Annotated in this window: 43 protein-coding genes and 1 pseudogene (1 of these 44 running past the window's edge); 21 read left to right on the top strand and 23 right to left on the bottom strand. The window is 57.8% G+C overall.

The window, feature by feature from the left end; genetic code table 11:
• The 12 genes from ACP59X_RS18485 to ACP59X_RS18430 form a co-directional block, all read right to left on the bottom strand.
• A protein-coding gene (locus ACP59X_RS18485) for a cytochrome c3 family protein (RefSeq protein WP_428561242.1) crosses the window boundary here: on the bottom strand, positions 1–334 show its beginning. 1,505 nt of this gene lie to the left of the window's left edge; the window shows 334 of its 1,839 coding nt (coding positions 1–334); its start codon is at positions 332–334; its stop codon lies beyond the left edge, outside the window.
• A gap of 51 nt (positions 335–385) precedes the next feature.
• Complete coding sequence (gene lipA / locus ACP59X_RS18480) at positions 386–1,948, bottom strand: lipoyl synthase (RefSeq protein WP_428561239.1); 1,563 nt, start codon at positions 1,946–1,948, stop codon at positions 386–388.
• A 147-nt stretch (positions 1,949–2,095) separates the two neighbouring features.
• Positions 2,096–3,472, bottom strand: a complete 1,377-nt coding sequence (lpdA, locus tag ACP59X_RS18475; RefSeq protein ID WP_428561236.1) for a dihydrolipoyl dehydrogenase — start codon at positions 3,470–3,472, stop codon at positions 2,096–2,098.
• A gap of 48 nt (positions 3,473–3,520) precedes the next feature.
• On the bottom strand, positions 3,521–4,873 hold the full coding sequence (locus tag ACP59X_RS18470) for a dihydrolipoamide acetyltransferase family protein (RefSeq protein WP_428561233.1): 1,353 nt from the start codon (positions 4,871–4,873) through the stop codon (positions 3,521–3,523).
• Between the two features lie 152 nt (positions 4,874–5,025).
• Positions 5,026–5,805 carry an acetoin reductase gene (locus ACP59X_RS18465; RefSeq protein ID WP_428561231.1) on the bottom strand — a complete coding sequence of 260 codons (780 nt, stop codon included), beginning with the start codon at positions 5,803–5,805 and terminating at the stop codon, positions 5,026–5,028.
• Between the two features lie 324 nt (positions 5,806–6,129).
• Positions 6,130–7,401, bottom strand: a complete 1,272-nt coding sequence (gene thiC, locus ACP59X_RS18460) for a phosphomethylpyrimidine synthase ThiC (protein ID WP_428561229.1) — start codon at positions 7,399–7,401, stop codon at positions 6,130–6,132.
• Positions 7,402–7,426: 25 nt separating this feature from the next.
• Complete coding sequence (locus tag ACP59X_RS18455; RefSeq protein ID WP_428561226.1) at positions 7,427–7,732, bottom strand: DUF6506 family protein; 306 nt, start codon at positions 7,730–7,732, stop codon at positions 7,427–7,429.
• A 19-nt stretch (positions 7,733–7,751) separates the two neighbouring features.
• A complete protein-coding gene (locus ACP59X_RS18450) occupies positions 7,752–8,747 on the bottom strand; it encodes an NAD(+)/NADH kinase (protein WP_428561224.1) in 996 nt (331 codons plus the stop codon).
• A gap of 125 nt (positions 8,748–8,872) precedes the next feature.
• Positions 8,873–9,844, bottom strand: coding sequence for an alpha-ketoacid dehydrogenase subunit beta (locus ACP59X_RS18445; protein WP_428561221.1), 972 nt, complete (start codon positions 9,842–9,844; stop codon positions 8,873–8,875).
• Between the two features lie 54 nt (positions 9,845–9,898).
• Positions 9,899–10,861 (bottom strand): thiamine pyrophosphate-dependent dehydrogenase E1 component subunit alpha, encoded by a 963-nt coding sequence (locus ACP59X_RS18440; protein WP_428561218.1) that lies wholly within the window; start codon positions 10,859–10,861, stop codon positions 9,899–9,901.
• Positions 10,862–10,875: 14 nt separating this feature from the next.
• Entirely contained in the window at positions 10,876–11,301 is a 426-nt protein-coding gene (locus ACP59X_RS18435) for a Lin0512 family protein (protein WP_428561216.1), read from the bottom strand.
• Positions 11,302–11,330: 29 nt separating this feature from the next.
• The gene (locus ACP59X_RS18430) at positions 11,331–12,557 is read right to left on the bottom strand and encodes a dihydrolipoamide acetyltransferase family protein (protein WP_428561212.1); all 1,227 of its coding nucleotides are present in this window, start codon (positions 12,555–12,557) and stop codon (positions 11,331–11,333) included.
• A gap of 342 nt (positions 12,558–12,899) precedes the next feature.
• Between ACP59X_RS18430 and ACP59X_RS18425 the strand changes: the two genes are divergently transcribed.
• The gene (locus ACP59X_RS18425) at positions 12,900–15,005 is read left to right on the top strand and encodes a sigma-54-dependent Fis family transcriptional regulator (RefSeq protein WP_428561210.1); all 2,106 of its coding nucleotides are present in this window, start codon (positions 12,900–12,902) and stop codon (positions 15,003–15,005) included.
• 149 nt (positions 15,006–15,154) lie between these two features.
• Here ACP59X_RS18425 and ACP59X_RS18420 read toward each other — a convergent pair whose 3' ends face one another.
• Entirely contained in the window at positions 15,155–15,484 is a 330-nt protein-coding gene (locus tag ACP59X_RS18420) for an HdeA/HdeB family chaperone (RefSeq protein ID WP_428561207.1), read from the bottom strand.
• Between the two features lie 570 nt (positions 15,485–16,054).
• Here ACP59X_RS18420 and ACP59X_RS18415 point away from each other — a divergent pair.
• The 5 genes from ACP59X_RS18415 to glpK all read left to right on the top strand — a co-directional run bounded on the left by ACP59X_RS18415 (position 16,055) and on the right by glpK (position 23,348).
• Positions 16,055–17,812, top strand: a complete 1,758-nt coding sequence (locus tag ACP59X_RS18415) for a serine hydrolase (protein WP_428561204.1) — start codon at positions 16,055–16,057, stop codon at positions 17,810–17,812.
• A gap of 547 nt (positions 17,813–18,359) precedes the next feature.
• Positions 18,360–19,307 (top strand): sugar-binding transcriptional regulator, encoded by a 948-nt coding sequence (locus tag ACP59X_RS18410; RefSeq protein ID WP_428561201.1) that lies wholly within the window; start codon positions 18,360–18,362, stop codon positions 19,305–19,307.
• 14 nt (positions 19,308–19,321) lie between these two features.
• A complete protein-coding gene (locus tag ACP59X_RS18405) occupies positions 19,322–21,067 on the top strand; it encodes a glycerol-3-phosphate dehydrogenase/oxidase (RefSeq protein ID WP_428561198.1) in 1,746 nt (581 codons plus the stop codon).
• Positions 21,064–21,852: an MIP/aquaporin family protein gene (locus ACP59X_RS18400; protein WP_428561195.1), complete on the top strand. Its 789-nt coding sequence runs from the start codon at positions 21,064–21,066 to the stop codon at positions 21,850–21,852. The genes ACP59X_RS18405 and ACP59X_RS18400 overlap by 4 nt, the downstream gene beginning before the upstream one ends.
• A gap of 2 nt (positions 21,853–21,854) precedes the next feature.
• Positions 21,855–23,348, top strand: coding sequence for a glycerol kinase GlpK (gene glpK, locus ACP59X_RS18395; protein ID WP_428561192.1), 1,494 nt, complete (start codon positions 21,855–21,857; stop codon positions 23,346–23,348).
• Between the two features lie 546 nt (positions 23,349–23,894).
• On the opposite strand, the gene ACP59X_RS18390 is transcribed toward glpK, so the two are convergent.
• Positions 23,895–25,052, bottom strand: a complete 1,158-nt coding sequence (locus ACP59X_RS18390; RefSeq protein WP_428561190.1) for an iron-containing alcohol dehydrogenase — start codon at positions 25,050–25,052, stop codon at positions 23,895–23,897.
• Positions 25,053–25,333: 281 nt separating this feature from the next.
• On the opposite strand from ACP59X_RS18390, the gene ACP59X_RS18385 reads away from it, so the two are divergent.
• Positions 25,334–25,681: an ArsR/SmtB family transcription factor gene (locus ACP59X_RS18385; RefSeq protein WP_428561188.1), complete on the top strand. Its 348-nt coding sequence runs from the start codon at positions 25,334–25,336 to the stop codon at positions 25,679–25,681.
• Between the two features lie 18 nt (positions 25,682–25,699).
• Positions 25,700–25,849 (top strand): annotated as a pseudogene (locus tag ACP59X_RS18380) (arsenical-resistance protein); the annotation flags it as partial.
• Positions 25,850–25,911: 62 nt separating this feature from the next.
• Here the strand turns inward: ACP59X_RS18380 and ACP59X_RS18375 are convergent.
• A protein-coding gene (locus ACP59X_RS18375) for an IS3 family transposase (protein ID WP_428561186.1) occupies positions 25,912–27,047 on the bottom strand; the annotation gives its coding sequence in 2 pieces (ribosomal slippage) (positions 25,912–26,769 and positions 26,772–27,047; 1,134 coding nt in all).
• A 246-nt stretch (positions 27,048–27,293) separates the two neighbouring features.
• Here ACP59X_RS18375 and ACP59X_RS18370 point away from each other — a divergent pair.
• Both ACP59X_RS18370 and ACP59X_RS18365 read left to right on the top strand, forming a co-directional pair.
• A protein-coding gene (locus ACP59X_RS18370; RefSeq protein WP_428561184.1) for an IS3 family transposase occupies positions 27,294–28,405 on the top strand; the annotation gives its coding sequence in 2 pieces (ribosomal slippage) (positions 27,294–27,552 and positions 27,552–28,405; 1,113 coding nt in all).
• A 102-nt stretch (positions 28,406–28,507) separates the two neighbouring features.
• On the top strand, positions 28,508–29,137 hold the full coding sequence (locus ACP59X_RS18365; RefSeq protein WP_428561181.1) for a hypothetical protein: 630 nt from the start codon (positions 28,508–28,510) through the stop codon (positions 29,135–29,137).
• Between the two features lie 102 nt (positions 29,138–29,239).
• Here the strand turns inward: ACP59X_RS18365 and ACP59X_RS18360 are convergent, their stop codons facing one another.
• Positions 29,240–30,448, bottom strand: coding sequence for an IS256 family transposase (locus tag ACP59X_RS18360; RefSeq protein ID WP_428558936.1), 1,209 nt, complete (start codon positions 30,446–30,448; stop codon positions 29,240–29,242).
• 136 nt (positions 30,449–30,584) lie between these two features.
• On the opposite strand from ACP59X_RS18360, the gene ACP59X_RS18355 reads away from it, so the two are divergent.
• The 7 genes from ACP59X_RS18355 to ACP59X_RS18325 all read left to right on the top strand — a co-directional run bounded on the left by ACP59X_RS18355 (position 30,585) and on the right by ACP59X_RS18325 (position 43,403).
• On the top strand, positions 30,585–32,630 hold the full coding sequence (locus ACP59X_RS18355) for an AIPR family protein (RefSeq protein WP_428561179.1): 2,046 nt from the start codon (positions 30,585–30,587) through the stop codon (positions 32,628–32,630).
• A gap of 81 nt (positions 32,631–32,711) precedes the next feature.
• Positions 32,712–33,791: a DUF4062 domain-containing protein gene (locus ACP59X_RS18350; protein WP_428561177.1), complete on the top strand. Its 1,080-nt coding sequence runs from the start codon at positions 32,712–32,714 to the stop codon at positions 33,789–33,791.
• Between the two features lie 943 nt (positions 33,792–34,734).
• Positions 34,735–39,606 carry a transporter substrate-binding domain-containing protein gene (locus tag ACP59X_RS18345; RefSeq protein WP_428561174.1) on the top strand — a complete coding sequence of 1,624 codons (4,872 nt, stop codon included), beginning with the start codon at positions 34,735–34,737 and terminating at the stop codon, positions 39,604–39,606.
• Positions 39,603–40,127, top strand: coding sequence for a chemotaxis protein CheX (locus ACP59X_RS18340; protein ID WP_428561171.1), 525 nt, complete (start codon positions 39,603–39,605; stop codon positions 40,125–40,127). Before ACP59X_RS18345 ends, ACP59X_RS18340 begins: the two co-directional genes overlap by 4 nt.
• Before the next feature lie 2 nt (positions 40,128–40,129).
• On the top strand, positions 40,130–40,507 hold the full coding sequence (locus tag ACP59X_RS18335) for a response regulator (protein ID WP_428561169.1): 378 nt from the start codon (positions 40,130–40,132) through the stop codon (positions 40,505–40,507).
• 108 nt (positions 40,508–40,615) lie between these two features.
• Entirely contained in the window at positions 40,616–41,515 is a 900-nt protein-coding gene (locus ACP59X_RS18330; RefSeq protein ID WP_428561167.1) for a GGDEF domain-containing protein, read from the top strand.
• Positions 41,516–42,194: 679 nt separating this feature from the next.
• Positions 42,195–43,403: an IS256 family transposase gene (locus tag ACP59X_RS18325; RefSeq protein WP_428558936.1), complete on the top strand. Its 1,209-nt coding sequence runs from the start codon at positions 42,195–42,197 to the stop codon at positions 43,401–43,403.
• 293 nt (positions 43,404–43,696) lie between these two features.
• Here the strand turns inward: ACP59X_RS18325 and ACP59X_RS18320 are convergent, their stop codons facing one another.
• The 4 genes from ACP59X_RS18320 to ACP59X_RS18305 all read right to left on the bottom strand — a co-directional run bounded on the left by ACP59X_RS18320 (position 43,697) and on the right by ACP59X_RS18305 (position 46,761).
• A complete protein-coding gene (locus tag ACP59X_RS18320; protein WP_428561165.1) occupies positions 43,697–44,182 on the bottom strand; it encodes a hypothetical protein in 486 nt (161 codons plus the stop codon).
• A gap of 74 nt (positions 44,183–44,256) precedes the next feature.
• A complete protein-coding gene (locus tag ACP59X_RS18315) occupies positions 44,257–45,378 on the bottom strand; it encodes a tyrosine-type recombinase/integrase (RefSeq protein ID WP_428561163.1) in 1,122 nt (373 codons plus the stop codon).
• Between the two features lie 131 nt (positions 45,379–45,509).
• On the bottom strand, positions 45,510–46,067 hold the full coding sequence (locus ACP59X_RS18310; protein WP_428561161.1) for a tyrosine-type recombinase/integrase: 558 nt from the start codon (positions 46,065–46,067) through the stop codon (positions 45,510–45,512).
• A 331-nt stretch (positions 46,068–46,398) separates the two neighbouring features.
• A complete protein-coding gene (locus tag ACP59X_RS18305; protein WP_428561159.1) occupies positions 46,399–46,761 on the bottom strand; it encodes a hypothetical protein in 363 nt (120 codons plus the stop codon).
• Between the two features lie 1,411 nt (positions 46,762–48,172).
• On the opposite strand from ACP59X_RS18305, the gene ACP59X_RS18300 reads away from it, so the two are divergent.
• Positions 48,173–48,388, top strand: a complete 216-nt coding sequence (locus ACP59X_RS18300) for a hypothetical protein (RefSeq protein ID WP_428561157.1) — start codon at positions 48,173–48,175, stop codon at positions 48,386–48,388.
• Between the two features lie 172 nt (positions 48,389–48,560).
• Here ACP59X_RS18300 and ACP59X_RS18295 read toward each other — a convergent pair whose 3' ends face one another.
• The 3 genes from ACP59X_RS18295 to ACP59X_RS18285 all read right to left on the bottom strand — a co-directional run bounded on the left by ACP59X_RS18295 (position 48,561) and on the right by ACP59X_RS18285 (position 51,824).
• Positions 48,561–49,466 carry a hypothetical protein gene (locus tag ACP59X_RS18295; protein ID WP_428561155.1) on the bottom strand — a complete coding sequence of 302 codons (906 nt, stop codon included), beginning with the start codon at positions 49,464–49,466 and terminating at the stop codon, positions 48,561–48,563.
• 58 nt (positions 49,467–49,524) lie between these two features.
• A complete protein-coding gene (locus ACP59X_RS18290) occupies positions 49,525–50,631 on the bottom strand; it encodes a hypothetical protein (RefSeq protein ID WP_428561153.1) in 1,107 nt (368 codons plus the stop codon).
• A gap of 149 nt (positions 50,632–50,780) precedes the next feature.
• Entirely contained in the window at positions 50,781–51,824 is a 1,044-nt protein-coding gene (locus tag ACP59X_RS18285; RefSeq protein WP_428561151.1) for a hypothetical protein, read from the bottom strand.
• Between the two features lie 161 nt (positions 51,825–51,985).
• Between ACP59X_RS18285 and ACP59X_RS18280 the strand changes: the two genes are divergently transcribed.
• The 3 genes from ACP59X_RS18280 (at position 51,986) to ltrA (ending at position 57,393) form a co-directional block, all read left to right on the top strand.
• Positions 51,986–54,019 (top strand): AAA family ATPase, encoded by a 2,034-nt coding sequence (locus ACP59X_RS18280; protein WP_428569962.1) that lies wholly within the window; start codon positions 51,986–51,988, stop codon positions 54,017–54,019.
• A gap of 511 nt (positions 54,020–54,530) precedes the next feature.
• A complete protein-coding gene (locus tag ACP59X_RS18275) occupies positions 54,531–55,397 on the top strand; it encodes a hypothetical protein (protein WP_428561149.1) in 867 nt (288 codons plus the stop codon).
• A 640-nt stretch (positions 55,398–56,037) separates the two neighbouring features.
• Complete coding sequence (gene ltrA / locus ACP59X_RS18270) at positions 56,038–57,393, top strand: group II intron reverse transcriptase/maturase (protein ID WP_428558878.1); 1,356 nt, start codon at positions 56,038–56,040, stop codon at positions 57,391–57,393.
• Positions 57,394–57,671 lie beyond the last annotated feature (278 nt).

Genomic DNA, 57,671 nt, shown 5'->3' with positions numbered 1-57,671 from the left:
CGTGGACGCCCTTTTCCAGATCGCCGCCGACGTCGGCGTGGCAGCCCAGGCACTGGTCGGCCTTGAAGAAGGCGGCCAGGGGCTTGGTGACGTCGGCCGGGTCGGGATGGCCGGCGCCCGGGGCGATGTCGCCATGGCAGCCGGCGCAGCCCAGGCTCCCGTGGGCCGAGGCATGGAAGCGGGCCTGGTCGATCAGCCAGGAAGCCCGGGCCGTGCCCGGCCAAAGCCAGGCGCACAGGGCGGCCAGACAGGCCAGGCCGGCCAGGAGCGGCCCGGCACGCCGGCTGGTGGCTCTGGCTGCCCGGCGGGGGGAAATCGTGTCGTCGACGTGCATGCGTCCGATCCTTTTGTGACGGCGGGCTGGCGTTGCCGCGCCGCCGGGTTGTCAGGCGACCCGCGCCCGGTCGGTTGCCGTCGGCCGAGGCCGCAGCATGGCCTCGGCCCGGTAGGAACTGCGCACCAGCGGCCCGGCCGCGACGTTGTCGAAGCCCATGGCCCGGGCCGCGTCCGCCCAGGCGGCGAAGGCGGCCGGCGTGACGTAGCGGTCGACGGGGGCGTGGGCGGGGGTCGGGGCGAGGTATTGGCCCAGGGTCAGCTGGCGGCAGCCGGCGGCGCGCAGGTCGCCGAGGGTCGCGGCGATCTCGGCGTCCGTTTCGCCAAGCCCGAGCATGAGCCCGGATTTGACGGCGAGCCCGGCGGCGACCGCCCGGCCCAGGATGGCCAGGGACAGGGCGTAGTCCGCCTTGGGGCGCACCGTGGGAAACAGGCGGCGCACGGTCTCGATGTTGTGGTTGAACACATCGGGACGGGCCTGGCGGACCGTGTCCAGGGCTTGCGGGCTGCCGGCGAAATCGGGCACGAGCACTTCCACGCTGGTGTCCGGGCAGCGGGCCCGGATGGCGGCGATGGTGCGGGCGAAGTGGCCGGCCCCGCCGTCGGGCAGGTCGTCGCGGGTGACCGAGGTGACCACGGCGTGGCGCAGGCCAAGAGCGGCCACGGCCCGGGCCACGCGCTCGGGCTCGCCGGGGTCGCACGGCCGGGGCAGGCCCTTTTCCACGGCGCAGTAGCGGCAGCCGCGCGTGCAGACCGTGCCCAGGATCAGGAAGGTGGCCGTGCCCCGGTTGAAGCATTCGCCGAGGTTGGGGCAGTTGGCCTCCTGGCAGACCGTGCCAAGGCGCAAGTCGGCAAGCAGGGCCTCCATGCGGCCGGCCGGGGCCGGATCGGGGGCCGGAACCCGCAGCCAGCCCGGCCGGGCGGCCGGGCGCATGTGCGGGTCCGGGTAGCCGAAGGCCGCGCGAAATTCCCGCAGGTAGTGCGCCGCGACCTCGTCCATGTCCAGCTCGCGGCCCAGCAGCTCCCGCAGCGAGGTCATGCGTTCCCCGGCGTAGCCGCAGGGGTTGATGCGCGAAAACCAGCCGAGGTCCGTATTCACGTTCAGCGCCAGGCCGTGGAAGGTCACCCATTTGCGCACGGCCAGGCCGATGCTCGCGACCTTGGCCCCGCCGACCCACACCCCCGGGCCGCGCAGGCCGAGCTCGGCCGAAAGGCCGTAGGCGGCCAGCACCGCCGCCGCCACGTCGAGCATGCGCCGCAGGTAGGCGTGCAGGTCCTTTTCGCGCAGCTTGAGGATGGGGTAGGCCACGAGCTGGCCCGGGCCGTGGAAGGTGGCCCGGCCGCCGCGTTCCGTGCGGCAAACGGCCACGCCTTCCCGGTCAAGCCGGGCCGCATCGGCCACGACGTCGTCCTCGCCGCCGGCCGTGCCCAGGGTGATGACCGGCGGATGCTCCAGGAGCAGGAGCCGGTCCGGCGCCTGGTCGGCGATGCGTTCGGCCAAAAGCCGCCGCTGGAGGGCCAGGGCCTCGTCGTAGGGGACAAGGCCGGGTCGCAGCACCTCGAGGCTTGGGGCCTCGGCGGCGTCATCGGCTCTCGCGGTTGCGCGTTCGGGCATGCTTCGGTCCTTGCGGCGGCCGGCCGCGCCCCGCGCGGCCGATCGGGGCGCGGCGGGCGTTGGTTTGTTTCAGGCGGAAACCGTGGAGGCCCTGGAGGTCGAGGCCTCCACCGGTTTCCGGGGTGCCCGGGCGGTTCGTGGGGTCCGTCACGAACGTTTGGGCAGGTACAGGGCCCAGCCGGCGGCGTCCCGGGCGGCGTCGACCACGGTCTCGCAGAAGGCCGGGTGGACGCGGATGCCGCGGGCCAGCTCGGCCACGGTACATTCGAGCTGCATGGCCAGCACCGCCTCGCCGATGGTTTCGGTGGCCGCGCCGCCGACGATGTGCGCGCCGAGGATCTCGCCGGTGTCGGCGTCGGTGACGATTTTGACCGCCCCGTCCACCTCGCCGCGCAGCATGGCGTAGCCGTTGATGGAATAGGGGAAGCCGCCGACCTCGACATTGAAGCCCCGCTTCTCGGCCTCTTCCTCGGTCAGGCCCACCGCGCCCATCTGCGGCACGGTCCACAGGGCCCGGGTCACCAGGTGGGCGGCGTACTTGCCGCCCTGGCCCAGGCAGTTCTCGGCGGCGCACACGGCCATGGACGAGGCGCCGTGGCTGAGCATGCGCCCGCCGGTGGCGTCGCCGATGGCGTAGACCGTGGGTACGGAGGTGCGCAGGCGCTCGTCCACGGCGATGCCGCCGTCGTCCTGGCGTTTGATGCCCAAAGCCTCGAGGCCCAGGCCCTCGACGTTGGGCTTGCGCGTGGAGACGAGCACCTTGGCCACTTCCACGGTCTGCTCCTTGCCGTTGGCGGAAAGCAGGCAGGCAAAGCCGTCGCCGGCCGGGGTAACCGAGGCCAGGGCCTGGCGGGTGAGGATCGTGACGCCGCGTTCGCGCAGGGACTGGGCGATGCGCTGGCTTGTGTCCTGGTCCTCGGCCGGCAGGATGCGGGGCGAGGGCACGGCGATGGTGACCTTGGCTCCAAAGACGGCCAGCAGGTAGGCCAGCTCCACGCCGATGTAGCCCGGGTCGGTGACCAGGACCGAGGCCGGGATGGCCGTGGCTTCCAGGAGTTCGTCGCTGGTCCAGGCCGCTTGCGCCAGGCCCGGCACGTCGGGCACGGCCAGGGAGCTGCCCGTGGCGATGATGATGTTTTTGCCGGCAACGACCTGGCCGTCGACCAGGACTTCGGTGCCGCTTTGCAGCGTGCCCCGGCCGCGGATGACGTCCACGCCGTTATTTTGCAGCAGGGCTTCCATGCCCATGCGGATGTCGCTCGACACGCCGTTTTTGCGGTCCGTGATGGCGGTCAGGTCGAGGGCATCGACCGAGGCCTTGATGCCGAATTCGCCGGCCTTGCGGGTCTGGTCCAGGATGGCGGCGGCGTGCAGCCAGATCTTGCTCGGGATGCAGCCCCGGTTGACGCAGGTGCCGCCCATCTGGCCGCCTTCGATAAGCGCGACCTTGCCGCCCAGTTGCGCGGCCCTGATGGCCCCCGCGTAGCCGCCCGAGCCGCCGCCGATCACAATCACGTCATACATGCCTGTCACCTCGTAGGTTTTCTCCCCGGCCTTGGCGGGGAAGCTGGCTTAGAACAAAATGAGCGAGGGCTGCTCCACGTACTGGCACAACAGCTTCAGGAATTCCCCGGCCGGGGCGCCGTCGATGACCCGGTGGTCGAAGGTGAGGCTCAGGCCCATCATGGAGCGGATAACGATCGCGCCCTGGCGGACCACCGGCTTTTCCACCACCCGGCCCACGCCCAGGATGCCCGTCTCGGTGGGCTTGAGGATGGGGGTGAAAAAATCCACCGGCGAGCGGCCCATGTTGGAGATGGTGAAGGTGCCGCCGGCCAGGTCGTCGGCGCTAAGCGCCCCGGTGCGGGCTTTGCCGGCGATTTCCCGGGCCTCGCGGGCGATCGTGGTCAGGCTTTTCTTGTGGGCGGCGCGCAGCACCGGCACGATGAGCCCGCCCTCAATGGCCACGGCCACGCCCATGTTGACGTCGGCGTGGATATGGATGTCGTCCCCGACCTGGGTCGCGTTCATCATCGGGAAGCGCGTCAGCGCCCGGGAGGTGGCCAGGATCAGGATGTCATTCAAAGAGACCTTGAACGACGGATCCTTCTTGTGCATGGCCCGCACGGTGGCCAGGAAGGCCAGGCTTTCGGTGGCGTCGACTTCCGTAATGAGCGTCAACTGGGCCGCCTGGGCCAGGCTGGCCGCCATGTTGTCGGCGATGGCCCGGCGCAGGCCGGTCATGGGCACCACGGTCACGCCCGCCGTCGCGTCCGGGACTGCCGTAGCCCCGTCCGCCGCGGCCGCTTCGGGATGGAGCGCCCGTTCCACGTCCTCGCGGGTGATCTTGCCGCGCTCGCCCGTGCCGGTGACGGTGCGGATGTCGAGGCCGGCCTTGGCGGCGATGACCGCGGCCAGGGGGGTGATTTTCGGGAGTTTCGAGGCGGCCTCGTGGTGGGCGGCGACGTCCTCTTCCTTGATGCGCCCGCCGGGGCCGGTCCCGGCCACGGCGGCCAGGTCGACGCCCAGTTCCCGGGCCAGGCGCTTGGCGGCCGGGGAGGCGATGATTTCCTTGGGCGCGGCCGGGGGGGCGGCCGTGGCCGTCGTTGTCGCCTTGGCCGCCTTGGCCCCGCCGCCGGCCGGGGCCTCGCCGGCCTGGCCGGCTTCGAGGCGCTCGGGGGTTTCCCCCGGCGAGGCGATGACCCCGAGCACCAGCCCCACCGGCACCGTGGCGCCGGCCGGCACGACGATCTGGTAGAGGATGCCGTCCTCGGGGGCCTCCACGGTGTTGGTGATCTTGTCCGTCTCGACCTCGAAGAGGGCCTCGCCCTTTGTGACCGCGTCCCCCTCGGCCTTGAGCCACTTCGAGACCTTGCCGGTCTTCATGGTCAGGCCCAGTTTCGGCATCGCAACCGTTACGCTCACTGCCTTGTTCCTCCGCGTGCTTGATGTGTCCGGGTTGTGGCCGGCATTCGATCCTTTGTTGCCCGCGCCCTGCCTGGCCGGGGGGCGTGGCCCTGGGCCGACCGGCCGTGGGGCCGGGGCAGGACGCGGGCTCGTGCGCTCGCGATCCGGCCTCAGCGGTAGACCATGCCGCCGTCGATGAGCACGGCCTGGCCGGTCATGTAGTCGGAATCCGGCCCGGCGAGGTACGACACCAGGGCGGCCACGTCGGCCGGGGTTTCGGGCCGGCCCAGGGCGATGCCGGCGCAGTACTTGTGATAGGTTTCCTTGGGCGCGGCGCCGGTGACTTTCTGGAAGCCCTTGTCGATGCCGTCCCACATGTCGGTGTCCACCACGCCCGGGCAGTAGGCGTTGACCGTGATGCCGGCGGCGGCGTACTCGCGGGCGGCGGCCTGGGTCAGGCCGCGCACGGCGAATTTCGTGGCCGAGTAGGCGCCAATGAGCGCGAAGCCGTCGTGGCCGGCGATGGACGAGGCGCTGATGATCTTGCCTTTCTGCTTTCTGGCCAGGAGCTTGGCGGCGGCGGCCTGGATGCCCCAGAGCACGCCGAAGACGTTGATCTGGAAGATCCGTTCGACTTCCTCGGGCGTGACGTCGGCCAGGGCCTTGACCTGGGCGATGCCGGCGTTGTTGACCATGATGTCGAAGCCGCCGAGCGTCGCCTCGGCGTGGTCGATGGCGGCGTAGACCTGCCCCCGGTCGGAGACGTCGGCGGCAAAGACGGTGGCCTTGCGGCCGAGGCCTTCGATTTCCTTGGCCACGGCGGCCAACTTGTCTTCCTTGAGGTCGACGAGGGCGATATTCGCGCCGTCGGCGGCCAGGCGCAATGCAATGCCGCGACCGATGCCCTGGGCGGAACCGGTGACCAGTGCGACTTTTCCGTCAATAGCCATCGTGAATGCTCCTTGGTATTGAGGTTTATTGCCTTATGCCTGGGAGGACCGGATATGTTGCTTGACGCGGACCGCCGCTGTTTCCCTGTCGCCCGCTGTCCTGCAGGCGATCCGTCGGCCAGGTCCGCAGCATAAATAGCAAGGGACATGCCAGGCCTCGGGCGCGGCGTTTTTCCTGGCGATCCATGGCCGACCGGCCCTGGGGGCGGGCGGCCGTGCCCGGTCGGGGGCGCGGCGGCTGTTCGCCTTCGCGACAGTGTTCGGCAAGCGAACACCCGCCGGGCCATCCCCGGCCGCGACCCGGGCCGAAAGCGGGGCGGGCCCTCACAGCCCGTCCTGCATGCGCACGGCGCAGAACTTGCCGCACATGGCGCATTCCTTTTGATGGCTGAACTGCCGGCGGCGTTCCCGCACCAGGGCCGGGTCGATGGCCAGCGCGGCCATGGCCTCCCAGTCCAGGGCCTTGCGCGCCCGGGACATGTCGCGGTTTCGGGAAACGGCCCGCTCCCGGCCCCGGGCGGTCTCGGCGGCCTGGGCGGCGATGCGCGAGGCCATGATGCCCTGGCGCACGTCGTCGGCGCAGGGCAGCGTCAGGTGCTCGGCCGGGGTGACGTAGCACAGGAAGTCCGCGCCGAAGGTCCCGGCCAGGGCGCCGCCGATGGCCGCGCCGATGTGGTCGTAGCCCGGGGCGCAGTCCGTGGTCAGCGGCCCCAGGACGTAGAGCGGCGCGTTGGCCGTCAGGCGCTTGATGCACTGGATGTGGGCGGCGACGAGGTTAAGCGGCACATGGCCCGGGCCTTCGATCATGACCTGCACTCCCCGGGCCCTGGCCCGGCGGGCCAGCCGGCCCAGCTCGATGACCTCCTCCCACTGGGCGGCGTCGCCGGCGTCGGCCCCGGCCCCGGGCCGCAGGCCGTCGCCGAGGCTTAAGACCACGTTGCGCGCCCGGGCGATGTCCAGGATGTCGTCGAAGCGGGCGTAAAAGGGGTTTTCCCGGCCGTTGCGGCGCATCCAGCGGGCCAGGATGGCGCCGCCCCGGGAGACGATGCCCGTTAGGCGCTCCTCTTCCCGGGACAGGTCCACGGCCCGGGCCGTCACGCCGCAGTGCACGGTCATGAAGTCCACGCCCTGGGCGGCCTGCTTTTCGATCTCGGACAGGATCTCGTCCTCGGTCATGCCGGCCGGGTCGGCCTCGGCGGCGATGTAGCGGTTGGCCACGGCGTAGACCGGCACGGTGCCAAGCGGCAGGACAGTGGCGTCCAGCATGCCCCGGCGGATGGCGTCCAGGTCGCCGGCCGTGGACAGGTCCATGACCGTGTCCGCGCCGGCCGTTTCGCAGATGCGCAGCTTCCCGCGCTCCAGGGCCGCATCGTCCAGGAAGGGCGAGGTGCCGATGTTGGCGTTGACCTTGATGGCGGCCGGCTGGCCGATGAGCGTCGGGCGCACGCCGGCGTGGCCGGGGTTGGCCAGCACGGTCATGGTGCCGGCGGCCACGGCCGCCGCGACGCTGTCCGGGGACAGGTCCTCGGCGGCGGCCATGGCCTCGAGCTGGCCGTCCAGGACGGCGCGCAGGCTCGCATTGGGTGTGAAAACCATGGGAATCCTTTGCGAAGGCGCGCCGTTAGAACAGGGCGTCGCCGCTGACGTTGCCGAGCCCGGGATGGATGTCGAAGCGCACCACGCCCACCGGCACCGGCACGGCGGCGGCGATGCGGGCCGTGCCGGCGTTGCCGAAGCCGCCGCACAGTTCGATGGCGGCGATGCCCTCGTTGTCCACGAGTTCCTTGGCCAGGGCCTCGGCCTGGGCGTAGTTGGCCACGCCGACGGTAAGCAGGTGGACCTTGGGCGTGCGGGCCCAGGCCCGGTGGACGGCCGGATCGGCCTCGGGGGCGATGAAGATGAAGGCGGCCTTGAGGATGGTGTCCATGGGGTTCTCCTTGCGGGGTTCAGGCGGGTTGGCCGGAAACGAACAGGCCGGCCCGGCGGGCCAGTTCCATGACCCGGCGGACGTCCACGACAAAGGGGCCGGAAGTGGTCAGGCGCACGGCGGCGCGCACGCCGCGCGCAACCGACACCTCGCGTTCGCCGTCCACGGCCAGCAGGCACGGGGCCAGGGAGACGGGCTGGGCCTGGCCGGGCAGCATGTCCCGGGCGGCCCGGACGCCCACCCGGGCGAAGCGGCCCGGGGCGATGGCGGCCGTGACCGTGGTTTGGCCGTCCGGGGCCAATTCCAGGGCCAGGCCGCGCGGCTCGTCGGGTTCGATGTGGGCCAGCTGGCCGCCGATGGCCGACAGGCCGATGGCGTCGGCCCGGCAGCGCGACAGGAATAGCCGGGGCACCTTGTCCAGGTCCCAGACCGCCCGCGAGGCCGTGAAGACGTCGTCGTAGACGGCCACGTCCACCAGGGCGATGTCGACCGGGGCGTCGTCAAGGAGCACTTCGAGCATGGTCGCCCGGTGGCAGGTCGCCTCCAGGGGGAAGCGGCCCGTGGCCACGATGCCGGCGGCCAGGCCGGCCACGGTGGCCTCGACCATGACCGGGAAGACGTTGTTGGTGCCCGTGGACAGGGGCAGGATGGGGGTTATTATGGAGCCCTTGCAGGCGGCCCGGCTGGTGCCGTCGCCGCCCAGGGCCACCATGACCCCGGCGCCCAGGGCCTCGGCGATGCCGGCCGCGACGATGGTGTCCTGCTGGCTGTTGGTCAGGGGCATTTCGATGGGCGTGCACTCCAGGGCCGGGGCGATGGCCTCCAGGGCCCGGGGCACGATGCCGTAGGCGTCGGGCATGTAGAGCACGCGCCCGACCCCGGCCGCCTCCAGGCCCAAAAGGAGCCGGCGCGTCAGGCGGACCTTCTCCTGGTTGTCGAAGACGCTGCCGTGGGCCACCAGCCGCCGGATGTCCTTGCCCGAGGCCGGATTGGCCAGGATCGCCGCTGTGTGCACGTTCGCTCCTTGGGACGGTTTGGGGCCGGGCCGGCGGTTTTGGCGGCGGGCCCGGAGGGCGCCGACGGCGGCCAGGCACCGCCGGGCCCGGCCCGGGCGCCGCCGCGTGTCGCCGGCCGGTCGGCCTAGGAAATGGCCTTGATCGCGGCCACGATGTCGTCGGCGTTGGGTATCCAGGCCTTTTCCAGGGGCGGCGTGAAGGGGATGGGCGAGAAGGGCGCGGCCACGCGCCTCACCGGCGCGTCCAGGTAGTCCAGGGCCTTTTCCGCTACCTGGGCCACGATCTCGGCGCCCGGGCCGGCGAAGCCCACGGCCTCGTGGGCCACCACCAGCCGGTGGGTCTTTTTGACCGAGGCGATGATGGTGTCCATGTCCAGGGGCTGGACGGTGCGCGGGTCCACGACCTCGACGCTGATGCCGTCGCCGGCCAGGGCCTCGGCCGCGGCCAGGGCGGCCTGGACCATGGAGGCCGTGGCCACCACGGTCACGTCCGCGCCCTCGCGCTTGATGTCGGCCTGGCCGAAGGGCACGGTGTAGGGCTCGTCGGGCACCTCGCCCTCCAGGCCGTAGAGCATCTTGTGTTCGAGAAAGACCACCGGGTTGTCGTCGCGGATGGCGCTGATCAGCAGCCCCTTGGCGTCGTAGGGCGTGGCCGGGATGGCCACCTTGAGGCCGGGGATGTGCATGAACCAGGCTTCCAAGGACTGGGAGTGCTGGGCGGCGGCGCCCACGCCCGCGCCCTGGGGCATGCGCAGGGTCATGGGCACCTTGGCCTTGCCGCCGAACATGAAGCGCATCTTGGCCGCCTGGTTGAACAGCTGGTCCAGGGCCACGCCGATGAAATCCACGAACATGAGCTCGGCGATGGGCCGCAGGCCGCTGGCCGCCGCGCCGGCCGCCGCGCCCACGATGACGCTTTCGGTGATGGGCGTGTCGATGACCCGGGCTTCGCCGAAGCGGTCGAACAGGCCTTGGGTGACGCCGAAACAGCCGCCGAATTGGCCGACGTCCTCGCCCAGGATGAAGACGTTCTCGTCGCGTTCCATCTCCTGGCGCATGGCTTCGTTGAGGGCCTGGAGGTAGGTTTTCTTCGCCATGGTGTGTCTCCGTTGCGTTTGTCGTTGCGGGTTGCGGCGATTTGGGCCGGCGGGCTAGGCGTAGACGTCGTCGAGGAGTTCGGCCGCCTCGGGGTAGGGGCTGGCTTCGGCGAAGGCCACGGCCGCCTCGATGTCGCTTTTGATGGCGGCCACGATGGCGTCGAGCTCGTCCTGGCTGGCGATGCCGGCCTCGACGAGCTTTTTGGCGAAACGGGGGATGGGGTCCTTGGCCAGCCACTCGTTGAGTTCCTCGACGCAACGGTAGGAGCAGGCGTCGCCTTCGAAGTGGCCGCGCCAGCGGTAGGTCTTGCATTCGATCAGCGACGGGCCCTCGCCCTTGCGCGCCCGCTTGACCGCTTCGGAGACGGCCTCGAACACGGCCAGGACGTCGTTGCCGTCCACCACCACGCCGGGCATGTCGTAGGCGGCGGCCCGGTCGGCGATGTCGGTGACGGCCATGGACTTGCACTGGGGACAGGAAATGCCGTAGCCGTTGTTTTCGTTGACGAAAACGAGCGGCAGCTTCCAGGCGCTGGCCAGGTTCAGGGACTCCTGGGTGGTGCCCTGGTTGGAGGCGCCGTCGCCGAAGAAGCACACGGTCACGTGGTCGGTCTTCTTGTATTTCTGGGCAAAGGCCGAGCCGCAGGCCAGGGGGCCGCCGGCGCCGACGATGCCGTTGGCGCCGAGGATGCCGAGGTCGAAGTCGGCGATGTGCATGGAGCCGCCCTTGCCCTTGCAGTAGCCGGTCTTGCGGCCGTAGATCTCGGCCATCATGCTTCTCAGGTCGCCGCCCTTGGCCAGGCAGTGGCCGTGGCCGCGGTGGGTGCTGGTGATGCTGTCGGCCGTGGTCAGGGCGGCGCAGGCGCCGGTGGCCACGGCCTCCTCGCCGAGGTAGAGGTGCACGAAGCCCGGGATCTTGCCGGCGGCGAAGAATTCCTGCAGCTTGGTTTCGAACTCCCGGATCTTGTTCATGGTGGAAAACATGGCAAGCAAGGTCTTCTTGTCGGGACTTTTCATCGCATTCACCTCCGTTATGGGTTTCCCGCGAGGCACTCGCGGGAAGTGGTTGCGGATGGGGTTTCCTGGTGGCCGTCGGGTTCGTCCACGGACACGGTGACCCCGGCGCAGGCCACGACGATGTCGCTGACCCCGGGGCCGAAGCAGGGTACTTCGAGGCCGGCCAGGCGCAGGCCGCCGGGGTGGACGGCCACGGACTTCTCACCGATGGGGATGGCGGCCAGGACCTGCTGCCGATCCACGGCCCCGGGGTCGGGCACGCCGAGGTCGGCATGGACGAATACCCCCTCGAAGCCGCCGCGGCCGTGGACCTCCACCAGGCCGCACAGGCAGCTGCGCGACACGGCGTCGCGCACTGCCCGGACACAGGCCTTGGTCATGTCCGCGCCGTGCAGGTCGGCGCCGAAACCGAGCTCGATGACGAATCGCTTGCGGGCCATGGCAACCTCCCTTGGGCACCGGGGCCGGGCTAGACGAGCATGCGCACCGGCTGTTCCAGCATGTCCGCCAGCTCGCGCAAAAAGGTCATGGCCGGGCCGCCGTCCGTGACCATGTGGTTGAAGGTCAGCGACAGGGTCATGAACTTGCGCGGACAGACCGCGCCCTGGTGGATGCCGGGCTTGTCCACCACCCGGCCCACGCCCAGGATGCCGGTCTCGGGCGGGTTGAGGATGGGGGTGAAGCCGTCCACGCCGAGCATGCTGACGTTGGAGATGGTGAAGGTGCCGCCGCTGATCTCGTCCATGGACAGGCCGCCCTTGCGGGCCCGGCCGGCGGCGTCGCGCACCTTGGCCTTGAGCTCCTCCAAGCCGTAGGTGTCGGCCCCCTTGACGTTGGGCACGATCAGCCCGTCGGGCAGCGACACGGCGATGCCCAGGTTGACGTGGTCGTGGAGGTGGATGCCGTCGTCGGCCAGGGTGGAATTCATGATGGGGTGTTTCAAAAGCGCCCGGCACACGGCGTAGGCGATGATGTCGTTGTAGGACAGGCGGTAGCCGGCATCGTGCTTGTTGCGGGCGAGCATGACCTCGCGCAGGGCGACCATGTCCGTGACGTCGGCCTCGACGAAGACCGTCAGCTGGGCGGCTTGTTGCAGGCTGGCCTGCATGTTTTCGGCGATCAGGCGCCGGATGCCCTCCATGGGCAGGATGGTGCCGGCCCGGGGGGCGCCCGGGGTGGCGGTCGGGGCGGGCGCCGGGGCTGGCGTCGCGGCCGGGGCCGGCGCCGGGGGCTTCGCGGCCGCGGCGCGCACGTCTTTTTCCGTGACGGCCCCGTCCGGGCCGGTGCCGGCGACGGTGGCCAAGTCGATGGCCAGTTCCTTGGCCAGCCGTTTGGCGGCGGGCATGGCGCGCACGGCTCCCGTGGGGCCGGCCTTGGCCGGGGCGGCGGGGGCGGCCGCCTGACCGGTGGGCGCGGCGGCCGCGGCGGCGCCGGCCGGGAGGCGCTGGGGCGTTTCGCCGGCATCGGCGAGAAGCCCGATGACCTGCATGACCGGGACGACCTCCCCGGCCGGGGCCACGATCTGGAAGAGCACGCCCGAGGCCGGGGCTTCCACCACGTTGGTGATCTTGTCCGTCTCCACTTCGAGCAGCGGCTGGCCGGCCTGGACGGTGTCGCCCTCGGCCGCCAGCCAGCGGGCTATCTTCCCGGTTTTCATGGTCAAGCCCCATTTGGGCATAAGGACCTGATGCGCCATTGCGGCTCCTCCTCGCGTTTCATGCATGGTACTGGCCCGGCGCCCGTACCGGCGCTGGCCGTGGGGCCGGGCCGTTGCATGGAAGATGCGGGAAACTTGCAACACAAGTGCCAGGGCGGTATGTAGTTGAATTGATGCTGTAATCGAGTGAAATTCGTCTTGGCGGGCCGGAATCTGTTCAGAATTGGAACAAGACGTGCTATGAGGGGCGCACCAACGCAGGAAGTGGGGTCGCGGCAGTCCCCGCGTCGGGGAGGTGTTCGAAAATGGAACACTTTTCCTGTCCGCAACATCCGTGCTAAGGCGGGATGACGCTCGGCAAACGGCAGCCCGGGAGGCAACGTGTACACCTTGCAAAGAACGGGAGAACTTTTCGAGATCCGCGAGGAGGCGCTCGGCGCCGGGGTGGAGAAGCGCAAGGGGCAAGCCCTCTGGCGCGAGGGCTCGTCCTGGGCGCCGGCGGCCCGGCGGCCCCTGTACGACCAGTGGAAGAGCTTCGTGGAAACGGGCCAGATGCGGGGGCCCAAGCCGGGCGCCCTGCTGCTCGATTCCTGGAAGCGCTGCCGGGACATGGCCGTCGACCCCTCGCCGCGCAGCTGCTGGGACTTCACGCCGGTGGCCCAGCTCGAACCCTTCGCCTCCCACCTGCGCGAACTGACCCGGGACATCGAGAAAAAGACCTACAAGGCCATCCAGGGCAAGAACCTGCTGATCACCATGACCGACGCCAAGGGCCGGGTGGTGCGCACCTGCGGCGACCGGGAGACCCTGCTCGAGGCCGAGAAGCTCAATTTCGGCCCCGGCGCCAACTGGGCCGAATCGAGCGTGGGCACCAACGCCATCGGCACGGCCCTGATCGCCGGCCGGCCCGTCCAGATCTACGGCGAGGAGCACTACTGCCGCAGCCACCACGCCTGGAACTGCTGCGCCGCCCCGGTCTTCGACCCCCACGGCAACCTCTGGGGCGCCTTCGACATCTCCGGGCCGGTGTCCTCGGACTTCTCCCAGACTTTTCCCCTGGTGCTTTCGGCCACCCGGGAGATCGAGCGGCTGCTTTTTGGCACCTATCTGGCCGACGTCGAGATCAAGTCGCGCTCCCTGGTTTCGGCGGTCTTCGACGCCGTGCTCACGGGCGTCATGACCGTGGACGAGTGCGGCCGCATCACCCACGCCAACCAGGCCGCCGAGGCCCTGCTCGGCCAGGAGGCCGGGGGGCTTCGCGGCCAGCGGGCCGACGCCTACCTGGGCTTCGGCCGCTACCTGGCCCGCCAGAAGGAGGACCCGGCCTGCGCCGAGCCCATGACGCTTTCCTGCCAGGTCAACCCGCGCCTGACCGTGCGGGCCTCGCCGGTGCATGCCTTTGTCGGCCCGGTCAAGCACACCATCGTCACCCTGGTCGAATCCCACGCCGTGCATCCCACGCCGCGTCGCGAACGGCCCGGGGACCAGGACAGCGGCCCGGCGGCCCGGCAGTTCGGCGGCGTCCTCTACCGCGCCCCGGCCATGGGCCAGGCCGTCCAGAGGGCCAGGCAAGCCGCCCAGACCCCGTCCACGGTCCTTTTGTGCGGCGAGACGGGCACGGGCAAGGAGCTGTTCGCCAGGGCCATCCACGAGGCCGGCCCCCGGGCCGCCGGCCCGTTCGTGGCCGTCAACTGCGGGGCGCTCCCCAAGGAGCTCGTGCAAAGCGAGCTGTTCGGTTATCGGGGCGGGGCGTTTACCGGCGCCGTGAACAAAGGCCGCACCGGCAAGTTCGAGGAGGCCGACAAGGGCACCCTGTTCCTGGACGAGATCTCCGAAATGCCCCTGGAGATGCAGGTCAACCTGCTGCGGCCCCTGGAGGAGCGCAGCGTGGTGCGCCTGGGCGGCAGCCAGGCCAGGCCGGTGGACGTCAAGGTCGTGGTGGCCACCAACCGCGACCTGGCCGAGCTGGTGGCCAAGGGGAGCTTCCGGGCGGACCTCTATTACCGGATCAACGTGGTGCGCATCGACATTCCGCCCTTGCGCCAGCGGCCCCAGGACGTGCCGCTTTTAGCCGAGCACCACGCCCGGAGGCTGTGCCGGGAGTTCCGGCTGCCCTACGCCGGCATCGACCCGGCCGCCCTGGAGCTGCTGGCCGGCCACAGCTGGCCGGGCAACGTGCGCGAACTGCTCAACTGCCTGGAATACGCCGTCAATGTCATGGAGGAGGGGATCATCCGGCCCGAGCACCTGCCGTCGCTTCCGGGCGGTGGGCAGCCGTCCCTGCCGGACGCGGCCCGGGGCGGGGAGGCGGCCCGGGGCGGGGAGGCGGCCGGCACCGCCTTCAAGCTCGAAAACGTGGCCGCCGAGACCATCCGCGAGGCCCTGTCCCACCACGGCGGCAACGTCAGCCACACGGCCAGGGCGCTGGGCATCGGCCGCAACACCCTTTACGCCAAGATGCGCAAGTACGGCATCTATAGCTATTGATACTGCAACCCGTCGTGACCGGAGCGGGTTTCGCGCCCCGGCCGCGACGGGCTTGGTGGGAAATCCGTCGTGGCATCGATGGCCCGACGGGCTCTCGTCGCCTGCGGTGGCGCCAGGGGGGTACTCTTGGCGCCGCTTCGCCCGCGGGATCAGTTGATGCCGACTTCCTTGGCCACCTCCAGCACCTTGCGGCCGGGCTTCTGGGCGCATCCCTCCATGAGGGTGGTGCTGAAGGACTCGAGGTTTTTCCAGGACAGCTTGGTGTCGCCGGACACGCCGCTTAAGTAGCCGTCCAGCCACATCAGGATGATGCCTGCCGACTCCTCGTCGCTGGCGGCGATTTCGGCGATGAACTCCTTGCAGGTGACGGCCCCGAAATCGATATCCTGGGGCTGTTGCTGTTTCTTGGCGGCAACCGGGGTGGCGGCGATGAGGACCAGCAGGGCGGTTGCGGCGAGGGGCCGGAAAATCGGTTTCATACGTGCTCCGCGTGTTGAGGATGCGTGCGTCCGGGGGCGCCTGCGGCGCCGCGCGGCCATGGCGCCGGGCGGGCGAAGGCGGGGCCTGGTCAACAACCCCGACCGGCGCGGAGGGCGCTCACGCCGGCCGGGGGTACGGCTTGAGGCAACGACGTGCCCGTATACCGTGGAAATGCTGCGGACGTCCATGGGAAACAGTAACAGCCGCAACAACGCCAAAGGTGCCTTGGAAGTGGTTCAGGCTCAGGCGACGCGCTGGCGACGCCTATACCAGTCCCGGCTGGAGGCAATGCCCGCCGCAGGTGTGCGGGAGGCTGGCTTTGTATGTATTTCATGATATGGCAGGTACGGGCCGACAGCGTCATGTCTGGACACAACGAGGTCATGCCTTCAGGGAAGGTGCGTTCTGCCGGTGTCGCTCAATTGTTAATTGCTGCAAGTCCGTTGCGCATGGCCAGTGCGCCGTATCGGTAGTGTGGCATATTGCAACGCTCCCCGTTTTCGAATAGTTTCGCAAAAAAGTGCTCCCTGTGACAGGCATGCGACCTGAGAACTGCAGGAGGGATGGCCATGACACCATGCTCGGTTCGCGGCGGACGAGGAGCGGGAATCGCCTGGTGCCTCCTGGCCCTGGTCGCGGTCGTGTGCCCCGGCCCGGCCTGGGCCGACTGGCTGTCCGAGCTGGAAACCTACGCCCTGGCCCGGATGCAGGACTACGCCTCGCCCGGCATGGCCATCGTCATCGTGCAAAACGACCAGGTCCTCCTGGCCAAGGGCTACGGCCAGCGCACGGCCGGGGAGCCTGGGGCGGTGGACGCCGACACCGTCTTTCTCCTGGGTTCCACCAGCAAGGCCTTCTGCGCCGCCCAGCTCGCCGTCCTGGCCGAGGCCGGCCGTATCGGCTGGCACGACACCGTGCGCGGCCACCTGCCCGATTTCCGGCTCTATGACGCCGCGGTGTCCGAGCGCTTCCAGGTGGAGGACATGCTCTCCCACCGCAGCGGCCTGCCCATGTACGCCCTGACGATGATGGAGATTCTGGATTACCCCACGGCGGACCGGGTGCGCGGCGTGCGCTTCGTCGCGCCCGTGACCAGCTTTCGCACCACGTTCGCCTACCAAAACGTCCTGTACACGACGGCGTCGCAACTGGTCGAAGCCGTGACCGGCCTGCCCTGGCGGGAACATCTGGCCCGGAGCATCTTCGCGCCCCTGGGCATGACCCGCAGCGTGGCCAGCCAGGCGGACGTCGACGCCCTGGACAACGTGGCCGTGGGCCATCTGCGGCTCGCCAACGACAGCCTGTGGCCCATCCCGGCGGACTGGTTCTGGAACGAGACCCAGGACCGGGCCATGGCCGCGGCGGCCGTGCGCACCACGGCCAACGACCTGGGCCGGTGGCTGCGCTTTTTCCTGGCCGAAGGGCGCATCGACGGCAAGCGGGTCCTCTCCCCGGACACGATCCATTACCTGCTGGCCCCCAAGGTGCTGGTCAGCCCCTGGGAGCATGGGACCGGCTCGCCCCACGCCGGTCCTGTCTCCTACTGCGCCGGCTGGATGCGCTACGACCTGTCGCCCCAGCCGTTTCTTTTCCACGAGGGCGGGGCCATGGGTTCGGGCAGCGCCGTCGGCTTCGCGCCCGGGGCCGGCGTCGGCATCGCCGTGCTGTCCAACGTCCTGGCCGGCGACGGCCTGGCCACGGATGTCGTCTGGAAGTTCTACGACCTCTTTTTCGCCGCCGGCGGCACGGCCGGCGCCTCGGCCCAGGCCCCAACCGAAGCCGTGGCTGCCGGCGCGCCAGCCCACACCGGGGCGGCCGCCACCCCAGCCCAAACCGTGGCTGCCGGCGCGCCAGCCCACACCGGAGCGGCCGGCGCGCCAGCCCAGGCCGGCCCGGCCGGCCCGGCCGGCCCGCCGCCGGGCGGCGCAACCGGCCGGGCCGGTACGGGCACGACCGTGCCCGGCCTGCCGCTGGCCCGCGCGGCCACGGCCGTGCCCGACCTGCCCCTGGCCCGCTACTGCGGCCGCTACGGCAATCCGGCCTACGGGCTGTTCGCGGTGCACCTGGCCGGGGACCACCTGGAGATCGTCATGGGGCCCAGGCACTGGCGGGCCCGGCTTCAACCCGAGGGCGGCAACGCCTTCACGGCCGTTTTGCCCGGCTATCCCGAGGGCTTCGAGATGACTATTCCCATGACCTTTGCCTTTCCCGCAGACGGGCCGGCGGTGTTGACCACGGGGCCCATCCTCCACGACCCGGCCGAGACGTTCCCCGGCATCGGGCCGGACCTGTCCGGGCAACTGCTGTTGCTGCGCAACGGCGACTGATCCGGCCTTCCCGCCGCCCCGGCATACGGGCGTCTTGGTGGCCGGCGGTGGTGTGTACCCTTGCATTGTCGCGGCCATGGCCGGTCAGGAAGCGTTGCTTTGGCCGGCTCTCCGGCCGGGCCGGCGGCGGAGCCTTTCCGCCGGCCCGAAGCCGCGGCCACGGGCCGGCGGGTGTGCCTTGGTGTCGCCGGCCAAGGGGGGTGGCGCCGGCGCTGTGCGGGCGATCTTTTGTTCGCCGGACGTGGCCATTGTGAGGTGGCACGCCAAACATCGTTACATTTCTTTTAACAAATGATCAGATGATTGCCTCGACAACGACTGTTGCCGAGGCGATTTTTTCGCGTGTTTTGGGCGGAAATATTTTTTATCCATATAAAATTTAATGTATTTATTTTGGATGTCGTCCGGGCGAGGTATGCAGGGCCGCGATGAGCGGTGGCGATTCCTGGAAAAAGCGATTGACGATTTGTTCTAACAGTTGTATTCAAACTGACAAAATAGTTCTGCCTGTATGCCGCGTCGCGCAACCGAAATGCCGGAGGCTCCCGTGACGGGATTCGACGAGGATGAAAACCATCTCATCTCCCGGGTTGCCTGGCTGTACTTTCACGAGGAGCTCACCCAGGGCGAGATCGGCGAGCGGCTGGGGCTGACGCGGCTCAAAGTCAACCGGCTGCTCCAGGCCGGGCGCGAGGCCGGGCTCATCCGGGTCGTCATCAACACCGCCTTCCGGGACTGCGTGGCCCTGGAAGGGGAACTCGCCCGCAGCTTCGGCCTGACCCGGGCCATCGTCGTGCCCACCCCGGAACGCGGCGGGCAACATTTCTACGACACCATCGGCCGGCCGGCCGGCGAATACGCCTCCCTGCAACTGCGCGACGGGCAGCGCTTCGGCGTGGGCTGGGGACACACCATGCGCGCGGCCATAAACGGCATGGTCATCCGCAGCATGCACGGCGTTTCCGTGACCTCGCTCTACGGCGGCGTGCCCCGAAGCCCGGTCAATCCCTTCGACTCCACGGCCATGTTCGCCCGCAAGCTCGCGGCCGAGGTCTGCAACCACCTGCCGGCGCCCATGTTCGTTTCCACCCCGGAGGTGCGGCACACCATCGCCGCCCAGCCGTTTTTCCGCACCTTCTACCAGGAAGCCCTGGACGTGGACATGATCCTCACCGCCGTCGGCGACATGACCGCCCAGGCCACCAACATCGCCCTGGGCGCCATCACCCAGGCGCAGCGTCGGGAACTGTCCCGGGCCGGGGCGGTGGGCGAATTTTTCGGCCGCTTCCTCGACGAGGACGGCAACGTGCTCGACCACGAGGTCAACCAGTGCAGCATGTCCCCGGATTTCGCCGGGCTGTGCAAGGTCCCGCACATCATCCTCGTCTCCGGCGGCATGGCCAAGGTGCCCATACTGCAATCCGTGCTGCGTCGCGGCTACGTCCACGTGTTCGTCACGGACGCCACCACCGCCCACAGCCTGCTCAACCCTTAAAGCCAGGTGGAGCCATGGACAGACAGGACCACATACGGCGTCTGCAAGACGGACAACTTTTCGACCTGCTCGTCATCGGCGGCGGCGCGACCGGCTGCGGCATCGCCCTGGACGCCGCCACCCGGGGCCTGCGCGTCGCCCTGGTGGAACGAGACGATTTCGCTCAGGGCACCAGCAGCAAAAGCACCAAACTGGTGCACGGCGGGGTGCGCTACCTGGAAAAGGCCATCCTCAAGGCCGACCGCGAACAGTTCAACCTGGTGCGCGAGGGGCTGCGCGAACGGGGCCGGCTGCTCCACAACGCCCCCCACCTGGCCCATGCCATCCGCCTCATGACCCCGGTCAAAACCTGGTTCCAGGCCGCCTACATCTTCATCGGCCTGGTGCTCTACGACCTGCTGGCCGGACGCCTGGCCCTGGGGCGCAGCCGGCTGGTCACCCGGGCCACGGCCCAGAAGCTCTTTCCCCAGCTCAACCTGGACGGCTACGCCGCCGCGGTCATCTACTGCGACGGCCAGTTCAACGACGCGCGCATGGCCGTCACCCTGGCCCGCACCGCCGCCTCCTACGGGGCCGTGTGCGCCAACCACGTGGAAGTCACCGGGCTGGTCAAGGAAAACGGCCGGGTAAGCGGCGCCACGCTCCATGACCGCCTCACCGGCCAGGTTTGGGACGTGGCCGCCAAGGGCGTGGTCAACGCCACCGGCCCCTTTGCCGACGCCATCCGGCGCATGGACGACCCGCAGGCCCAGGACATGCTCAAGGTCAGCTCCGGCATCCACATCCTGCTGCCGGCCGGCACCACCCCGGACGACATTTCCCTCATGATCCCGAGCACCGAGGACGGCCGGGTGCTGTTCATGATCCCCTGGCAGGGCCACGTGCTGTTCGGCACCACCGACGAGCCGGCCGAGGTCGCCTTCGACCCGGCGCCCGAGAAGCGCGACGTGGACTACCTGCTGCGCTACGCCTGCGCCTACCTGCGCAAGCCCGTGACCCGCGACGACGTCCTGGCCGTGTGGAACGGCCTGCGGCCGCTGGTTTTTAACCCGAAAAAGAAAAACACCCAGGAGCTGGCCCGCACCCATGTCCTGGAACAAAGCCCGTCCGGCCTGCTGACCATGACCGGCGGCAAGTGGACCAGCTACCGGTCCATGGCCGAGGACGCCGTGGACGCGGCCTGCGCCGCCTTCGGCCTGGCGCCGGGGCGCAAAAGCGCCACCGGTCGGCTGCGCCTGCTGGGTTCGCGGGCCTTCTATCCCGAGGCCTGGCGGGACCTGGCCGCCCGGCAGGGCCTGGACCCGGCCCTGGCCCGGTCGCTGTACTCCCTGTACGGCGACGAGGCCGGCACGGTTTTGGAGATCGGCCGCCAGGACGAGGACCTGATGCGGCCCATCCATCCCGACCATCCGTTTCTCGGCGCGCAGGTCGTCTTCGCCGTGCGCCACGAGATGGCTCGCCATGTCGGGGACGTGCTGCTGCGGCGGCTGCCCCTGGGCCTGGTGGAGATGGCCCATGCCCGGGAAGCGGCCCCGGCTGTGGCGGCGATCATGGGGCGGGAGCTCGGCTGGGACGAGCGGCATTGCGCAACAGAGGTGGAGAGCGTCTGCCGGCTGCTGGATGCCTGGTTTTCCGGGCATGGGGCGCCAACGCTGCCGCGGACGAACGCATTGGCTGAGGCAGGCCTGGACAACCGGTCTCTTTCCGGCCCGGAAGGGGGGAGACAAACGTCTGAAGCGTTGCAGGAGGGGTCGTCATGAGTAATGGATCGGCATTGGGCAAGGAACTCTTTTCCGAATTGTTGGGGACCATGGTCCTCATCATCTTCGGCGCCGGCTGCGTGGCCGTGAAAGTCTTTTTCGGCGAGGCCCTGAACGTCAGTTGGGACACCATCACCTTCGGCTGGGGTATGGGCGTGTTTTTCGGCGTGCTGGCCAGCCTGCGGTCCGGGGCGCACATCAACCCGGCCGTGACCCTGGCCCTGGCCGTGACCGGCCGCTTCCCCTGGGGCAAGGTGCTGCCCTACGCCCTGGCCCAGACCGTCGGCGGCTGCCTGGGCGCGGCCATCGTGTTCCTGGATTACAAGGCCAAATGGCTGCTGTTCGACCCGCAACTGGTCAAGACGGCCGGCATTTTCTGCACCTTCCCGGCCGTGCCGGGCTTCTGGCCGGGCTTTATCGACCAGGTCATCGGCACCGCCGTGCTCATGTTCGGCATCCTGTCCATCGGCGACTTCGGGGCCAAGAACAAGATCCCCTGGATCGGACCCTTGGCCGTGGCCATGCTGGTCATGGCCATCGGCATGAGCCTTGGGCCCATGAACGGATACGCCATCAACCCGGCCCGCGATTTCGGCCCCCGGTTCTTTGCGCTCATCGCCGGCTTCACCCAGCCCAACCTCATGGACACCAGCATCGTGCTGGTGCCCATCCTCGGCCCCCTGGTCGGCGGCCCCCTGGGCGCGCTGATCTATGACAAGACCACCGGTGCCCTCAACAAAGACCCCGACGTCGACTATTGCGAAGACGGCGCGCAGGAGTGCTAATTATGAGCCAGTACATTTTGGCCCTCGACCAGGGCACGACCAGTTCCCGGGCGATCCTTTTCTCCCGCGAAGGCGACATCAAGCAGATCGCCCAGAAGGAGTTCACCCAGATCTATCCCCAGCCGGGCTGGGTGGAACACAACGCCAACGAGATCTTCGACACCCAGTCCTGGGTCATGCGCGAATGCTTGAGCCAGGCCGGCGTCGAGGCCTCGGCCGTGGCCGCCGTTGGCATCACCAACCAGCGCGAGACCACGGTGGTCTGGGAAAAGGCCACGGGCGCGCCCATCCACAACGCCATCGTCTGGCAGGACCGCCGCACGGCCGGATTCTGCGACGAACTCAAAAAGCGCGGCCTGGAGGCGGTCATCCGCGAGAAGACCGGCCTGGTCATCGACGCCTACTTCTCCGGCACCAAGGTCCGCTGGATCCTCGACAACGTGCCCGGCGCCCGGGCCAAGGCCGAAAACGGCGAACTGCTGTTCGGCACCATCGATTCCTGGCTCATCTGGAACCTGACCAAGGGCGCGGTCCACGTCACCGACGCCTCCAACGCCAGCCGCACCATGCTCTATAACCTCCACACCGGCGACTGGGACGACGAGCTGCTCGGTTTTCTCGGCGTGCCCCGGGCCATGCTGCCGCGCGTGAGCAAGTCCTCGGAAGTGGTGGGCGAGATCCATCCCGAATTCCTGGGCCGGGCCCTGCCCATCGCCGGCAACGCCGGCGACCAGCAGGCCGCCACCTACGGCAACGCCTGCCTCAAGGAAGGCATGGCCAAGAACACCTACGGCACCGGCTGCTTCATGCTCATGAATACCGGCACCGCCCCCAAGGCCAGCCACAACAACCTGCTGACCACCATGGCCTGGGCCACGCCCTCGGGCCGGTATTTCGCCCTGGAAGGCAGCGTGTTCATCGCCGGCGCCGTGGTGCAATGGCTGCGCGACGGCCTGGGCATCATCCAGACCGCCCCCGAGGTGGAGCAGCTGGCCCTATCCGTGCCGGACAACGGCGGCGTCTACCTCGTGCCGGCCTTCGCCGGCCTGGGCGCGCCCCACTGGGACCAGTACGCCCGCGGCACCATGGTCGGCATCACCCGCGGCACGACCAAGGCCCACATCGCCCGGGCGGCCCTGGAATCCATCGCCCTGCAAACCCTCGACATCATGGATTGCATGCAAAAAGACGCCGGCATCAAGCTCGAGACCCTGCGGGCCGACGGCGGCGCCACCCGCAACAACCTGCTCATGCAGTTCCAGGCCGACATCCTGGGCGTGCCGGTGGAACGGCCCATGGTGACCGAGACCACGGCCCTGGGCGCGGCCTATCTGGCCGGCCTGGCCGTGGGCTTCTGGAAAAGCGAGGAGGAGATCGGCGCCATGTGGCAGCTCGACCGCCGCTTCGAGCCCAACATGGACCAGTCCACCCGGGAAAAGCTGCTCCACGACTGGCAGCGGGCCGTGGAACGCGGCAAGAGCTGGATCGAGGCCTAGGCGTTGCGGCCGGGCCGCATGCGGTTCCGCCTGGCACGGCGTTGATGAACCGGCGTTGTCCCCGGAATCCGGCCACGGGATTTCGGGGACACGCACCCAAGCCCCCCTCCGCGTCGCGGGCCGGCTTGCCCCGTCCAGGCAAGCCGGCTCCCCACACGCGCCACGGGCGGCATGGCCGTTACGGTCATGCCGCCCGTTTGTTTTGCCGGCCAAGGCCATGCCGGGGCCTGGGCCACCGGTAGGGGGCGCCGGGGGAAAGCGGGGCAGCCGGCCGCGTGCCGTGCCACATGAAAGGCACTTCTGTCGGTGCGGTATCCATGAAAGAGCGGCCGGCGCCCGGCGCGGCCGCGGCCTGGGCCCGGATGCTGGCCGCAAGCTTGGCCACCGTGCCGCAATGGCAACGGGGCGGGCGCGGCTTGTGCCGGGATGCTGGCCGCGAGGCTGGCCACCGTGCCGCAATGGCAACGGGGCGGGCGCGGCTTGTGCCGGGATGCTGGCCGCAAGCTTGCCCACCGAGCCCTGGATGGCGCCCGGGGCGGGTCTGGCCTAGCCCAGGGCGCCGGTCAGGATGTCCGCCAGTTCCCCGGGGGTGAGGGCCACGGGGTTGCCGCGCATGCTGCTGGCCTTGGCCGCGTTGGCAACGACCTGCGGGATGTCGGCGGCGGTCAGTCCCAGGGCGGTCAGGGACGGGGCGGCCAGCTGGCGGCACAAGGTGTCGAGCCAGGCGGCGCCGTCCTCGGGGCTGGCCTGCGGGCGGCCGGTGCAAAGCGTCGCCGCCGCGGCGTAGGCGGAAAGGGACGGCGAGCCGGGATCGCGGCTGCGCAGGGCCCGGATGTTGGCCGCCGTGACAAAGGGCAAAAGACTCGCGCAAATCTGGCCATGGGGAGCGGCCAAAAGACCGCCCAAGGGCGCGGCGAAGCCGTGGACGGCCCCGAGCTTGGCATTGGCCAGGGCCAGGCCGCCCAGGAGGCTGGCCAGGGCCATGTCCTCGCGCGCCGCCAGGTTCGTTCCGTCGGCGTAGGCTGCCGGCAGCGCCCGGGCCGCCCGGCCAAGCCCCTCGCGGCACAGGGCATCGGTCATGGGATTGGCCTGGTTGGACACGAAGGCTTCCAGCAGTTGCGTCAGGGCGTCGAGGCCCGTGGCCGCCGTGACCGTCGGCGGCATGGAGGCCGAAAGCAGGGGGTCGACCAGGGCCAGGCGCGGCAGCATCAGGGGCGAGCGCAGGCTGACCTTGACGCGCCGCCCGGGGACGGACAGCACGGCGTTGGCCGTGGCCTCGGCCCCGGTGCCGGCCGTGGTCGGCACGGCCACCACCGGCAGGGGCGGTTCGGTCAGGGGCTTGCCCGCGCCAACCACCTCCAGGTAGTCGAAGGCGTCGCTGGTATTGGTGGCCAGGGCGGCCACGGCCTTGGCCGTATCCAGGGCGGCGCCGCCACCCAGGCCGATCACGGCGTCGCAACCGGCCGCCCGGGCCAGGTGCGCCCCGTCCGTGGCCGCTTCCACGGTGGGTTCCCCGGCCACGGCGTAGGTCGTCACGGTAAGGCCAGCCTGCCTCAGGGCGGTCAGCAGGGCCTGGTGGCGGCTGGCCTTGGCGCCCGTGACCACGAGGGGGGCGCTTCCCACCGCCGCGACGAGGGCGGGGAGTTGCCGGGCCGTGTCCCGGCCGAAAACGACTTTGCCAGGGGCTTGGAAGGTAAAGGGCATGGCCCAGTATGGCCGAGCCGCCCGGCGGGCGCAAGAGGGCAGGGCCTTGTCGGGCGCAAGCGGGTAGGGCAGCGGCGCTGGCGTGGCGGTGCGGAATTGCCGCCTTGGCCAGCGATGCGGCGCTGCCGTCCCCGGGCGGCGAAGCGGCGAGGGGCGGGGCCGCGCGGGCAGCCCCTTGCGCGAACGGGCGTTTCAGGAAACGCATACGGCCTTTTCCCTGGGGCGAAGGGCTGCGGCAAAACACATTGATAAATCCGCTTAGGCGGATATATAGCGGTCCTATGGACAGTCTTTCGGATGGCTTCAAGGCGCTCGCGGATCCTAATCGACTGAGATTGATTGGTTTGCTGCGTGATGGGGAGCTTTGTGTCTGTGATTTGATGACGGCACTGGAGATGCCCCAGTCCACTGTTTCCCGGCACTTGAGCTACTTGAAAAAGGAACGGTGGGTTTCCGGGCGACGGTGCGGCAAATGGATGTATTACAAACTGGCAACGCCGCGTGAGTCCCTCCTGGTCAAGGTGCTGGATGTATTGCGCCACGATATGGGGCAGTATGAAATCCTCCTGCGGGATCAAGCGAAGTTGCGACAGCATCTCCAGGCCAAACCACTCAATAGTTGCGGCTGACGCAACAGGAGGACAGTCATGGCTGAGACCATTGTCAAGAAGCTGTCGTTTCTGGATCGTTTCCTGACGGTATGGATTTTCACGGCCATGTTCATTGGCGTCTTCGGCGGCTACCTGTATCCTGGGGTCCGCGATATCCTCCATGTCTTTCAAGTCGGCACCACCAACTGAGGTGGTCCGGGTAGGTTGGACAGGTTGGCGGCGCAGTTAAGCTATAGTCCGGTTGGTGCTCATGCCGCCTTGGAGGCCGAGTGGCCATCCCGGTATACGTCCATGGGGAGGCGACCGTCAAAAGCCGTATGCGGCCGCTGCTCGTTGTAGAAGCGGAACCAGTCTCCAAGCGCTTGGCGAGCCTGACTGCCGGTTTCGAATTCCCGCAGGTAGACGCATTCCCATTTCACCGAGCGCCACAGGCGTTCAATGAAGACGTTGTCCATCCACCGGCCTTTGCCATCCATGGAGATGGCGACGCCGGCATCCTTGAGCGCCTGGGTGAAGTCCTGGCCAGTGAACTGCGAGCCTTGGTCCGTGTTGAAGATCTCCGGTACCCCGTAACGATTCATGGCCTCTTCCAAGGCGGCAACGCAGAAATCGGCATCCAGGGTGTTGGATAGCCGCCAGGACAGCACCGCCCGGCTGTGCCAGTCCATGACCGCCACCAGATACAGAAAGCCCCGCTTCATGCGGACATACGTGATGTCGGCGCACCACACCTGATCCGGCCGTTTGATCGCAAGATCTCGCAGCAGATACGGATAGATCTTGTGCCCGGGATGTGGCTGGCTGGTCTTGGGCTTCTGGTAGATCGCCATCAGTCCCATTTTGCGCATCAACCGCCGCACGCGGCCACGTCCGATCTCGATGCCCTGATGCCGCAAGTGCCGTCGCATCTGGCGCGAACCGTAAAACGGCGTCTCTAGAAACTGCTCGTCGATGCGCCGCATCAGGTCCAGATTCATGGCCGACTCGCCTTTAGGGCGATGGTACCAAGTCGACCTGGCCAGTCCGAGGATGTTGCACTGCCGGCAAATACTGAGTCGGGGATGCTCGCGTTCGACCATCCCACGCCTTCGCCCGCGACTCACCGTTTGGCGAAGGCTCGCTCTAAAAAATCCTTTTCCACGGTCAATTGGCCGATCTTGGCGTGGAGTTCCCGGATTTCGGCGGCGGCATCCTTCTGCACGGTCGCAGCCCTCCCCGAAAAGGCAGCAACCATACCTTCCTTGGCCTGACGCTTCCAACCCGCAATCTGCGTCGGATGCACGTCGTACTTGCTGGCCAACTCGGCCAAGGTCAACTCGCCGGACAGGGCCTCGAGCGCCACTTTGGCCTTAAACTCCGCTGAAAACTTGCGTCGATGGGACATCGAAAACCGTCCTCCTCGTTTGAGGACTATAGCTTAGCAGACTGTCCAATTTTCCGCGACCAGCTCACGGATAAGCTTTTTTTGTAGGGCGAAGTCCTTGAAAATGGTGCATCTGATCTCTTATTGCTTAGAGTTCTCTAGCGCTACTTTGGGGTAGTTTTAATGGTATGGGTGGGGTGACCTGCTTGGGCCTTTTCGGACCATCTGAAACTTGAGAAGGTGACTCCCGACGACGAAGAGGGAGCCATGAGAAAGGGACGATTTTCCGAAGAGCAGATGGTCGGCATCCTGCGCGAGGCCGACAAGGATCCGGTTGCCCAGGTCGCCAAGCGCCACGGCGTCAGCGAACAGACGATCTATGGCTGGCGGCAGCGTTTCAGCGGCATGAACGCCGACGACGTCAAACGCCTGCGCCAGTTGGAGCAGGAGAACACCCGGCTCAAACGGCTCCTGGCCGAGCGGGACCTCGAGATCGAGGTCATGAAGGAAGTCGCCGCAAAAAAATGGTAGGCGCACCCGCCAGACGCCGGCAGGTGGTGTTTGCGCAGCGACGCGGACTGTCGCAGCGCAGGGCGTGTGCGCTGTTTTCCGTTTCTCGATCGACGCTTGGCTATGCGTCGCGCATCGACGCTCGTGATGGTCCGCTCCTGGCGGCCATGAAGCAGTTGTCAGACCAGTTCCCCCGGTTCGGCTACCGGCGGATATTGGTTTTCATGGAGCAGTTGGGGCATGCCATGGGACCCGACAAAGCGTTGCGTCTTTGGCAAAAGGCCGGGCTGCAGGTGCCTCGAAAGCGGCCGCGCAAACGTGTGGCGCACTCGCGGCCTCGTCCGCAATTGCCGTCAGGAGCCAACCAGGTTTGGGCCTACGACTTCGTGCACGATGCTTGCGCCAATGGGCAGCAGCTCAAATGCCTTACGATCATTGACGAATATACGAGGGAGTGCCTTGCCATTGACGTTGCCGGGAGCATCCGGTCAAATCGGGTGATCGAAATCCTGTCGCGCTTGGTCAGCGAACGCGGGGCGCCGCATCACCTGCGTTCGGACAACGGTCCGGAGTTTGTCTCCAAGGCGCTTTTGCGCTGGGTGGCGAATCAAGGGCTCGAAGTCGCCCTGATCGATCCCGGCAAGCCCTGGCAAAACGGGATGGTCGAAAGCTTCAACGGCAAATTCCGGGATGAATGCCTCTCCATGGAGTGGTTTCGTTCCAGAGTGGAAGCCAAGGTGGTTATTGAGGATTGGCGCAAAAGCTATAACGAGGTGCGGCCGCATTCGAGCCTCGGCAAAATGACGCCGGGGGCCTTTGCTCGGATGCTCGATAGTACCTCAAACCAAGGAGTCACCCTCAAGAATTGACTGGTCCGAAGAACACCGGCAGGTCAGGGGTAGTAAAATACTATGGCAAGTGTCGGGTTGAATCTGTTGTATTTTGTTGTATTTTTTGTGTTTTTAGGATATATGCGCTCGTTAGTGCTTTGGCATCGTTATAGGCAAAATAAGAAATTTATTTCTAGCTATCTAAACTGGTTTGTGAATTGGATTAAAAATTATGCACCTGACGACAAGGACTATTTATGGCTCATAGAAAAAAGTGTTAAGGTGCAAGACATCTTAGGTGTAAATGGCTATGTCAAAGAGAATGGGGAATTCTATCAATTTATACCTAACGTTTTGCCGAAGATTATTAAATTACTCCCTGTATATATACAGCAGACACAAGGAGTTGGAGCATTGTTAGGAGATTCAATTCGAACCATAGAGCCACTGCCCATGATAGACGACGTACGCAGATTGCTTGTACAATATATGGGGATAGCTGATGTGCGTATAAGCAAATTGACATTTGTAAATATTTATAAATTGTTTTTTGATGGACTTGAAGTGTTGCTTGCCTTGCCAGCAAATTGCTTGTTCAAGTTGGGGCTTGTGAATAAAAGTGCTGAAGATGCTATTGCTAAAAATGCATTTTATAGAATAATATTTGTTTTTGGTTTGTTTCTGATCGGGTTTTATTCAAACCTAGTGACTATAATAACTGGGAACGAGGCGTTTTTGAAAAAGCTATTTGAGTTTTTTTCGACGAAGTAATTTGGTGTAGATTGACTTGTTATTTCACATGGAAGAGCGCGCTGTCGCTGGTCACGTCCGTCAACGTGGTGTAAATTCTGGTGTGCTTGAGGTGGCCCTCGGTCAGGCTGCTCTTGGTGGAATTTGGGCTGGCTGCGCCTCGTTTGGTTGGGTGTTGAGTTCGGCCATGGCCTCGACCTGCATGTAGCGGCTTTGCAGCTGCCACTCGTCGTTTTGCTCCAGTAAGATGGCCCCGATGAGCCGGATGATGGACTGTTCGTTGGGGAAGATGCCGACTACGTCCGCCCGCCGCTTCACTTCTTTATTGAGCCTTTCCAGCGGATTGGTGCTGTGCAGCTTGACCCGATGCTGCGCCGGGAAGGTCATGTAGGCCAGCACGTCGTGCTCGGTTTCGTCCATGAAGCTGGCGAGCCGTGGCCATTTTCCACGAAGCTGATCGGCGACATGCCGCCAGGTCTGGCTGGCGTTGGCCGCATCCGGCTGTAAAAAGGCCTGGCGCAGGGCGGCCGAGACCATGGCGTGCTGGGACTTGGGAACCCGGGCCAAGGCGTTTCGCATCCAGTGGACCCGGCAGCGTTGCCACGTGGCCCCGAACGTCTTGGCCATGGCGGCCTTGAGGCCTTCATGGGCGTCGGAGACGACAAGCCTCACGCCGCCAAGTCCCCGACGAAGAAGGCTTTTGAGGAAAAAAGACCAGAACGGCTCGGCCTCGCTGGGGCCGATGTGCAGTCCCACGATTTCTCTGCGGCCTTCGGTGTTCGCCGCCACGGCGATTATGGCGGCGACGCTGACCACCCGGCCGCCTTCGCGCTGCTTGAGGTAGGTTGCGTCCAGCCACAAATAGGGCCATTCGCCGGTCAGCGGCCGAGAAAGAAAGGCATGGACCCGTTCATCAATGTCCTTGCACAGCTTGGACACCTGGGACTTGGAGATGCCGGAAAGGCCCATGGCCTGGACCAGATCATCCACGCGCCGCGTGGAGATGCCGCCGATCCAGGCTTCCTGGATGACGGCCACCAAGGCGCGTTCGCTGGTCTTGCGTGGCTCCAGGAAGGGCGGAAAGTAGCTGCCCTGGCGCAGCTTGGGGATGCGCAGTTGCAAGGAGCCGATGCGGGTATCAAGGCTGCGGTCACGGTAGCCGTTGCGGTAGCTGACTCGCTCGGGGCTTCGCTCGTGGCGGCTGGCCCCGATGAGGCCGTCCACATCGGCTTCCATGAGAAGCTGCAGGACGGCTTCCGCCAGGGAGCGGAGAAAATCGCCGCCGTCGGCCTTTTGCATCAGCTCGATTAATGCCATGCTGTCCTCGGCCATCGTGGTCTCCTTTGGTTGCAGGTGCGGCGTCGTAACTTCACCTTACAGCCAATTGACCCGATGGCCACCTCGCCCATTCCGTCCGGGCCGGAGGCTCTCCCCCGGCCTGGACGACTTCAGAATTTACACCACCTCCGTGGACGCTACCAAATTAATGGCAAAAAACGATGTAGTCTTACTCGATAGTATTATCGAAAATAAAATGGCCACTGATGTTCTTGATCGAGGAGAGGCATTTGAACTGTTTTCTTTTGAGCAAATATTGAAAAGTTATGATTTGACACGTGAAGAAATTGATTTTGGATGGGTTGATGGTAGAAATGATGGCGGTATTGACGGTTTTTTTGTATTTCTTAATGGAATATTGTTGCGAAATGAGGCGAATTGTGTATTCCCGAGAAAAAATATAGAATTTGATGTTTGGGTTATTAGCTGCAAACATCGAGATTCGTTTCAGCAAAGTCCATTGAATACAATTTTCCCGACAATTGAAGAGTTGCTTGATTTTACAAAAGAATCAAATGAATTTAAAGGTGAATATTCAGATCAGCTACAAAAAATTAGACAAAGCTTAGTGTATGCGTTTCGCCAAACTGCTAGTGGATTGCCTAGATTAAACTTCAAATTTGCGTATTCTTCTCGTGGGGATGTTGTTGATCTAAAGACAAATATAATAGCTCGTGGAGAGCAGCTTAAAAGAATCGTGAGCGATTACTTTAGCGATGCTACAGTTACGTTAGATTTCTTTGGATCAACAGAGTTGATTGCTTTGCATAGAAAAAATAAAGTTGTATTAGAGTTGCCGTATGTTGAGCAGTTGTCTAGCAATGAGGGTGCATTTGTGCTGCTGGTTAAAATTGATGCTTATGCACAATTTGTAGGCGATGAAAATAAGCAACTTCGGAGGTATTTGTTTGATTCGAATGTGCGGGATTTTCTTGGAATGAGTTCTGTTAATCAGGATATTGCTGACACGCTTGACAATGGTAGTTCGCCTAACTTTTGGTGGTTAAATAATGGGATTACAATTTTGGCAACATCAGCAATCCCACTCGGAAAAACCTTTTGTGGTAATTCAATTCAACTTCATGATGTTCAAATTGTAAATGGCTTACAAACTACGCAGTCTATATTTAGACATTTTAGCAGAGATTGGAGTATTGAAGACAATAGATGTGTCTTGGTCAAAGTTATAGTTTCAGAAGATGAAAGTGTTCGTGATGCAATTATTAAAGCCACGAACAACCAAAATCAAGTTGAATTGGCGGCTTTAAATGCAACCGATAGAATACAAAGAGATATTGAGGACATACTCGAGAAATATGATTGGTATTATGAAAGGAGAAAAAATTATTATAAGTATATAGGTAAGCCTGCCGAGAGATTTATCACTCCAATTTTATTGGCGGTAAGTTTTGTTGCACTCATAAATAAATCTCCGCAAAAAGCGGGAAATTTAAAATCGAAGTTTATGCGCAACAGGTGTAGCTATGAGGCTGTTTTTTCGGATAAAGTTCAGATTCATATTTGGCCGCACCTTGCAGCGATAATTAAGTCTGTGGAATTTGGCATGACTAGAACGCTTCCAAGCCTTAATTCTCTGGGTAGGAGAGTTTTAGGCAAATGGCGCGGTGCGGTGGCATTATGTGCTGTCGCAAAACAAATTGGTACTTTTGACTATAGCTATTCAGAATTTTTAGATCTCGATGTAGATATGTTAACACCTGAGTTTATTGGAAATATTTTTTCTTTATTGAGCCAGTGTTACGATTCTTTGCACGGGGCCTCATCAGTCTTAACTAGGCACTTAAATAAATTGAGAAGAATGGATGAGGCTTGTCGTTTGTTTGGAACTAATGAAAATATTTCTGGAGTGGGGATTGTCGGTGTTTGGGGGGGGACTAATAATGTCAAAATAAACATCCTAACTGATGATATGATAGAGAAAGTTTCTCAGCTTCTCCCCCAACAACCGTGGAGGAAAGGGATTCATGTTGAAATTTCACAGAAACTTCAATTAAAAAAATCTTTAGTCCTTGAAGCGATCGCCTCTTTAATTAGGACTGGCCATTTTTACAATCAAATAGATGGTGTCGTGATTAATTCGGATGGTATAGTTGTAAATATTGATTTTTCGCGTGGGGATATGACGTATAAAATTGGTGATCATTACAACTTTTAACAATCAAATCGTCTAGGAAATTTTGGTGAAATTGTCCTCGCTAGGGCAAAAAGCTAATGTATAATTACAGTAGGAATTACAATGAAAAAAATATTCATCAGCTCAACGTATGATGACTTAAGACAGCATCGTATTGAGGTTACAAAATCTCTGCATGCTCTTGGTCAAATTGTTAACGCAATGGAGTACTGGGGATCAGGTCCACAAGAACCTCTTGAAAAATGCTTGGAAAAAGTTAGAAAAAGTGATATACTGGTTTGTGTTATAGGGTGCAGGTATGGGTCGGCCTCTAGCCATGGAAAATCTTTCACTCAATTAGAATACGAAACTACATTAAAATGCAATCTTGATATTTTTACATATATTATTGATGAAAAGAAACACCCGATTTTTTTAGAAAATATTGAATTTGGCGATGCTGCTTTAAAATTAAAAGAATTCAAAATACTTGTCTCCGAGAAAATAAGAAGTAAATTTTCTTCTCCTGAAGATTTGGCGCGAAAGGTTGTAACTGACATTGTCTGTTATCTTGATGATGTTGGAGGCAATGTTCGTGCAGCCTTAGAATCTCACGGGTTATCTTCAATTAATGCGTTGATTGGTTATTCGTATGGAGAAACAGGGTCTGTCGTTGACTTGTCGCAAATGCTTATTCGAGAGGGTAGGGGGTACAAGTTCTCCAGTGAACTGGTTTCTAGTATTGTTTCTGCAGCATATATCCTCGAAAATATATCTAAGGGAGATTATTCTTTTTTAGAATATGTTGTTTCATTTCAGAAGGATGTCTATGAAATTTTACATTTATTTTTAAAGAGAATGCCATTTGATAAGCAAAAACTTAGCAATGAAATACTGCATTGTAGGAATTCAAACAAGCTTAGATTACTGATTGTTTTGGCGAAAATTTCAAGAGCAGATGAATGTGTCGAATCAATTTGTATCCAGACAATCGATGGAAATACACATAGAAGTAATATGCAGCAAGTCGGAATGCAGACAACACCGTTTTATACAGTGGTTCGAAATTCTCTTAAGGAGATGGGTGTAAATTCTTTAGCTGTATTGGAGCACTATGCTGAGGTGGCTGCTAAAATGAATAGATGGCAAGCTAAAAAAGAATTCGATAAGGCGATTAAGGAGATAAAGAATCGTATCAAATAGCGCATTTATTTTTATCTTTTTCTGAGTCTCTTTCGGAATAGTTTAACTTACTGAAATAACTAATTATTCTTACAATTACTTCCTCCCCGATGTCCGATTTTCTTCTCCCCCGAGTAAAAACCCCTTGACCTCCCCGTACCAAATCCGTACTTACCCCGAGCCAACGACGCGCCAACGAAGCCAACAGTTTTGGCCCCCAACTTTTTCTTGGGAACGAAAGATTTGGGGTTGACTTCGGGACGAGTTTGGGGCATTTAGCCTGTTCCCTGATTCTGTTTGAAGGACCGTAGCTCAGGGGGAGAGCACTTGCTTGACACACCACAAGCGTGATTTAACCCCCTAAAATCCTTCCAAAAGCCCCTGTGAAAAAGTGATCTCGTTGGCGAAGTGCCAACGGGATCTTCTACTTTTTATTGGCCTGAGATTCGTACGTTGGCGGAGCTTTGGTCCGCCGTTGGCGCGACTGTGGCGTGCGCTGCCAACTGTGACCTTTGGATACGCAAAAATGCGGTTTCTCGCGTTTTTGCCCTTCACCCATTGGCTAATGGCAGAGTTCTGCCATCGCACGGGCCAGTGTGTCGGGTGCCGCCAACTGGGTCAGGTTGATTCTTCTTTGCACTCTGATTTTATTAGAATTTATCCTTAAATTGAGCCAGACTATCCGTGTCCCGTAGCGAATACAAAGATGGCCGCATTTGTTAATTGGTCAAGCAGGTATGGTGCAAGCTCTTATGTTCCATTGTTTATTTTTATTTATTTCAGTAGGTTAGCGTATTATTTCCTTATTTTGGCTTCCATGTGTAGAAAAAGTTAGATATGTAGTGGTTCTTGCTGTGGATATACTATCTGAATAAGAATCCCGGCATGTCGCGAAAGTTGACCAATACCGGATGAAGCGCTTCTTTTTTATTTTACGTATGTCCAGATTATAGGAACTGCCGCGATGCAAACTTCGGCTGTGCAAAAGTATTCATGTTTTGCAGGTAAATTTATTTTAAGTATTTTTATTTTTGTTACATTAGCCCTGCAAACTGCTTCTGTTATAGCTGCTCCTGTTCAAAAAATTTCTCTTCAGTTGCAATGGAAGCATCAGTTTGAATTCGCTGGATTTTATGCAGCTAAGGAAAAGGGATTTTACAAGGATGCAGGTCTCGAAGTCGATTTTTATGAATATATGCCTAATACAAATATCACAGAAGAAGTTCTTTCGGGCAGAAAACAGTTTGGAACCTGGGATTCACAGCTTATTGCTGAACGCCTACAGGGTAACCCGATTAAGCTCGTAGCCAACTATTTTAAACGATCCCCTCTAGTTGTCCTCACCAGTACAGACATTCGTTCGCCAGCGGAACTACGTGGAAAAACACTGATAGGACCACCAAAAGATTTTGAGTCTGCCGGCATTCAAGCTATGTTCCGACAGTTCGGATTAAGCAATGAGAACGTCACTATCGTTCCCTCTCTTTCTGGGGTTGATGACTTCATCGATGGTAAAGCAAACGCCCTCACTGCTTTCCTCACAAACGAACCCTATTCCGTCCGTGAAGGGGGTAAAGCTTTTAATGTTCTTGATCCTAACAATTATGGGGCTGAATTTTACGATCTAAACCTTTTTACTTCTGACGCGTACGCGAAGGAGCACCCCGAGACTGTCGAGGCTTTTCGCGATGCGTCCAATCGCGGTTGGGCCTATGCGCTCGACCATCCAGATGAAATTATCGACCTGATCTTACGCAAATACGATTCACAAGGCAAGCGGCGTGCCAAACTGCAATATGAAGCTACCGAAACGACCAAGGTCATGCTACCCAAAGTTTATCCTATTGGTAGTATCGAATCGGATAAGCTACGCCGCATGGCGGAATTGTTCGTTCAGTTAGGTCAGGCAAATTCTTTGAATCCGCTACTGGACTTCGTGTTCGGTGCTACAGGCGATCATTCTTCAACATTGGAATCAAAAATTGTACTCAGCGCTGATGAAAAAGCATATTTATCCCAGCATCCAGTCGCTCGCATTGTCATGGTGACCGAGAATCCCCCCTTTTCGTTTGACGAAGGAAATGGGGGCATAGGCTTTGATCATGACTTGTTACGGCTACTCTCCAGCAAGACCGGTTTGGCCTTCCATAAAGAGTACGGTGCCTGGGAGTCCATCCTAGAAAAATTTATAAAAAAAGATGCAGATATAATTACGGATATCTCCTTTAAGAAAGATCGTGAAGACTTCACTCTGTTTACAAAGCCTTATTTTGAAATGCCAACAGCTATCTATGTGAGGAATGATTTTAAAAATTACAATGGACTTCAAAGCCTCAATGGTGTGAAAGTCGGTTATACGAAGGGAATTTACTATGAAAATAATTTACGAGCACTAACAGGTGTCACGTTTGTAGGGTTTGAATCTAGTGAAGAAATGGTCAAGGCATTACTATATGGAAAAATTGATGCTTTAATAAACAATCTGGCACGAATAAATCACATCGTCACGAAAAACGGATACCTCAATATTCAACTAGCCGATGAACTAAATCTGCCTGATGTCGGCAAGGAAGATCTTCGTTTTGGAGTCAAAAAAGAAGAACCACTCCTTCGCTCCATCTTGCAAAAGGGGCTTGATGCGATCAGCAACGATGAACGCCAAGCCCTAATCAGTCATTGGTTGGGAGTTTCCACTGTTCGTAACGCGTTTAAAACAGTAAAAATTAAGCTTTCAGACGCGGAGCAGTCCTGGGTCCAAGCTCATCCCACCATCCTGGCTGGCAATGAGGCAAACTACCCTCCCTATGATTTTTCTGCCGGCGATCAGCCACGTGGCTTCAGCATCGATTTGCTCAACCTGCTGGTGGAGCGAATTGGCCTCCAAGTGAAGTATGTGACCGAAACCACTTGGGAGCCATTACTCGCGATGTTTAAAGAGGGCAGGCTCGACCTACTGCACACACTAAGCCAGACTCCTGAGCGTGAGGCCCTTGGCAAATTTACAGATATCTATATCCGAACCCGTCCAGTGTACGTCACACGTGCAGGTGAACCAGACATCTCGAGGATCGAACAGTTGCGTAATAAAACTGTGGCTGTTTGCAAGGGGTGGTGGGCAGAAGAGTTTTTTGCTAAAGAATATCCTGAAATAAAATTACTTTATGTAAAGAATCTAGAGGAGATGCTCAATGCTGTGGTCACGGGTAAAGCCGACATCTTGGTCGAAGAAGAAGGCTCTGTCCGGTATTGGATTCGTAAAAATAGGCTCGGCAATATCAAAATAACTGGGTGGGCCACGGAGTTCGACCGTGGCAACGCCGAGGGATTCAAGTTTCTTGTGCAGCAAAATGCACCTGAGTTGGTTTCCATGCTCAACAAGGCCTTGGCCTCTTTGACGCCTGATGAACTTGATACCCTGCAAGCCCGATGGTTCGGGACCCCGGACAAGATCCCGGACGACCAACCAACACCGCACGTTGACCTCACCCCGGAAGAACAAGCCTACTTGACGCAGAAAAAAGAACTCAAGATGTGTGGCATTCCCGACTGGATGCCGTTTTCACACATAAACGCAAAAGGCGAATATGAAGGCATTAGCGCCGACATGATAGGTCTGATGCAACAACGCCTTGGCGTAAGGTTTGTCTTAACACCGACAAAAACTTGGGGGGAGTGCCTTGAAGCCATCAAGGAGCACCGTTGTGATATTACTCCCATTGCTGAGGACCTGCCTGATCGTCGGCACAGCATGAACTTTACCGCCCCCTATCTTTCCCAACCACTCGTCATTGCAACGGAATCGAAGGAACTTTTCGTCAAAGATGGTTCAGAAATTGGTAACCGGAGAGTGGGAGGGATAAAGGATTTCGCTTTTCTTGGGCAGCTTCGAGCGAGGTACCCAAAGATTCAGATTGTGGAGGTGGAAAACGCTAAAGACGGTCTTGATCAGGTTCGCAATGGAGATATCTGGGGCTACATTGATGGAATGCCAAGCATAGGATTCTATCTTCAGAAATATTCAATGCTAGATCTCAAAATAGCTGGGCGAATGGATTTCGATGTAGACCTGAGCCTAGCATCTCGTAATGATGAACCACTTTTGGCTGGAATTATGCAAAAGGCGGTTGACTCCATTACCGATGAGGAACGACGAGCCATTGCTAACAAGTGGATATCTGTCAAATATGATCAAGGATTTGATTACACCCTCTTGTGGAAAGTGGCCGCTGCCGCGACGATACTTTTATTCGGTTTTTTTGTTTGGAATCGAAAACTATCCAAGTTTAATACGACAATCAAACAATCGCAGAGGCAAGTTCGAACGCTTCTGGATAACTCTGGCCAGGGTTTTTTGTCGTGTGGTTTGGACCTATGCGTTAAACCTCAGTACAGCGCAGAATGCAAAGTAATTTTTGGCCAGGATGAGTTGGCAGGTGTTTCCTTGCCAGATTTGCTCATTATGGCTTCGAATGCCCCAAAGTTGTCATTCATTACTCGGAATTTGCAATCGGTATTAGCTGAAGAAGATAGTTTTAAACGTGACATATATCTTTCGCTTTTGCCGTCAGAATATACTTTTCACGATCATCAGTATGCGGTTGAATACAAGATTGTGGAGACTGCGGAAGATGGCAAAACTATTTTTAAAAAGAGAACAGAAAAGTTTAGCATTTTTATACGAGAGTTGATGTTTATATTTACCGATGTAACACACCAGCGCGAGTTGGAGTGGGCAGTGCAAATTGAGCAGCAGCGCCTAAAATTTATTGTATCAATCATAAATTGTCGCAGTGACTTTTTTTCAATCCTCGATGATTTTCAGGTTTTCCTTAAGGAAGGACTCGACTCCATCCTGGAGGGTTCAAGTTCTTCGGAATCGGCTATAGCTGTCATCTACAGGCACATCCATACATACAAGGGACTGTTTTCTCAATTGGAATTCCCCTCATTGCCACTAGTCTTGCACGAAATTGAACAACATCTCTCGGACATAAGGGATAACCCTGGTTATATATTTGCTGATATCGCCGATATCATCTCGGTTAGTGTATGCCACCAAGCATTGGAAGAGGATTTGGCCATTTTGAGGAGCGCATTGGGGTGTGAGTTTCTCATGAACCGTTTCGTTTTGACGATTCCACAGACAAAAGCACTGAAACTTGAATCTTTGGCGAAACAGTTCCTTACCCGACGCGATGCTCTGCTTGATGCAGAAGAACGTGCCTCATTAATGGAACTCCGGCGTATCCGCTTCATAACTGCCAATGAATTTCTGCGTCCCTATGCCGGGCTGGTGGCGCAGATTGCCAAGAGGTTGGAAAAAAACATAGCGCCAGTATGTTACGAAGGAGATAACCTGCAGCTTGACCCGGCACCCTATGAGGGCTTTTTTAGGAGCCTCGTCCATGTGTTTCGCAATGCAGTGGTCCACGGCATTGAGTCACCGGAGGAACGTATGCAGTTAAACAAGCCGGAGGAGGCCACGATTACCTGCCGATTGGCCGTCGCTGAAACCTCTTTTCTGCTTGAAATTGAGGATGATGGGCGAGGGCTTGACAAAGAGTGTTTACGGCAGAAAGCTATCAAATCTGGTCGAGTGGAGTTTAGTAGTATGGATTTAGATGACCCCATATCTCTCGCACGCTTAGCGGCCCTGGATGGTATTTCCAGCACTATGACTGCGGACCAGTTTTCAGGTCGAGGGGTGGGGCTCTCTTCCGTAATGGCTGAGGTGACACGTATTGGTGGAAGAATGGAGATCAGCAGTATCTTGGGACATGGTACAACCTTTCGATTTATTTGCCCCTTCCTCGAATCGATTGAGGTGGAACAATGATGACACGGCAAGATACTAAAAAAATTATGGACGTGATCAGCAGGCGTACAAAGATATTCCTACAAACAGAAATTCATCTTGCTGTTGATCAGATACAATTTTATCAAAGCCATGTGACGGCATTGAGACTGAAACACCTGACTTCTCTTATGAGCCTGGGTGGAAATGTGGGCATTTACCTCGCTTACAGTTTTGAAAAAAAACTTATTCATTATATCTTTAAAATATACACGCAGGAGATTGACATTCCTGCCGACGAACAAGATCAATATGAAGCGGAGACAGCAGGTGATATTATAAATATTATTGTTGGGAATGCCACACAAGACCTTTCGCCCACAGGCCCCCTTGTCACATTATCTCCTCCTATAATAATAACTGAAGCAAAACAAATTGTTCGAGCCAAAAATGCACAGTTTTTTACAGTCGAGATGAGCACTGGTGAGGGAGTGTTTAATATATTTTTTATTGCTCCCAAGGAATTGTTCGACGAGAACCTCAACTATGTGGGCAAAGAATAGTTATGGATAACCTCAATATCATGGTGGTGGACGATTCTGGCATCACTTCCAAGAAACTGATTGCCATGCTCGAATCTATGGGCCACAAGGTGGTTTGCACTGCTAAAACCGGCACAGAAGCGGTGAGTTGCTACCGGCAACATAATCCGGACTTGGTGACTATGGATATCACCATGCCAGATATGGACGGTGTCGAAGCTACAAAGTTGATAATGGAAGAGTTCAAGGATGCTCTCATCATTATGGTGACCTCCCACGGTCAAGAGGAAATGGTCATGAACGCCGTTAAAGCTGGGGCTAAGGCTTATGTTCTCAAACCCGTTGATCCAGAAAAATTGAAAGAGCACATTGCCATGGTCCTCAAACGCTACTCCCTTTAATTTTTAAGCTATAGATGTGTATCTTAAATTTGATAAAACCACAAGAAATTTACACTCCAAGTCTCGTCGCCGACACTGATTAGTATTTACTGACATATTGGGATAGCCATGAGAGAAAGCCAACTGTTTGCGAGTCACTTCGATCTCATCCCATTTAGTATCTATATTGTTGAGGTTCCGACATACACTATCATTTTTAGCAACAAAAGCTTTAACGAGCGCTTTGGCAAACATGTTAATCAAGTCTGCTACAAGGTTCTTTATGAACGTGATGAACCTTGTATTGATTGCTATATGCACAAATTGCTAACAAAAGCCAGTCTCCCTAATGGAGAAACTTTAATTTTTGAACATTTTAATGAGGTTGATGATTGCTGGTATCAAATGCAAGAACGTGCTATGACTTGGCCTGACGGGCGATTGGTCAAGTATACCATAGCCGTTGACATCTCTGCTCTTAAACAAACTCAAAATAAACTTGCAGAGGCCCATGCAGATCTAGCCATTCAACGTGATATTCTCGAAAAATTGTCGATTACTGACCAGTTGACGAAGTTGGCCAATCGCCGTCGCATTGATGACATGCTTTCTAGTGAGATAAATCGGTTCGATCGTTATGGCCATCCTTTCTCTTTGCTACTTCTAGATGTTGATCACTTCAAAGTCATCAATGATACATTCGGGCATGATGTTGGAGATACCGTCCTCCAGGGGATCGCAGAAATAATCGCAGAGGGAGTACGCCAGACCGACATGCCAGGACGTTGGGGGGGCGAAGAATTCTTGATTATTTGTCCAGAGACTGACCTCCCTGGGGCGTTAGCATTGGCAGAGCTACTGAGAAGTCGTATTGCAAATTTTATATTTTCAGTAGCCGGCAATAGGACAGTAAGCATTGGCGTTGCAACTGTGATGAGTGGAGAGTCTAGTAAAGACATCCTACGACGTGTGGATAGATCTTTATATCAAGCTAAAGAAGCTGGGCGTAATCAAGTTAGAGCATATTAGTTACAAATTATTGTCTTTTTTACTTCATATTTTTTAACGTTAAATGTACACCAATAAATTTCGTGGCCTACCTTCCCCACCTACTCCGTCGCTGTCTCCTTCAACTTCTGCCACCCGGCGGTCCCGACGACGCATCTGAACCCGTCGCCCACCTTCGGCTGCGCTCCCTGCTTTCCCATAACCCGATCCCGAAGCATTTCAATATCATCGAGAAGAACCGCGAGAATGCAATGAGTTGCCGGGATGTGAGGTAGATGCTGCGGGCATCGGTATCAGTAAGAGGTGGCATGGGTAAAAACGCGGTTCCCCGCGTATTTTGACCTTCTCCCAACCGGAAAATGGCAGAGTGCTGCCATCCGGCAGGTGCTTTTACACTTCAAGCGACTATATCACTCTGTTTTTCTGGATTTTTCAGTTTTTTCGGGTTTCCTCCGTCCCTCCGATCCGCAGGAACCTGTGAAATCGACATGCCGAATTTCTTGAGTTCTTGGTGATTTCTCCGACGTGCAGGCCTCTCTGTATCAATTTTACGGTAGCGTCCACGGAGGTGGTGTAAATTCTGAAGTCGTCCAGGCCGGGGGAGAGCCTCCGGCCCGGACGGAATGGGCGAGGTGGCCATCGGGTCAATTGGCTGTAAGGTGAAGTTACGACGCCGCACCTGCAACCAAAGGAGACCACGATGGCCGAGGACAGCATGGCATTAATCGAGCTGATGCAAAAGGCCGACGGCGGCGATTTTCTCCGCTCCCTGGCGGAAGCCGTCCTGCAGCTTCTCATGGAAGCCGATGTGGACGGCCTCATCGGGGCCAGCCGCCACGAGCGAAGCCCCGAGCGAGTCAGCTACCGCAACGGCTACCGTGACCGCAGCCTTGATACCCGCATCGGCTCCTTGCAACTGCGCATCCCCAAGCTGCGCCAGGGCAGCTACTTTCCGCCCTTCCTGGAGCCACGCAAGACCAGCGAACGCGCCTTGGTGGCCGTCATCCAGGAAGCCTGGATCGGCGGCATCTCCACGCGGCGCGTGGATGATCTGGTCCAGGCCATGGGCCTTTCCGGCATCTCCAAGTCCCAGGTGTCCAAGCTGTGCAAGGACATTGATGAACGGGTCCATGCCTTTCTTTCTCGGCCGCTGACCGGCGAATGGCCCTATTTGTGGCTGGACGCAACCTACCTCAAGCAGCGCGAAGGCGGCCGGGTGGTCAGCGTCGCCGCCATAATCGCCGTGGCGGCGAACACCGAAGGCCGCAGAGAAATCGTGGGACTGCACATCGGCCCCAGCGAGGCCGAGCCGTTCTGGTCTTTTTTCCTCAAAAGCCTTCTTCGTCGGGGACTTGGCGGCGTGAGGCTTGTCGTCTCCGACGCCCATGAAGGCCTCAAGGCCGCCATGGCCAAGACGTTCGGGGCCACGTGGCAACGCTGCCGGGTCCACTGGATGCGAAACGCCTTGGCCCGGGTTCCCAAGTCCCAGCACGCCATGGTCTCGGCCGCCCTGCGCCAGGCCTTTTTACAGCCGGATGCGGCCAACGCCAGCCAGACCTGGCGGCATGTCGCCGATCAGCTTCGTGGAAAATGGCCACGGCTCGCCAGCTTCATGGACGAAACCGAGCACGACGTGCTGGCCTACATGACCTTCCCGGCGCAGCATCGGGTCAAGCTGCACAGCACCAATCCGCTGGAAAGGCTCAATAAAGAAGTGAAGCGGCGGGCGGACGTAGTCGGCATCTTCCCCAACGAACAGTCCATCATCCGGCTCATCGGGGCCATCTTACTGGAGCAAAACGACGAGTGGCAGCTGCAAAGCCGCTACATGCAGGTCGAGGCCATGGCCGAACTCAACACCCAACCAAACGAGGCGCAGCCAGCCCAAATTCCACCAAGAGCAGCCTGACCGAGGGCCACCTCAAGCACACCAGAATTTACACCACGTTGACGGACGTGACCAATTTTACGGTCCAAGTTCCTCCTTTCATCCCAGGGACTGATCTGCTACACTTTCAAGCAGATGTCGCAGGATGGCGCTACTGAAACAGTAGTGCTACAGGTAAAGACAATACAGCAAATAAACGATCTTTGACAACTAAGAAGAGGGAGGCGAGTATGGTAGAAAATATACCCGCCTCCTTCTGTATGAGAGGTCCAATGCTTCAGAGCTACAATTTCGCTAGTTCTATTGTAAATGCTTCAATCGTCTGTTTTGTTATTGAAGTACTCTTTTGCAAATTTGAGAACATCTTCAAGCTCAAAATATTCGCCACCGTGGTCTTCCTTGAAGGCGCTGATGAGAGTTCTAATTGTTTTTTGATCGTATAATTGTCTCAAGGGCACTACGAACGTTTTGAAGCAATCATTACAAGCGTATCTCCATGTCTCTTTGGGATCGACCTTGAACGCCTCGCCACAAAACAGACATTCAACTTCTACTGTTTTGCTATTGCCATTGAGCGGCTTTAGCTTTTGTTCATACAATGCCAATTCTTTTTTCAATTCATTTATTTTGTGCTCTATCTTAATAGTCTCGATGTTTTTCAGGAAGTCGTGCCATTGGTACTTGTCGGAGTAAAGGTTTTTATAGATGTTAAAATAACATGCTGGACATAAATGTCTGTAGTCTTCGCCACCATTTGATTCATAAGTATGGGATTCGTCCCATAAGCATTTTCTGGTCATAGTTAAACTCTTTTGTTTGATCTCAAAATAAAGAAGGACGAGGAATCTTTGCCGAGGTTCCCCGTCCTTCAGGACTAAGCCACTAGACCGGGCAGCAACCGAACTGCCCGTTCCTTTTCACCCTCCATGTAGTGATAGTAGGTGTCCGCCGTCATCTTCACGGTGGAATGCCCCATCATCTTCGACACGGCAGCAAGGTCAGCGCCTTTACTGAGCAGGGTAGTCGCGAACAAGTGCCGCAGATCGTACATCCGGGTCGGGTAAGTGATCCCGGCTCGCTGACAGGCATTTTTGAAGGACTTCCGAATAGTCGTCAGGCCACGCCCCATGTACTCGATGACGAAACCGGACACCGACTGGTCTCGTTCAGCTTCCATCCGTTTCAGGAACTCAGGGTTGATCGGAACGGTCCGATAGGTCTTCGTCTTGCTGGCAAAAATCCTCACGGTGCCGGCGGCGAAGTCCACATTCTCCCACCGAAGGGACAGGAGTTCGGACTCCCCAGGACGGGTGCCCAGGTTGAAGCAGACCTCCATGGCCCACTTCAGGTGCGGTTCAGCACAGGCCATGATCTTCTTGGCGTCATCCAGGGTTAGCTTCAAATCCCAGGGCTGGACCTTCGGTTTCTTCCAGTTCTTCAGCGGGTTGACGCTGGTGAAACCGTTGTCGATCCCGAAATGGAAGATGAAGCTCAGGTAATCGCAGTACTTGTTGACCGTGTACTGGGATCGCTCCTTGCCGGTGCTCCCGCTGACGCCCTTGAAGTGCAGGATGAATGGGACCATGTCCCCCTGGTAGGTCAGAGCATCCACGGGCTTGTCACCGATCACGGGTACGAACTGGTTGTCCAGCAATCTCTCAACATTGCGGATATGCTTTTCGGTCCGGCCGGATGCTCGCATGTGATCCAGGTACTTCTTCCCAAGCTCGGCCAGGGTGATCCCCGAAGTGCTCTGAGCTGGAGCCAGGTTGGTTGGCGCGTCGCTCGTGCTCACGAATTGCGCCACTTGGACAGCCGCTGTCACCGTGTTGGGATCAGGGATCGGCAGACCATGTTCGATGGCATCCTGAACCGCATGGTCGAACACCTCAGCTTTACGCTGCCCCAGATCACCTCTCCCGAACGACTTGTCGTGCCGTTTGCCGTTCATATGCCAATAAACCATCCACCTCTCGTTGCGTTGATAGATTCCCATACAAATCTCCAGTGTTGTTGCAGTTGACAAAAGACATAGACCCTGAACAGCAACGCTATTCAGTTCTTAGAAAAACCATTTGAAAACGAGTGATTGAAGCAAAAGGGGCAGAACACCCCTTTTGAGGAAAGCTAAATTGTATTGAGCAATATTTCCTCGACTTCCTCCTCTTGCACTCCGAGATACCGTCTTGTGATGGACGGGCTACTGTGGTTCAAACGTTTCGCCAGAACTTCCCAGCTGACACCGAATGTCTTCCGTTGATGGTAACACCACGTTTTTCGAAGCGAGTGAGCCCCGAAATTGCCGACGAGATTGATTTCGTCAGCCCAGCGTTGCACCATCTGCGTGACGGCATATGTTGTCAGTGGGTAATTCCTTCCCTTCCTGCTTTTAAACAGGAAATGATCGTCTTTAGGATCAATAGTCTGCAAGTAGTCTTGAAGAGCAGCAAATATTTCCTTGTTCATGATGAACACGTTTTCCTTGCCGGTCTTCTTTTCTTTGATAGCGATCCTATCACCGATCTTGCATGTTTTGACGTCACCGATCTTCAGCGCAAGGATGTCCTGCACTCGAAGCCCGGAATTGATTCCCATGATGAAGAGGAGTCGATCCCGGATGTTGTTGCTTAAAAGCTTCTTGATGCTTTTAATGTTCTTCAAATCGATGATGGGTTCTACTTTCATAGGTAACTTCCTCCAAAGTTCGATTTTGGTTTTAAATGACGGGTAAACCCACATTCAAAACAGGGGGGAAGCAGGAGGTCCCGGGTGAACCGGAACGATCCTGTTGGAATCCAAAGACTTATGAAGGCTCTGGTCCCCAATGTACGGTTTTAGCCAAAATCGTACATTGGCTTAATTTTGAATATCTGTATTGTTTTGCTTAAAATTACATAAGCAGAAATCGGATTGAGCGAAAAGATGCTTCAAGTTCAGTTGTCCTTAAACTTGAAAATGGAGACGCAACAAAGAATAATGCCACGCAATTGCTTACATGGCATTACCCAACAAGGCGTCAGTGCTCGATCTTGGTCAGGATGATCGAATTGTTCTCGACCATCACCGTGAACTCGTCGCCTTCGGTAAGTTGAAGGTCGCCGAGTCCGAGATGCTTCAGATAGAGCTTGACCTCGTTGTTCTTGTTGACCTTTGGTCTGGTCGAACTCTTCACGTACATGCCCTTGACTTCGTAGAAGATGCGATCATCGCTGATCAGCCTCAATACGTACTGCTTGAGGGTTTGCTTGTGGGCAATCCCAAGCTTCGCCATGATTTCATTGGCTGATTCATTGTTCTTGATGCACTCCCGAAGCAAGGTCGGGTTGTACTTCGACTCGATCTTGGTTCCCTTGACGGGTTGATCGTCTTTCTTTGACATGACAAAACTCCTTGTTGGATTTGTACTAATAAATATCTGTAGGTCACTGTTGAATAGACAATAAGAAAAACATCGAAAAGTGCTTGAAAATGCGCAGTTTTGCTTAAAAATCGCAGAAAAACACGTAAATATGCATGAAAATCATGACCCTACACCTGATGAAATCGTTGGTTGGCCCTAGGCTGCGATTTCCGGGGCTTTGGGGGTGTCCGGGACCAAAACCATGGGGTCAGTCCCGAAAACCCAGGAGAAGGGAGATTTGGGGGCCTGTTTTGGGGCTGAGCCGGTGGCGGACAGGACCGAGGAACGGGACCGAGCAAAACGACACCGCGCCGTTCGATTCTCCGCATCCCCTGGCAAGCTGAAACAAAAAGAAGCTCATCCCATAACAGGACAAGCTTCGCTAGCATTTTGGCTCATCCTGGGTATCAACATGACATTGATACCCAAGATAGCCCCAAGATCGAATGGACTATCGCTAATCCAAGCTTCTTGTTACTTCTGGACGTTCGGTTTTCCCGAATCCAGCTGTATGAGATGATGCAGCGCTAGAATAAACTGAAAATTTGAAAGGTATTGTATTAATTTATACACTTTTTGTTGTTCAAACTTTTAAGTCTTGATTTGTTACAATCTTATCGAATAGCATTGTTTTTGTGTTTACTGCATCATCTCATGATTCCTTACGAACCGCTGCCACCCATAGGTACAAAGCTTCCTTGGCTTTGGCGTACAAATGGGGTTCCCGTGGTCAAATCGGTATCCTTGTTTTCAATATCCCGAGCATAATCGCTTCAATGTGCTATAATGATTTTTCATTAGATTTCGAACGGCCATGGTTCTCATCCTGCGCATTGGCCACCACTGCTTCATCTCCTTTGAGATTACGGGCTACTGAATCGTCTCAACCACTCCTCCGTCTCGATTGCTCGATAACGGATTGGTTCATCTCATGGATTCTGATTCAAAAGGAAGTGATCATCTTCTTTTATCATGAGACTCTTTATTTTTTGACTTGTTTTGCTCTGTGAAAGAGCTTGGACACCGATGCTTCACGGCTCCCATGACCAACTTTATTTGCTGTGCAAAAGATTGTTGTCAATACTTACTTGTTTGAACAAAGTGTATAATTTTTAATATCTATCAAAGAATGATGATAACACAGCTCGTTTTTGAGTCGTTAGTTTCTGGAGACGGAGCGGTGTCCTGTTGAAGAATGAGATGGTGGTGGAGTGGAGTGCAGTGAAGAACCTGTTGGATTGGTAAATTCCAAAAGGATATGTTCTTTTCGATTTCCGTCGTTCTTCTGCTTGCATAGGAGCGTTTTGACAAATCGAAACAAAATTTTACAGATATAACTCTCTCATTGCAAGTTTTCTTGCATTTATTTTGTCATGACGGAGCGGTAGTCATGAATGCCAATCTGTCGCCTCCATGGGGTCCATGGAGCAGCCCCTCCTGTCGAGGGGCTTTTTTACGCATCATTTGCCCGAAAAAAAGAATGGGGGAAGCCATAGTAGCCTCTCCCAAGGTGTTTACCGCAAACTCATTATTTCGCAGTGTTGCTGTATCGAGATCTTTTTTTGAAAATACTGTCGATCACAGTGAAAAAGATAAAATGCCGTGAACCTCGAACCCCAAAACGGCATAACTCTGCCATCGGGCACCAATGAAACGAACAGATTCTTTGAAAATCGCTCGAAACATGGGCTGTTGCGACGGAACCCGTCAAAAAGCATGAAAAAAGGGTGGACGCGCGAAACGCCCACCCCTCCAATGGCAGCTTCCTGCCATCAGGCCTATTCAGGCAAGTCAAACCCCAGCGCACGCTGCTGCTGGGTGATAATTTCTTCAAGCATGTAGTAATAGAGCATGTTGACAACTCCACGGAACAAGTCGTCTTCCTCTCCCATGAGATCGGTGATAATCATCCCATGGTACACTTCCAGGTAGTCCTCGAAATCATGAAGGTAGTCGTAGTCACGGTAGTAGATGGTTCCCCTCGGCGGCGTACCTTCCTGATGCTTCGGAAAGTAAATCTTGTCAGTCTTGTCGAAACCGCTCCGCTTGGGGTTCCAGTAAAGCACAACTCCAAGGCTCGGGTACTTGGCCCAGGAACTGGAGTCGCAGGACCAGATCGGGAGCTTGGCCATGAGCCGGTACTCGCTGCTGCCGAAGAAATGAATTCTGGCTCCGGCATTGTGCAGCTTCATGACGACGGGCTTCACGTTCTTGAGCGTCGTCCGTCCTGCGCACTGGCCGATAGCGACCGTTTTATGCACCGGGAGCCCGCGAGCGATGATCTTGTCGGCGTCATCGTTGTAGATGTTGTGAATGACGGGAACAACGGGGATGCCTGCCCGCTCCAGGTCAATCTGGTACTCCAGATTCTTGTCGTAGGAATCCAGGCCAAAATGCAGGTCGAAGTTGAAGATCAAATCCCAAGCCCCGGGGTTGTACCGGGCAAAGGTTTTAAACTTCGGGTACAACTCCTCGGGCGTCTGCCTGGCTCCAGGCTTTTGCAAGCTGAAAACACCGCTGTCCAGGATAATGCTCCGATACAGGGAACGATCCCTATGCAAAAAGTGAGGCAGATCGTTTGCCAACAAGGCATAGGACAACAAGATATTCGGCATCAGGTTGGGATGGCGCTTGGCGAATTCACGCAAATGACGAATCGTCATGGAAGATTGGTAAATGTGCATATGTTTCTCCATGGGGCACTCCCCACATGCCATGAGGAGTGCCCTTGGTTGCAAATGGCTACTTCGAGAAACGATCCAGCAACGTATCCACGGCAGCGCGCAAGGCTTCCAGGTGCGTCTTATCGAGCTTCTTCAGATCAGCCTTTTCTTCCAACAGACGCTCAATGGAGCTCTTGAGCTTCACCGTTTCGGCGTTGATGTACTTGATCGGCTGCTTGGAGGATTGAGTGTCACTGACTTCGTTAGGGCGCACTCCGTTTTTACTAATAACCTCTTTCATGTATTCCTCCGGAGAGCGTCCGTGTTCCTTACGGTCAAGCATGACAGCGATATCGACGGGGGTCACTGCACCGACCACCTTGTTATAGTCAGAGGTGATTTGAACGTTGATATCGAGCTCCTTCTGTAAAAGCTTTTGCCGCATGATGACTCCCTTCACCAGGGACGTCAGGCTGCCCTTTTCGATCTGATCGTAGTTGAGCACGACGCCGTTGCGCTCAAACAGGTCGCCGATGGGATCTTCCTTGGACAGCATCGTCTTGATGGGCTTGATCGCCTGAATGACCAGTTCCGCCGCGTCAATGCCAAGGTAGGCGTGCTTCAGGATACCGGGGGTGTTGGCGAGGTTCATGCACTTTTCCCGAGTGCGCCGCTTCATCTCCGGGAATTCACGCTCGATGTAGTCACCCCAATTTTCGTTTTCAGCAGTAACCAGCGACTTGAGGTGCACGAGCAGACACCCGATGATGTATCCGATGCTGACCATCTTCGAACGGGCCGAGCTGAAGACACCCTCGGCCGCCACATTCTGCGACTTCAGCTGCCGCAGGGTTTCCTCCTTGCTGAGCTTTTCGATCTGCCCCGTCGTGTTCTCCGCAACACGCGCCAGCGTCTCCATGGGAACGGGCTTACCGTCCTCGATCTGGACATCCGGTTCGGGCGTGCCGCCCATGGCTCCGGTGGAGCCCTGGAAGTGCATCAGCATGTGCCGCATCGGATCGTCGTCCTCGCCGAGGGAACCGATAGCCGGTGTCGAGGGAGGAGGCGGCGGCGAGAGAGGGTCCGTGCTGGGCATGCCACCAGAGGCGCCCGTGCCGCCGGTAGCGCCGATGCTGTTCATGGAAGCGGACTCATTATCCAGGTTGGAATCTTCGAACTTAGACATGAGAAACTCCTTTTCCCGGTCCAAGTGTTTTGGGGAGCGTGTCTTGCTTTCCCCGGGACCGTTGAGAGGAGCTCTCTCAAAACGGGCGGGCCGAGCCCCGCCAACTTTTGGAAAAAGAATTTGGCAGAAGGAGAAGGAGGGATAAAAAGCTATTTGCTAAAGGGTTTTATGGTGTGATTTTGGATACAAAAATCCGTCACCCCATAGTACCCCACGATCCGCTTCCGACGGGTGAAGATTTGTTCCCATGCTCCATCCAACATGCCGGAAGCATTTATTTTATCCTTCAGCAGCGGATAGACGGCGTCAAAGGACTCGGGCTTCCTCCCGTCCTTTTCGTGGGCCTTGTCCCAGAGCCAGAGCATGGCGAGTCGCATGGTATCGGAACTGTTGATGTGTTTCCCCGACAAGCTCAGCTTGTACACGGATTGGAGCGTTTCCTCGTCAATGTGCTGTTTGCCGAACAGGCTTTCAACCGCTTTATTGATCATATTCAAGGCGTGGACTTCCAGGCCAAATTTCGTCGGATTATTCAGAATCGCTTTTGGATCGATTGTGATGCTATTGGATTTTTCTAGGTTGTAGAGAAAATTGCTTGGCGTCATTTCATCAATTTTGATCATCCAGCTCCCATTGAGCTTTGTAAGAGCAGATATGTCGGCAGAACCTTTGACAGAGAAGACGATATCTTCCCCGGAGAGAAGTTTTTTCAAGGTTTCATCGGTGTCGATGCCAATCGAGTGGTGCTTGTATATCCTTCCGAAATGTTTTTCAAAACCATAGCTGAGAAAACCATATTTCCAGTATTTCATTCCTGCTTCTTTCCCAAAATCATTCTCTAATCGGCTTCTAAAGGGATTATGCGCGAGATCGTGACAGTCCTCGTGCGCTGAAGTGTAGCTTGCCATTTCCTCAAGATATTCACGACATTCCATATAATCAAAAACGCCAAGGGATTTGAAATAGTCATTATAGCGTTCGATGACGGCACAGTATCGTCGGTACAGCGGATTCCTCCGCATGTACTCCCAATACCAGAAAGCAACCCGTTTGAGGCGGTCGGTATTATACACGGTGTTTTTGTCAGATTTTGCTGCCATGGGGCGTTCGTAGCAAGAGGGACCGACGTTGCCAATATGCTGCCCTATGGGTGCGCGGAATGGCTTGAAAATATTTAAAAATTTCTTTGGCATGTTGATCCGGGGGGGCGCTTCTCTTTCGGGTAACTGTTCGGGGATTATGGTTTTTCTTGATTTGCCAGTGCGGAACAGGCACTTTCGCGCTGACGACGGTGCCATTGCCACCTGCTATGTGAATCTACCCCGAGGGGTCGTCCAATCCTTGGAGTGCCTTGATGCCGTACAGCCCGGACGAAATCTTCCGCCTGATCCAGACGTCGGACCATCTCAATGCCGAGACCCGGCTGGATATCTTCGAGTTTCTGTCAGCTTCCTTCTCCTTGATCCCCTTGGTTGGCGGTTTCCCTGCTCCGGGCCAGTCCTCCCGTGAATTCAAGCGCCCAATGGAACCCAACTGGCAGCAGTGGTGCGAGCGGAAGCGTCCCTTCGACCGGAAGGACTTTGCTCCTGAGCGCGCTGGTGTCGCCTGCGGTCCCGCCAGCGGCGTCCTGGTCCTCGATATCGACGACATGGGGAAGTTCCGGGAATGGCTGGCGGCAAATGTCGGAGAAGAGCTACCGGCCACGTTGACGGTGAAGACCGGCGGCACTGGTGAACGGTACCACTTCTATTTTCAGTACCCGGACGATGGGCAGCGCTACCCCAACCGATCCGTCAAAGGCGTTTTCGACATCCGAGGCATCGGAGGCCAGGTCCTTTGCCCTGGATCGCTCCATCCCGAGACGGGGAAGCCCTACGTCATCGTCGAAAGTCCAGAAGACCTGGCCCCGGCACCGGACTGGCTGCGGAGCTATTCCCTGTTTAAAACGACAAAGCCCCAGGTGACCGTTTCCACCCCTGACGCACACGATCACACCCAGGACCAATCCATGACGCCGAATACTCCTGCGACTGAACCGATGCCGGCGACAACTACCCCGCAGATCACAGCGATGGATCCCGTTTTGGGCGATCTCATCGCCGGACTCCAGGTGCCCGAGCATATCAAAGAGAAGATCGTCACCCCGATTCCCAAGGGGCAGCGGTCGGAAGCGTCCATGGCGGTTCTGGTGGCACTTTTAAGCGCAGGGGTGCCCGAAGGGACGGTCAGACATATCTATGCCGCCTATCCGATTGGAGAAAAGGCAAGAGAGAATGACGCAGCATGGTTGGATCGAGAACTAACGAAGGCAAAAGAACATATTGCAGCGAATTTTGACCCAACGCTTGTGTCTTCTGCTTCTCAACCTCCATCGAAACCTTCGGCTCCAAAGCGTCAGTACAAGACATTCAATGCGTTGGATGTTGTCAAATCAAACGCAAATTTCGAGTTTCTTATAGATAATTTCTGGCCTAAAGGTGAGCCTTTGTTGATCACCGGACACGGTGGTGCCGGTAAGTCGATCCTTACCTTGCAGATTGCGATGGACCTTATCTCGCCGCCTCCAACGGGCTTCTTGAATGTCTTTAGGGTGAATCCTGGCGAACATCGGGTGCTCTTTGTCCAGTCAGAGAATTCCTTGATCGGAATGAAGAAAAGGATCGATTTTGTCAGAAACGCCTATGCTTTCCCTGATATACTTCTTCAGGACAGAATGTTCTTCCTGGGCGTCAATAACGATGTTCGGACGAGTGGTGACATAAAGGACCCTCATTTTCAGGATGCCATCAAAGATGCTGTTGTGTTGAATAAAATAGATATTTTGGTGATTGATCCTTTGATAAGCTTCCATAGCGAAGATGAGAACTCCAACGATCAGATGCGGAGACTTCTTGACAAGGTGTCGCTTCTTACGGAGGAGATTGGTGTTACCCCTCTTTTGATTCACCATCATGGGAAGTTTGCTACCGATAGCGGTGCCGGTGGCGGAAGAGGAGCCAGTGCCATCGGTGACTGGTCACCGAATACGTGGGAATTGGGTTTTAATAAGACTGCAAATCAGTATACGTTGCAGCACAACAAGGCTCGAAACTTTACGATTCAAGACAAGTTGACGTTGGAGTTGGTTGGTCTTCGGTTTAGGGCTACCGGAAGCAAGGCGCTGGCCGATGAAATTCAATGTGTTGTAACTGCGCTTCAGAACCTTGGTGGCACAGCAAATACAATGAAAGCGTTAAAAGACGAGGTGATGCGAGTGTATCGTTTAAATAATCCAGGGAATTCAATTGTAGAGAATACAGCAAAATCATATATTAAAAAATCCATTAAGTCAGGTGACATCAAAGAATCAGCGGTCCAAAATTCAAATAGTAAGATGTACACCTTCTGAAGTGCATCCAGAACTACCACCCCCGGCAATTTTTAGGGAAAAGCAACCGGCAATTTGCCGGCAAAATGGATTTGCTTTCAAAAAATATAATTATTTTAAAATGTTAGTGCTTATTTTTTCAGGCAAAAGCAAAATGGGTTTGCCGTGGGTAACTTGTTGAAATTATTTGATAAGCAAAGGCAAAATTGCCTATATATAAAGAGGGGGTGCCTTTGCACCCCCCTTACATATCACAAGTGTTGACGAGTTTGCATTGACGAAGGAGGTCTTCAGAAGAAACATAGACTCAATTGAATTTAAATTGAATTAGCTAGATTGTTATGGTTATGAATCTAAATATATTAAAAGAAGAAATAGCTTTAGATATTGAACGGCAAAGTAGCTTGAACAACTTGTCCAATTTGTCTTGTTGTACAACTCTAGATTTGATAATAATATTATTTGAATTATATTCAATTTGTTGGTCACAGTTCTTTTGTCAATTCTGTTTAGCTTGGTCTGGTGAACCATTATGCTTGATACTTCATCTGTGCCTACTGAACAAGTCAAACAGTGGCTTGGTGATATCAAACCTCTTTGGCCTTCGCTTGGAGAGGTGAATATCAAGAAGCTCTTGGTATCTTTCCCGTTTTCAATTGAAATGGTTGTTATAAATAGAAATGAGTCATTTGAAGAAATAAACAACTCATTGGGGATGAAGGCTGTTAAGCTTATCTTGTCGGAGACGATGACGGCTCCAGGAATCAAGCTGACGGTGAAGGATAATTTGAATCGAAGCTTTGTCGTAAAGTCAATTGATCAACTTGAATGGCCACTATATCGTCCTGGTGAAATTTTTCAATTCTGCAAAGTTGTTAATGAAAGAGATTTTTTGCCGCTACACTTCTTTCATGTTGTCTTGAAAGCTGCTGGTCTAGTCAGAAAGTATAAAGGGCATCTCGTAGCTACGAAAAAAGGAAAAAAACTTTATCAAGACGATAAAAATGCTCTGTTTAATTCACTATATTCAGCTCTTTACGAACAAATTGATATTTCTTATTTTGATCGTGTTTCTTTAAATGGATGGCCAAACTTACAGATTGGAATTGTTCTCTGCTGTCTAACTATGATTGATAACGAGTGGATACCTGAAGAGATACTCATGAAAAAGACGGCAATTCCAGATAAGCGATTTTGGGAATCACCACGAGATTTGCCAGAGTTTGCCTTTCATACGCGTATCTTGCGTCCTCTATGGTGGTTTGGACTGCTTGAACATCGGATCGTTCGTAGTCCTGAGCTAAAAAGAGAGACCGATGAATTCAAGAAGAGCAAAGCGTTTGATCGAGTTTTTGCGTTTAATCTTTCATTGCCCAAAGATGGTAGATTCATGCAATAGCATCTTGTTAGGAAAATCCCAAAGAGATTTGAGCCAAATAAGCGAAAATGGCCAGATCGAGGGGGTGGCAACGGCAGGATTCTGGTGCGCCAGGCCAAGCCTGGAGAAGGAGGATGTAAGGAATGCTGAAACCTTCTTTGAAACCCTACGGGTACCCAAGCCCGTCCGGCCAAGTGTGCTGACAGCCGGAACCGAGTGTTGCGCGGACTGGAGCAATCCAGGACGTGAAGCGTACACAGGGAGTTTGTAGGCCTTGCTATTGAGCCCCGAAATTGCGTTCCCGCGGGAGCTGACGACTTCAGAATATCGGAAGGCACCATCTGGGGGCAAGACAGCATCGCTCTCAGGTCCCGCCGGGGTCGAAGAACAAGGCATGCGGACAGGGGGTTTCCCAGGAACCTGGGAGACCCTGTCGTCTCCGCTTGAGAATACGGAAGGGAAGAGCCGGTAATTTCTTCCAGGCCTATCCCGGGTTCGTCTGCTCGGGAACAGGAGCGAAAATCCAGACGACAAGCGGTATCCGAAGGCGAAGGAAACGAAGTCTGAGGAGATGGACGGCAGGGAGTCGGAACGCCTCATAGTACCGATGAATCAGGGGAACCCACCCGGGGACCCAGAGGAGGGAAGGAGGCGTCTGTTCATGGAACTTCTGGAGGGAAAGATGCATGGGAAATCGAGCCCGGAAAGCGTCTCAACGAAACTGCAGAAGGTAGCGGATCTGGCCAAGCAAGCGCCGGAAATGGTGTTCACGACGTTGGCCCACCATATCGACCTCGTCTTTCTGAAGGAAGCATTCCACCTCACCAGGAAGGACGCGGCGTCAGGCGTGGATCAACAGACAGCAGCGGAGTACGAGGAACAGCTGGATAGGAACCTGACGTCGCTTTTGGATCGTTTCAAGAGCGGAACGTACAAGGCCCCTCCGGTCAAGCGGGCGTATATCCCCAAGACAAACGGGGCGGCCCGTCCGATCGGCATCCCGACCATCGAGGACAAGGTACTGCAACGCGCGGTAACCATGGTTCTGGGAGCGGTCTACGAGCAAGATTTCCTCTCTTGCTCATACGGTTTCCGTCCCGGCCGGTCCTGTCACCAGGCGTTGGAGACGCTGTGGCGTGGCATCATGGGCATAGGTGGCGGGTACGTCTACGAAGTGGACATCCGCAAGTTCTTCGACACGTTGGATCATGGACATCTTCGGAGCTTTCTTGACCTGCGGGTGCGCGATGGTGTGATACGACGGGTCATTGATAAGTGGCTTAAGGCTGGAGTTCTCGAAGCAGGCCAGCTTGTGTATCCAGACGCCGGCACGCCACAAGGAGGAGTGATCTCGCCCCTTCTGGCGAACATCTACCTTCATGAAGTCCTGGACAAATGGTTTGAGCACGTCGTCAGACCGCGTATGCGAGGTGAGGCGTTCCTCATCCGCTACGCTGATGACTTTGTCATGGTCTTCAGCAACGAGATGGATGCCCGGAAGGTCGAGGAGGTGCTGCCGAAGCGACTTGGTCGGTTCGGTCTCGCCGTTCACCCAGAGAAGACTCGCTTGGTGCGATTCCTGCCGCCTTGTGGCGGATCAGGAGGTACTGGACACCAAGGGTTCAGCTTCGACCTGTTGGGTTTTACCCACTACTGGGGCAAGTCGCTCAAGGGAAATTGGGTTGTCAAGCGCAGGACGGCAAAAGATCGTCTTGCCAGGGCCTTGAAATCGGTAGGGGAGTGGTGTCGATTCAATCGGCATAGTGATATCGCCGATCAGTACCGGACTCTCATACTCAAAATCAAAGGTCATTGCCAATACTATGGGATAACCGGTAACTCCCGCAGGCTTAACGCCTTCCGTGATGGAGTGCAGAAGCTGTGGTGGAAGTGGTTGAACCGGCGATCGCAAAGAAACAACATGAGCTGGCAAAACTTCAACCTCATGAAGAAGACTTATCCATTACCAATTCCCGTAGCAATGCATTCTATCTGCCATCGTGTAGCAAGACCATGAACAGAGGAGCCGGATGCCTTAAAGGGGCACGTCCGGATCTGTGGGGGGCGGGGGAAGGAAACTTCCCTCGTCTACCCGACCCATTTTGAGGCTTGGATTTTGCTAAATTCTATTCTTCGCCTGCCCAAGGGCTCGGAAATGAGCATTTACCCTTGTTTCCCACTTTGGCCATCATTTCCTTGGGCGAGTGCTCAAAAATCCGTGGTGAGACTTTTTGATTTACCACCGGATAGGATTTTTAGCTCCATTTTGTACAAAATCTCACCACTTTTGTTCGA

It is taken from the genome of Solidesulfovibrio sp. DCME (genome assembly GCF_049995385.1).
Classification (GTDB): domain Bacteria; phylum Desulfobacterota; class Desulfovibrionia; order Desulfovibrionales; family Desulfovibrionaceae; genus Solidesulfovibrio.
Note: the sequence above shows the minus strand (reverse complement) of the source record. Positions and strands in the feature narration are given on the sequence as shown.

Coding starts and splice junctions, on each gene's coding strand:
- ACP59X_RS18280 (WP_428569962.1), top strand. CDS start 51,986: ATGCCGTACAGCCCGGACGAAATCTTCCGCCTGATCCAGACGTCGGAC.
- lpdA (WP_428561236.1), bottom strand. CDS start 3,472: ATGTATGACGTGATTGTGATCGGCGGCGGCTCGGGCGGCTACGCGGGG.
- ACP59X_RS18365 (WP_428561181.1), top strand. CDS start 28,508: ATGCGCTCGTTAGTGCTTTGGCATCGTTATAGGCAAAATAAGAAATTT.
- ACP59X_RS18465 (WP_428561231.1), bottom strand. CDS start 5,805: ATGGCTATTGACGGAAAAGTCGCACTGGTCACCGGTTCCGCCCAGGGC.
- ACP59X_RS18320 (WP_428561165.1), bottom strand. CDS start 44,182: ATGACCAGAAAATGCTTATGGGACGAATCCCATACTTATGAATCAAAT.
- ACP59X_RS18305 (WP_428561159.1), bottom strand. CDS start 46,761: ATGTCAAAGAAAGACGATCAACCCGTCAAGGGAACCAAGATCGAGTCG.
- glpK (WP_428561192.1), top strand. CDS start 21,855: ATGAGCCAGTACATTTTGGCCCTCGACCAGGGCACGACCAGTTCCCGG.
- ACP59X_RS18455 (WP_428561226.1), bottom strand. CDS start 7,732: ATGGACACCATCCTCAAGGCCGCCTTCATCTTCATCGCCCCCGAGGCC.
- ACP59X_RS18345 (WP_428561174.1), top strand. CDS start 34,735: ATGCAAACTTCGGCTGTGCAAAAGTATTCATGTTTTGCAGGTAAATTT.
- ACP59X_RS18415 (WP_428561204.1), top strand. CDS start 16,055: ATGACACCATGCTCGGTTCGCGGCGGACGAGGAGCGGGAATCGCCTGG.
- ACP59X_RS18290 (WP_428561153.1), bottom strand. CDS start 50,631: ATGTCTAAGTTCGAAGATTCCAACCTGGATAATGAGTCCGCTTCCATG.
- ltrA (WP_428558878.1), top strand. CDS start 56,038: ATGGAACTTCTGGAGGGAAAGATGCATGGGAAATCGAGCCCGGAAAGC.
- ACP59X_RS18325 (WP_428558936.1), top strand. CDS start 42,195: ATGGCCGAGGACAGCATGGCATTAATCGAGCTGATGCAAAAGGCCGAC.
- ACP59X_RS18330 (WP_428561167.1), top strand. CDS start 40,616: ATGAGAGAAAGCCAACTGTTTGCGAGTCACTTCGATCTCATCCCATTT.
- ACP59X_RS18315 (WP_428561163.1), bottom strand. CDS start 45,378: ATGGGAATCTATCAACGCAACGAGAGGTGGATGGTTTATTGGCATATG.
- thiC (WP_428561229.1), bottom strand. CDS start 7,401: ATGGTTTTCACACCCAATGCGAGCCTGCGCGCCGTCCTGGACGGCCAG.
- ACP59X_RS18335 (WP_428561169.1), top strand. CDS start 40,130: ATGGATAACCTCAATATCATGGTGGTGGACGATTCTGGCATCACTTCC.
- ACP59X_RS18300 (WP_428561157.1), top strand. CDS start 48,173: ATGAATGCCAATCTGTCGCCTCCATGGGGTCCATGGAGCAGCCCCTCC.
- ACP59X_RS18350 (WP_428561177.1), top strand. CDS start 32,712: ATGAAAAAAATATTCATCAGCTCAACGTATGATGACTTAAGACAGCAT.
- lipA (WP_428561239.1), bottom strand. CDS start 1,948: ATGCCCGAACGCGCAACCGCGAGAGCCGATGACGCCGCCGAGGCCCCA.
- ACP59X_RS18310 (WP_428561161.1), bottom strand. CDS start 46,067: ATGAAAGTAGAACCCATCATCGATTTGAAGAACATTAAAAGCATCAAG.
- ACP59X_RS18405 (WP_428561198.1), top strand. CDS start 19,322: ATGGACAGACAGGACCACATACGGCGTCTGCAAGACGGACAACTTTTC.
- ACP59X_RS18285 (WP_428561151.1), bottom strand. CDS start 51,824: ATGCCAAAGAAATTTTTAAATATTTTCAAGCCATTCCGCGCACCCATA.
- ACP59X_RS18440 (WP_428561218.1), bottom strand. CDS start 10,861: ATGAAAAGTCCCGACAAGAAGACCTTGCTTGCCATGTTTTCCACCATG.
- ACP59X_RS18385 (WP_428561188.1), top strand. CDS start 25,334: ATGGACAGTCTTTCGGATGGCTTCAAGGCGCTCGCGGATCCTAATCGA.
- ACP59X_RS18445 (WP_428561221.1), bottom strand. CDS start 9,844: ATGGCGAAGAAAACCTACCTCCAGGCCCTCAACGAAGCCATGCGCCAG.
- ACP59X_RS18340 (WP_428561171.1), top strand. CDS start 39,603: ATGATGACACGGCAAGATACTAAAAAAATTATGGACGTGATCAGCAGG.
- ACP59X_RS18420 (WP_428561207.1), bottom strand. CDS start 15,484: ATGAAACCGATTTTCCGGCCCCTCGCCGCAACCGCCCTGCTGGTCCTC.
- ACP59X_RS18275 (WP_428561149.1), top strand. CDS start 54,531: ATGCTTGATACTTCATCTGTGCCTACTGAACAAGTCAAACAGTGGCTT.
- ACP59X_RS18390 (WP_428561190.1), bottom strand. CDS start 25,052: ATGCCCTTTACCTTCCAAGCCCCTGGCAAAGTCGTTTTCGGCCGGGAC.
- ACP59X_RS18430 (WP_428561212.1), bottom strand. CDS start 12,557: ATGGCGCATCAGGTCCTTATGCCCAAATGGGGCTTGACCATGAAAACC.
- ACP59X_RS18435 (WP_428561216.1), bottom strand. CDS start 11,301: ATGGCCCGCAAGCGATTCGTCATCGAGCTCGGTTTCGGCGCCGACCTG.
- ACP59X_RS18295 (WP_428561155.1), bottom strand. CDS start 49,466: ATGCACATTTACCAATCTTCCATGACGATTCGTCATTTGCGTGAATTC.
- ACP59X_RS18360 (WP_428558936.1), bottom strand. CDS start 30,448: ATGGCCGAGGACAGCATGGCATTAATCGAGCTGATGCAAAAGGCCGAC.
- ACP59X_RS18400 (WP_428561195.1), top strand. CDS start 21,064: ATGAGTAATGGATCGGCATTGGGCAAGGAACTCTTTTCCGAATTGTTG.